At 72.2% G+C, this 56582-nt stretch carries 54 protein-coding genes and 1 pseudogene (2 of these 55 cut by a window edge); 19 read left to right on the top strand and 36 right to left on the bottom strand.

Annotated features, from left to right (window positions below; all coding sequences use genetic code 11):
- On the top strand, positions 1-1328 hold the 3' portion of the coding sequence (locus ASF37_RS07160) for an Ig-like domain-containing protein (protein WP_056579682.1). 730 nt of this gene lie to the left of the window's left edge; the window shows 1328 of its 2058 coding nt (coding positions 731-2058); its start codon lies beyond the left edge, outside the window; it ends in the stop codon at positions 1326-1328.
- The gene (locus ASF37_RS07155) at positions 1318-1980 is read left to right on the top strand and encodes a GNAT family N-acetyltransferase (RefSeq protein WP_156368142.1); all 663 of its coding nucleotides are present in this window, start codon (positions 1318-1320) and stop codon (positions 1978-1980) included. The genes ASF37_RS07160 and ASF37_RS07155 overlap by 11 nt, the downstream gene beginning before the upstream one ends.
- 50 nt (positions 1981-2030) lie before the next feature.
- On the opposite strand, the gene ASF37_RS07150 is transcribed toward ASF37_RS07155, so the two are convergent.
- The 13 genes and pseudogenes from ASF37_RS07150 to ASF37_RS16815 all read right to left on the bottom strand — a co-directional run.
- Positions 2031-2921: an NAD(+)/NADH kinase gene (locus tag ASF37_RS07150; protein ID WP_056579680.1), complete on the bottom strand. Its 891-nt coding sequence runs from the start codon at positions 2919-2921 to the stop codon at positions 2031-2033.
- Positions 2918-3949, bottom strand: a complete 1032-nt coding sequence (locus ASF37_RS07145; protein WP_055962935.1) for an SPFH domain-containing protein — start codon at positions 3947-3949, stop codon at positions 2918-2920. The genes ASF37_RS07150 and ASF37_RS07145 overlap by 4 nt, the downstream gene beginning before the upstream one ends.
- Before the next feature lie 72 nt (positions 3950-4021).
- On the bottom strand, positions 4022-4528 hold the full coding sequence (locus tag ASF37_RS07140) for a hypothetical protein (RefSeq protein WP_056556543.1): 507 nt from the start codon (positions 4526-4528) through the stop codon (positions 4022-4024).
- The gene (locus ASF37_RS07135) at positions 4525-5139 is read right to left on the bottom strand and encodes a hypothetical protein (RefSeq protein ID WP_055962929.1); all 615 of its coding nucleotides are present in this window, start codon (positions 5137-5139) and stop codon (positions 4525-4527) included. Before ASF37_RS07135 ends, ASF37_RS07140 begins: the two co-directional genes overlap by 4 nt.
- Positions 5136-6326, bottom strand: a complete 1191-nt coding sequence (locus ASF37_RS07130) for an MlaD family protein (RefSeq protein ID WP_056579678.1) — start codon at positions 6324-6326, stop codon at positions 5136-5138. The genes ASF37_RS07135 and ASF37_RS07130 overlap by 4 nt, the downstream gene beginning before the upstream one ends.
- A complete protein-coding gene (locus tag ASF37_RS07125) occupies positions 6326-7624 on the bottom strand; it encodes an MCE family protein (protein WP_082506437.1) in 1299 nt (432 codons plus the stop codon). The genes ASF37_RS07130 and ASF37_RS07125 overlap by 1 nt, the downstream gene beginning before the upstream one ends.
- A gap of 11 nt (positions 7625-7635) precedes the next feature.
- Complete coding sequence (locus ASF37_RS07120) at positions 7636-8637, bottom strand: MCE family protein (RefSeq protein WP_055962922.1); 1002 nt, start codon at positions 8635-8637, stop codon at positions 7636-7638.
- Positions 8634-9671, bottom strand: coding sequence for an MCE family protein (locus tag ASF37_RS07115; protein WP_056579676.1), 1038 nt, complete (start codon positions 9669-9671; stop codon positions 8634-8636). Before ASF37_RS07115 ends, ASF37_RS07120 begins: the two co-directional genes overlap by 4 nt.
- Positions 9668-10681: an MCE family protein gene (locus ASF37_RS07110; RefSeq protein ID WP_055962914.1), complete on the bottom strand. Its 1014-nt coding sequence runs from the start codon at positions 10679-10681 to the stop codon at positions 9668-9670. The genes ASF37_RS07115 and ASF37_RS07110 overlap by 4 nt, the downstream gene beginning before the upstream one ends.
- Positions 10678-11979 carry an MCE family protein gene (locus ASF37_RS07105; RefSeq protein WP_156368141.1) on the bottom strand — a complete coding sequence of 434 codons (1302 nt, stop codon included), beginning with the start codon at positions 11977-11979 and terminating at the stop codon, positions 10678-10680. Before ASF37_RS07105 ends, ASF37_RS07110 begins: the two co-directional genes overlap by 4 nt.
- Complete coding sequence (locus tag ASF37_RS07100; RefSeq protein WP_082480360.1) at positions 11976-12884, bottom strand: ABC transporter permease; 909 nt, start codon at positions 12882-12884, stop codon at positions 11976-11978. Before ASF37_RS07100 ends, ASF37_RS07105 begins: the two co-directional genes overlap by 4 nt.
- A gap of 1 nt (position 12885) precedes the next feature.
- On the bottom strand, positions 12886-13635 hold the full coding sequence (locus tag ASF37_RS16820) for an ABC transporter permease (RefSeq protein WP_082480430.1): 750 nt from the start codon (positions 13633-13635) through the stop codon (positions 12886-12888).
- A 414-nt stretch (positions 13636-14049) separates the two neighbouring features.
- Positions 14050-14646 (bottom strand): annotated as a pseudogene (locus ASF37_RS16815) (ABC transporter ATP-binding protein); the annotation flags it as partial.
- Positions 14647-14950: 304 nt separating this feature from the next.
- Here ASF37_RS16815 and ASF37_RS07090 point away from each other — a divergent pair.
- The 3 genes from ASF37_RS07090 to ASF37_RS07080 all read left to right on the top strand — a co-directional run bounded on the left by ASF37_RS07090 (position 14951) and on the right by ASF37_RS07080 (position 16979).
- Entirely contained in the window at positions 14951-15280 is a 330-nt protein-coding gene (locus tag ASF37_RS07090; protein ID WP_056579672.1) for a hypothetical protein, read from the top strand.
- A 69-nt stretch (positions 15281-15349) separates the two neighbouring features.
- The gene (locus ASF37_RS07085; RefSeq protein ID WP_055962904.1) at positions 15350-15562 is read left to right on the top strand and encodes a helix-turn-helix domain-containing protein; all 213 of its coding nucleotides are present in this window, start codon (positions 15350-15352) and stop codon (positions 15560-15562) included.
- 169 nt (positions 15563-15731) lie between these two features.
- A complete protein-coding gene (locus ASF37_RS07080) occupies positions 15732-16979 on the top strand; it encodes a helix-turn-helix domain-containing protein (protein ID WP_082480362.1) in 1248 nt (415 codons plus the stop codon).
- 154 nt (positions 16980-17133) lie between these two features.
- On the opposite strand, the gene ASF37_RS07075 is transcribed toward ASF37_RS07080, so the two are convergent.
- The 3 genes from ASF37_RS07075 to ASF37_RS07065 all read right to left on the bottom strand — a co-directional run bounded on the left by ASF37_RS07075 (position 17134) and on the right by ASF37_RS07065 (position 19249).
- Entirely contained in the window at positions 17134-17775 is a 642-nt protein-coding gene (locus ASF37_RS07075; RefSeq protein ID WP_056579670.1) for a hypothetical protein, read from the bottom strand.
- Positions 17776-17850: 75 nt separating this feature from the next.
- Positions 17851-18486, bottom strand: coding sequence for a hypothetical protein (locus ASF37_RS07070; protein ID WP_055962894.1), 636 nt, complete (start codon positions 18484-18486; stop codon positions 17851-17853).
- A gap of 127 nt (positions 18487-18613) precedes the next feature.
- Positions 18614-19249: a hypothetical protein gene (locus ASF37_RS07065; RefSeq protein WP_055962884.1), complete on the bottom strand. Its 636-nt coding sequence runs from the start codon at positions 19247-19249 to the stop codon at positions 18614-18616.
- Positions 19250-19450: 201 nt separating this feature from the next.
- Between ASF37_RS07065 and ASF37_RS07060 the strand changes: the two genes are divergently transcribed.
- The 4 genes from ASF37_RS07060 to ASF37_RS07045 all read left to right on the top strand — a co-directional run bounded on the left by ASF37_RS07060 (position 19451) and on the right by ASF37_RS07045 (position 24879).
- Complete coding sequence (locus ASF37_RS07060) at positions 19451-20653, top strand: hypothetical protein (RefSeq protein ID WP_156368140.1); 1203 nt, start codon at positions 19451-19453, stop codon at positions 20651-20653.
- Positions 20654-21032: 379 nt separating this feature from the next.
- Positions 21033-22220: a helix-turn-helix domain-containing protein gene (locus tag ASF37_RS07055; protein WP_056579668.1), complete on the top strand. Its 1188-nt coding sequence runs from the start codon at positions 21033-21035 to the stop codon at positions 22218-22220.
- On the top strand, positions 22217-23644 hold the full coding sequence (locus ASF37_RS07050; protein WP_056579666.1) for an HAD family hydrolase: 1428 nt from the start codon (positions 22217-22219) through the stop codon (positions 23642-23644). Before ASF37_RS07055 ends, ASF37_RS07050 begins: the two co-directional genes overlap by 4 nt.
- 104 nt (positions 23645-23748) lie before the next feature.
- Positions 23749-24879: a helix-turn-helix domain-containing protein gene (locus ASF37_RS07045; protein WP_082506436.1), complete on the top strand. Its 1131-nt coding sequence runs from the start codon at positions 23749-23751 to the stop codon at positions 24877-24879.
- 9 nt (positions 24880-24888) lie between these two features.
- On the opposite strand, the gene ASF37_RS07040 is transcribed toward ASF37_RS07045, so the two are convergent.
- From ASF37_RS07040 to ASF37_RS07020, 5 genes are all read right to left on the bottom strand, one after another.
- Positions 24889-25284 carry a heat shock protein transcriptional repressor HspR gene (locus ASF37_RS07040; protein WP_055962855.1) on the bottom strand — a complete coding sequence of 132 codons (396 nt, stop codon included), beginning with the start codon at positions 25282-25284 and terminating at the stop codon, positions 24889-24891.
- Positions 25281-26441, bottom strand: a complete 1161-nt coding sequence (gene dnaJ, locus ASF37_RS07035) for a molecular chaperone DnaJ (protein ID WP_056579663.1) — start codon at positions 26439-26441, stop codon at positions 25281-25283. The genes ASF37_RS07040 and dnaJ overlap by 4 nt, the downstream gene beginning before the upstream one ends.
- A gap of 74 nt (positions 26442-26515) precedes the next feature.
- Entirely contained in the window at positions 26516-27142 is a 627-nt protein-coding gene (grpE, locus tag ASF37_RS07030) for a nucleotide exchange factor GrpE (RefSeq protein ID WP_056579661.1), read from the bottom strand.
- On the bottom strand, positions 27139-28989 hold the full coding sequence (gene dnaK / locus ASF37_RS07025; RefSeq protein ID WP_056579659.1) for a molecular chaperone DnaK: 1851 nt from the start codon (positions 28987-28989) through the stop codon (positions 27139-27141). Before dnaK ends, grpE begins: the two co-directional genes overlap by 4 nt.
- A gap of 183 nt (positions 28990-29172) precedes the next feature.
- Positions 29173-29730 carry a cysteine hydrolase family protein gene (locus tag ASF37_RS07020; protein ID WP_055962840.1) on the bottom strand — a complete coding sequence of 186 codons (558 nt, stop codon included), beginning with the start codon at positions 29728-29730 and terminating at the stop codon, positions 29173-29175.
- Between the two features lie 100 nt (positions 29731-29830).
- Here ASF37_RS07020 and ASF37_RS07015 point away from each other — a divergent pair, with 100 nt between their 5' ends.
- The 5 genes from ASF37_RS07015 (at position 29831) to ASF37_RS06995 (ending at position 36711) form a co-directional block, all read left to right on the top strand.
- Complete coding sequence (locus ASF37_RS07015; RefSeq protein WP_056579657.1) at positions 29831-31036, top strand: sensor histidine kinase; 1206 nt, start codon at positions 29831-29833, stop codon at positions 31034-31036.
- 47 nt (positions 31037-31083) lie between these two features.
- Positions 31084-31713, top strand: coding sequence for a response regulator transcription factor (locus ASF37_RS07010; RefSeq protein ID WP_055966134.1), 630 nt, complete (start codon positions 31084-31086; stop codon positions 31711-31713).
- Positions 31714-32040: 327 nt separating this feature from the next.
- A complete protein-coding gene (locus ASF37_RS07005; RefSeq protein ID WP_056579655.1) occupies positions 32041-32832 on the top strand; it encodes an ABC transporter ATP-binding protein in 792 nt (263 codons plus the stop codon).
- Positions 32829-35261, top strand: a complete 2433-nt coding sequence (locus ASF37_RS07000) for an ABC transporter permease (RefSeq protein WP_082506435.1) — start codon at positions 32829-32831, stop codon at positions 35259-35261. The genes ASF37_RS07005 and ASF37_RS07000 overlap by 4 nt, the downstream gene beginning before the upstream one ends.
- 115 nt (positions 35262-35376) lie before the next feature.
- The gene (locus tag ASF37_RS06995) at positions 35377-36711 is read left to right on the top strand and encodes an HNH endonuclease signature motif containing protein (protein ID WP_056579651.1); all 1335 of its coding nucleotides are present in this window, start codon (positions 35377-35379) and stop codon (positions 36709-36711) included.
- Positions 36712-36865: 154 nt separating this feature from the next.
- Here the strand turns inward: ASF37_RS06995 and ASF37_RS17125 are convergent, their stop codons facing one another.
- Entirely contained in the window at positions 36866-37420 is a 555-nt protein-coding gene (locus ASF37_RS17125) for a TetR/AcrR family transcriptional regulator (protein WP_055962828.1), read from the bottom strand.
- A 160-nt stretch (positions 37421-37580) separates the two neighbouring features.
- Here ASF37_RS17125 and ASF37_RS06985 point away from each other — a divergent pair, with 160 nt between their 5' ends.
- Positions 37581-38336, top strand: a complete 756-nt coding sequence (locus ASF37_RS06985) for an SDR family NAD(P)-dependent oxidoreductase (RefSeq protein WP_056579650.1) — start codon at positions 37581-37583, stop codon at positions 38334-38336.
- A gap of 99 nt (positions 38337-38435) precedes the next feature.
- Here ASF37_RS06985 and ASF37_RS06980 read toward each other — a convergent pair whose 3' ends face one another.
- From ASF37_RS06980 to ASF37_RS06945, 8 genes are all read right to left on the bottom strand, one after another.
- The gene (locus tag ASF37_RS06980) at positions 38436-38966 is read right to left on the bottom strand and encodes a 2'-5' RNA ligase family protein (protein WP_055962821.1); all 531 of its coding nucleotides are present in this window, start codon (positions 38964-38966) and stop codon (positions 38436-38438) included.
- Between the two features lie 29 nt (positions 38967-38995).
- Positions 38996-41062, bottom strand: a complete 2067-nt coding sequence (locus ASF37_RS06975; protein WP_082506433.1) for a VWA domain-containing protein — start codon at positions 41060-41062, stop codon at positions 38996-38998.
- A 4-nt stretch (positions 41063-41066) separates the two neighbouring features.
- Positions 41067-42479 carry an AAA family ATPase gene (locus tag ASF37_RS06970; RefSeq protein ID WP_056579648.1) on the bottom strand — a complete coding sequence of 471 codons (1413 nt, stop codon included), beginning with the start codon at positions 42477-42479 and terminating at the stop codon, positions 41067-41069.
- Positions 42480-42486: 7 nt separating this feature from the next.
- Entirely contained in the window at positions 42487-43503 is a 1017-nt protein-coding gene (locus tag ASF37_RS06965; protein ID WP_056579646.1) for an aldo/keto reductase, read from the bottom strand.
- A 52-nt stretch (positions 43504-43555) separates the two neighbouring features.
- Complete coding sequence (locus ASF37_RS06960) at positions 43556-43948, bottom strand: DUF6157 family protein (RefSeq protein ID WP_055962811.1); 393 nt, start codon at positions 43946-43948, stop codon at positions 43556-43558.
- Positions 43949-44014: 66 nt separating this feature from the next.
- Complete coding sequence (locus ASF37_RS06955) at positions 44015-44629, bottom strand: TIGR03086 family metal-binding protein (protein WP_056579645.1); 615 nt, start codon at positions 44627-44629, stop codon at positions 44015-44017.
- Positions 44626-45111 (bottom strand): SRPBCC family protein, encoded by a 486-nt coding sequence (locus ASF37_RS06950; protein ID WP_055962803.1) that lies wholly within the window; start codon positions 45109-45111, stop codon positions 44626-44628. The genes ASF37_RS06955 and ASF37_RS06950 overlap by 4 nt, the downstream gene beginning before the upstream one ends.
- Positions 45108-45479, bottom strand: coding sequence for a helix-turn-helix transcriptional regulator (locus tag ASF37_RS06945; RefSeq protein ID WP_055962800.1), 372 nt, complete (start codon positions 45477-45479; stop codon positions 45108-45110). Before ASF37_RS06945 ends, ASF37_RS06950 begins: the two co-directional genes overlap by 4 nt.
- Before the next feature lie 99 nt (positions 45480-45578).
- On the opposite strand from ASF37_RS06945, the gene ASF37_RS06940 reads away from it, so the two are divergent.
- Both ASF37_RS06940 and ASF37_RS06935 read left to right on the top strand, forming a co-directional pair.
- On the top strand, positions 45579-46121 hold the full coding sequence (locus ASF37_RS06940) for a hypothetical protein (protein ID WP_055962796.1): 543 nt from the start codon (positions 45579-45581) through the stop codon (positions 46119-46121).
- Positions 46122-46176: 55 nt separating this feature from the next.
- The gene (locus tag ASF37_RS06935) at positions 46177-46791 is read left to right on the top strand and encodes a hypothetical protein (protein WP_056579642.1); all 615 of its coding nucleotides are present in this window, start codon (positions 46177-46179) and stop codon (positions 46789-46791) included.
- Positions 46792-46794: 3 nt separating this feature from the next.
- Here the strand turns inward: ASF37_RS06935 and ASF37_RS06930 are convergent, their stop codons facing one another.
- Positions 46795-47685: a rhodanese-related sulfurtransferase gene (locus ASF37_RS06930; RefSeq protein WP_056579640.1), complete on the bottom strand. Its 891-nt coding sequence runs from the start codon at positions 47683-47685 to the stop codon at positions 46795-46797.
- Positions 47686-47731: 46 nt separating this feature from the next.
- On the opposite strand from ASF37_RS06930, the gene ASF37_RS06925 reads away from it, so the two are divergent.
- Entirely contained in the window at positions 47732-49159 is a 1428-nt protein-coding gene (locus tag ASF37_RS06925) for an amidase (protein ID WP_235499966.1), read from the top strand.
- Positions 49160-49217: 58 nt separating this feature from the next.
- On the opposite strand, the gene ASF37_RS06920 is transcribed toward ASF37_RS06925, so the two are convergent.
- Positions 49218-51137, bottom strand: coding sequence for a zinc-dependent metalloprotease family protein (locus tag ASF37_RS06920; protein ID WP_156368139.1), 1920 nt, complete (start codon positions 51135-51137; stop codon positions 49218-49220).
- A gap of 147 nt (positions 51138-51284) precedes the next feature.
- Positions 51285-52055, bottom strand: a complete 771-nt coding sequence (map, locus tag ASF37_RS06915; protein ID WP_056556620.1) for a type I methionyl aminopeptidase — start codon at positions 52053-52055, stop codon at positions 51285-51287.
- Between the two features lie 188 nt (positions 52056-52243).
- Here map and ASF37_RS06910 point away from each other — a divergent pair, with 188 nt between their 5' ends.
- A complete protein-coding gene (locus ASF37_RS06910) occupies positions 52244-54337 on the top strand; it encodes a PhoX family phosphatase (protein ID WP_055966127.1) in 2094 nt (697 codons plus the stop codon).
- 73 nt (positions 54338-54410) lie between these two features.
- Here the strand turns inward: ASF37_RS06910 and ASF37_RS06905 are convergent, their stop codons facing one another.
- The 3 genes from ASF37_RS06905 to ASF37_RS06895 all read right to left on the bottom strand — a co-directional run.
- Positions 54411-54794 carry a hypothetical protein gene (locus ASF37_RS06905; RefSeq protein WP_056579637.1) on the bottom strand — a complete coding sequence of 128 codons (384 nt, stop codon included), beginning with the start codon at positions 54792-54794 and terminating at the stop codon, positions 54411-54413.
- A 166-nt stretch (positions 54795-54960) separates the two neighbouring features.
- Complete coding sequence (locus tag ASF37_RS06900; RefSeq protein WP_056579635.1) at positions 54961-55785, bottom strand: SDR family oxidoreductase; 825 nt, start codon at positions 55783-55785, stop codon at positions 54961-54963.
- Between the two features lie 10 nt (positions 55786-55795).
- Positions 55796-56582 carry the 3' portion of an acyl-CoA dehydrogenase family protein gene (locus ASF37_RS06895; RefSeq protein WP_056579633.1) on the bottom strand. 437 nt of this gene lie beyond the right edge of the window, so 787 of the gene's 1224 nt are visible here — the last part of the coding sequence; its start codon lies beyond the right edge, outside the window — the gene reads right to left on this strand; the stop codon is at positions 55796-55798.

Below are 56582 nucleotides of genomic sequence, written 5' to 3'. Positions count from 1 at the left end.
CACCGTCCGCGCCGAACCGGTCCTTCTCCGCCCGTCCGGGAGAGCCCGTCACGTTCGACGTGCTCGCCTTCGACTCCATCGACGACCCCGACACGACCGTGTCCATCGCCTCTGCGCCCCTGCACGGCACCGTGCGGGTCACCGACGACGGCCTCCAGCGGCTGGTCTACACGGCGGCCGAGGACTACGCGGGAACCGACACCCTCACCTACACCCTGACGAACAGCAACGGCAGCTCGACCGGCACGGTCAACATCACCGTCGCCGAGGACGCCGTGACCCCGAGCTTCGGGAGCCGCAAGTACCGCATCGGCACCCAGGTGGCGAGCGGCGCCTTCGTCCCCGAGGGCACCACCACCGCGGGCAGCACGATCACCATCACCACCTACCCCGCCGGCGGTGGCTCACCCGAGGTCGAGACGTGCACGACCTCGACCGGGTCGACCGGGCCGATCTTCCCGCCCGACGGGCCGTTCTTCCCGCCGCTCGGGCTCGCCGCGGCGGCCGAGGGCCCCACCGGCCTCAGCTCGTGCCCTGGCGACATCACCGGGATCGGGTCGTTCCTGCGCCTCTACACCGCCCCTCCCGGCGCCCGCGTCGAGATCACGCAGTCGGCCGTCCCCGACGGCCAGGCGCTGCTGCCCGACCCGCGCACGGTCGTCGTCGAGCCGTGCGACCTGAACCTGACGCCCGGGTGCGACACCGAGGAAGTCACCCTCACGGCGACCGGCTCCATCCTTCCGGTCACGCGCCCCGACACGGCCACCGCCGAGCAGGGCGGCCCCGCCATCGAGGTGGACGTCCTGGCCAACGACGACAGCGAGGACCCGGACACCGGTCTCGAGGTCACCCCGCTGCCCGAGGGCCGCGGCACGGTCGAGGTCGTGGGCGCGGCCGAGACGCCCGTGCCCGAGCCGACCGAGGGGGTCGGCACCCTGGCCGTCCCCTCCGCCGGCACGCTGCGCTTGCGCTACACCCCGCCCACCGGCTTCAGCGGCACCGTCCCCGTGCAGTACACGGTGACGAACTCCAACGGATCGACGACGGGGACGTTGACGATCACGGTCGAGGCGGCAGACCCCGTGGACCCGGTCGATCCCGGCGATCCCGGCACCGACGACGGTGACACCGGCGATGGCGACTCCGACGTCGCGCCGGCCTCCGCCTCGAGCGGCACGCGAGGCAGCACCGCCGCACAGGTCAGGACGCTCCCGGCCACCGGTGGTCCTGATGCGGCCCTCGCGCCCCTGGGTGCCCTGCTGGTCGCTGCCGGTGCCGCCGCACTGACCCGGGCCCGCCGCCGACCTGCCGCCTCGCGTGGCCGCTGAGGGGCCGCCACCGGGTGAGCCGGCATGGCCGTACTGGTACGTCCGTGCACTCGGACCGGGCTCTGCGCCGCTGTGGTCCGCCGTGCTGCAGTCGGGGCGGCACGGCGACGGGACGCGCCTCGCGCTGCCGGAGGACGAGGCGCTCGCCGAGATCGAGGGTGAGCCGCTCGTCGCGAGGGCCCAGCACGGTCCCGCCGGGACGGTCGTAGCCATCGAGGTCACCGCGGAGGCCGCACCCAAGGCACCTCCGCTGTGGTTCGCCGAGCTCCGTGAACCGAGCAGCGAGCCGCCCGCCACGGTCCTGCTCGCCTTCACCGGCCACGGCGTCGCACCCGGCAGCCTCCTCGACCGACAGGCTCTCCGCCAGGTCGACGTGACGAGCGAGGACCAGCTCGGCGCCTACCGCTGGTACCCGTCGTCGGGCTTCGTCGACCAGATCTACGTGACGCCTCGGTGGCGACGTCGCAGCATCGGGACGGCTCTCGTCGCCGCCGCCTCGAGCGTGGTGCTCGCACGCGAGTGGCCGCGCATGTGGAGCGACGGCCAGCGGACGGCGGACGGCGACCGGATGCGGGCCGCCTCGCGCTGGACCGACCGGACGGACGATCTCACCCACCTGATGCCGCCGATGACCCCGTTCGACGAACGCTGACGACAGCGGTCGCACACCCTCCTGCGCGAGGGTCCTGTGGTCGGCCGCGCTCAGACGACGAGACGCAGCCGTCGCGACGACCGGCCGACCGTGAGCCGCTGGCCGAACGACAGCGTCACCGCATCGGCCTCGATGCCGTCGCCGAAGCACACCAGCGCGTCCGACTCGACCGTGACGACGAGCGATCCCTCCGCCTCGAGGACACCCTCGGTCACCGTGACCCCCGTGGCCGGCGACGGCCACGCCTCCCGGACGAACCAGCACAGCCTGGCGTCGGTCGCCGACGGCAGGTCGAGCGGGCTGCGGCGCTCCTCCCACGCCGAGCGCAGCCAGCCGGTGGCCCCCGTCCCGGTGCCGACGAGGATGCCCGACGACGACTGCCGCTCCACCTGGTCGCCGCACTGCAGCACGTAGCGCGCCGACTGGTGGCCGGCGTGCCCGACGAACACCTCGTTGAGGGCCGAGATCATCTGTCCGTCGTCGGTCCGGGCCTGCACCATCGTGCGCTCCTGGACCTGCCGGTCCGCGCGCGCCAGGGCCGCCAGCACGGTCACGACGTCCTCGGGCCGGTGCGGGACGAGGACACCGGGGTTCCAGGCGGGTTCGGGGTTGACGCCCACGACCGGCTGCCCGTCGAGGTACTTGGCCGCGTTCGCCACGAGCCCGTCCTGGCCGACGGCGACCACGACGTCCTCGGGACCGAACACGAAGCGGTCGAGCTCGCTGCGCTCCACCTCCGCACGCCGCCAGTGCAGCGGGATGGCGGCCGAGACGGCCGAGCGCGCCCGGGCGAGGGCCTCGTGACGGTGCTCCACCTCGACGATGTCGCGGTCGCGGGAGGCCAGGAAGAAGGCCGCCTGCTCACGTGTGGCGTGACGTGCCACGAGCTCGTCGAGCTCGGACCGCCGGTGGACGACGACGGCCCTGGGCCGCAGCGTCACGCCGGACCGGGCTCCTCGGCCGCCACCCGGTCGTCGCGGTCACCGAGCCGGTCCAGCAGCGGCGCGAGCAGCTCGGGCGTGACGGTCAGGTGGGTGAGCGGCGGCAGGTTGCCCGCGAGCTCACGCGCGGCGATCGCGAGGATCCGACCCTGGTCGATCTGCGCGTACGACGCGAACGCGGCGGACTCCGCCTCGGCCCGCGCCTCGCCCACCGTGCGCTCCTGGTCGGCCTCGGCACGGGCGAGGACGCCCTGGCGCTCGGCCTGGGCGGCCGCCGTGATGCGGTCGGACTCGGCCTGCTCGGTGGCGCGCCTGCGCTCGTTCTGCCCGCGCTGGGCCACGAGCTCCTCCTCGCGGCGGGCCAGCTCGATCTGGTTGGTCAGCTCGTTCTCGGCGATCGCGCGCTCCTTCTCCACCGCCATGGCGCGCCGCTCGAAGGTGGCTCGGTCGGCCTGCTGCTGCACCGCCTCGCGGGTGGGCGTCTGGAGGGCGCGCTCCAGGTCGGCCTCCGCACGGATGGCGACGACGCGGACGTCGGTGACCGCCAGGCCGCGCTCGACGAGGCGCTGGTCGCCGGCCAGCTCGTCGGCCACGCGCTGACGCACCGGGGAGATGCCGTGCGAGAGCGCGTCGGTCAGCGAGGTGCTCGCGAGGTGGTCGAGCGCCGGCTGCTGCGCCAGCTCGGTGAGCAGACCGCCCAGGCGCTCGAGGGGTCGCGCGTTCCATGCGCCGGTGCGCGGATCGATGCCGAAGTCGATGCGGGTCGCGGCCACGGCCGGGTCGACCACGCGGTAGGTCACCGTCGCCTGCACCGAGACCACCTGGAAGTCACTGGTCCGGGCGGTGAACTGCAGCGCCTGCTCGCGGTCGTCGAGCGGCACCTCGGCGAGCGCGGCGGTGCTCGGACGGAACCAGAAGGAGATGCCGGCTCCGGACTTCGTCGGTCGTCCCCCGCTCAGCTTGAGCACGAACGACGTCGGGTCCGACCTCAGGTGGTTCAGGAACGGACGTCGGGTGATGTCGGCCATGGGTGCCCCTCGCTGTCGGCTCGACTCGGCCCGCTCAGTCTGCCGCACCCGGTCCTGGGCGATGCTCCCGGTTCAGAGGGGGCGCAGGCTGGTGACCTGCCAGGACCCGGAGTCCGACCTCTTCGCCGTGACGGCGAGCTGGGCGGCCGACACGTTCGCCTGGTCCTCGCCGGCCCGACGGCTCGACTGGTCGACGTAGACGAGCAGGCTCGCCCGGTCCCCCTCGAGCTCGGTGACCCCGGCGGCGCTGACCTTGGCGGTGAGCACCAGCTTCTGCCCCGGCGCCTGCTCCTGCAGGGCGGCGAAGAGCGTCGCGTACTCGCTGCGCGCCTTGCCCGCGAGCATGGTCCTCGCCGACTCCTCCGTCGGCGTCGGGTCGGCGTGGTCGTAGGTGAGCACCCGCTCGAGCGCGACCGCGACCTGCGACTGGACCTCCGTCGTGCCCTTCTCGTCGACGAGGGCGGCGTTGTCCCCCGCCGGGCCCGACGTCAGGTCGACGTACTGCCACCACCCGACACCACCCGCCACGAGCGCGAGGACGGCCACGGCGACCACGACGATCCGCTGTGCGCCCCTCATGAGACGTCCACCGCGAGCTGCTGGAGGTCGCTGACCTTCCACGTGCCGCCGGAGCGCTGGAGCGTGGCGGTGAAGCGGTTGCGCTTGACGACCGGCTCGGCGTCGACGTCCGCGCCGTCGCGGACGGTGGTCTCGACCGACGCGATGACCTCGGCGGTGGCACCGTCGACGTCGAGCACCGCTGCCTCCACCACGCGACCCTTCGAGATCTTGCGCTGGTCGGCGAGCAGCTCGCGGTCCTTGGCGTCCAGCCCGGCGAACTGGTCGTGGAGCGTGCCGGTGGTGACGGCCTTCCAGCCGTCGAGGCCGGCCTGGACGTCGCGGTAGTCGAGGCTGTTGAGGGTGGCGACGTCGCTCGTGGTCGCGATCAGCACCGCGTCCCGCGTGCGCGCCAGCTGCAGGTCCTCGCTGTGCGCGGCGGTCCACCACGCCACCGACCCGCTCAGCGCGACGACCAGGCCCAGCGCCACCAGCACCCAGCCGAGGACCCACGGCTCCCGCTTCTGCGCCCCCGGTGCCGGCGGGCCGGCCTCGTCCGGTGGCACGGCGTCGTCCGTCATCGACTGCTCCCCCACGTCCTCGCGCTCGGCGAGCGCGTCCTTCGTGCTCATCGTGCACCACCCATCAGGTCGGCCAGCGAGTCGGCCATGCGGACGTCGGCCGTGACGGCCGGGCCGTCGGGTGCGGTCGCCACCGACGCCTGGCGTCGGGGCGTGCCCTTCGGTCCGCGGACGTTGGAGGCCTTCGCCGACGAGCGGCACCCGGCCTGCAGGTTGAACGAGGAGCCACCCGACGTCTGCGACCCGGGCCGCGGCGTGGTGCCCCCGTAGCCGGTGGTGCACGGCAGCGGCGAGAAGTACGACTGCGAGAGCGCGAGGTTGATCCCCCGCGAGCCGGTGACCGTCCATCCGATGCTGAACGCCTTGGGCGCGGTCACCAGCGCGTCCTGGACGCCCCCGGCGTTGATGCCGAACACCTGCGCGGGGGTCACCAGGTTGGCGAGCACGACTCCGAGCGGTCGGCCGACCTCCTGGAACAGCACGTCGATCTCGCGAGCCGCGGCGGGCGTGTTGTCGATGAGCCGACGCAGGTCCCCGTCGGAGGACTCGAGCGTGGAGGCGATGGTGGCGAGGTCCGCGCTGAACGAGCGGATGCTCTGCGACGACGCCTCCTGCGTGCGGAGCACCCGGTCGGAGTTCTCGATCAGGCCCCGCGTGGCGACGAAGTTCCGGTCGGCCGCCGCCTGGAACTCCTGCGAGCTCTCCAGCAGCGAGCCGAAGTCGAGCGCGACGCCCTGGGAGGCCTCGTAGCCCTCGTCGATCACCGACGTGAGCGCCTCCTCGGGCACGGAGGACACGAACTTCTCCCCGGACCGCAGCACCCGGTCGATGCCCGGAGGCTGGGACTCCTCGCCCGCCGACAGCCGGTCGCCGTCCGCCAGGGCGGCTCCCCCGGTGGTCCCGCCCTGCAGGTCCACGTACTGCTCGCCGATGGCGGAGCGGTTGACGACCTTGGGCGCGGCGTCGGCCGGGATGCGCGGGGCGTCGCCGTCGATGGACATCGTGATGCGCACGCCCTCGTCGGTGGCCTCGAGGCTGTCGACGCGGCCGACGGGCACTCCTCGGTAGGTGACCTGGCCGTTCTCGAAGGCGCCTCCGGCGGAGGGCAGGGCCGCCGTCACGGTGAAGCCGGTGGAGAACGGGTTGATGCCCACGTACGTGGCGCCGAGGTAGGAGGTGGCGACCAGCCCGAGGACCACGAAGGCCACGATCTGGGCTCTGATGCGTCCGGTCAGCATCACTGCTCACCCTCTCGAGGAGTCGTGGTCGGATCGACCGAGGGCGACGGGGAGGGCGACGGGCTCGGCGAGCCGTCGGGGGTGGGCACCGTGGCGCTCGGCACGGGGATCGTCGGTGCGGGTGACCCCGGGGCCGGGGAGGACGTGGGCGGCAGCAGGCTCGGCGGCACGTCCTGCTCGTCCTCGGCCGCCTCGAGCCGCTCCTCCAGCAACGCCTTCGGATCGAGTCCCTTGCGACGCGCGCCGCTCATCGGGTCGTCCGGGTAGTTCGGGTCCTCGACCTGCGCCCAGGCGCACCCCGCCGCCTCGCAGCCCGCGGGCAGGGTCCGGAAGTTCGTCTCGATGAAGGCGTTCACGTAGTCGCCCTCGATGGCCCCCATGACCGAGTCCGGGAAGGGGTACGTCAGCAGGATCTCGAGCGACTCCGGGAGGTCGCGCCCGGCACGCGCCAGGTTCTCCAGGATCGGGTCGAGCGCCTTCAGGTCGGCGACGATGTCGTCCTGGGAGGCGTCCAGCGTCTTGACCGTCACCGTCGAGAGCCGGTCGAGGGCCGACAGCATGGCCACGAGGTCCTCGCGCTGGTCGACGAGCACCTGCATGCCGGGTGACAGTCCTTCGAGGGCCGAGACGATCTTGTCCTGGTCGGCCTCCAGGTTCTCCGACAACCGGGCGAGCCCGTCGATGGCCGCGGTGATCGACTCCTTGCGGTCGTCGAGCGTGGTGACGAACGTGTCCATCTCCCGGAGGAACCCCCTGATCTCCTCCGGACGACCCGTCGACACCTCCTGCAGCTCGCGAGAGATCTCCTGGAACTGGCCGATGCCGCCACCGTTGAGCACCATCGACAGCGACCCGAGCACCTGCTCGACCTCCGCCGCCTGGGACGTGTCGGCCAGACCGAGCCGGGTTCCGTCGGCGATCGGCCGACCGGCCTGCGGCGTCTGCGGCCGGACCAGGGCGACGTACTTCTCGCCCAGCAGCGACGTCTGCTGCAGACGGGCGACCGTGCCGGCCGGCAGCTGCGCGTCCCGGTTGACGAGCAGGGTCACCCGCGCGCTCCGTCCGTCCGGGTTGAGCCGGATGCGGTCGACGCGGCCGACCGCCACGTCGTCGACCTTGACGCTGGACTGGGGCACGAGGTCGAGCACGTCGTCGAAGTCGGCCGTGATGCGGATCGGCTTGGAGCCGACGTCGGCGCCGCCGGGCAGGGGCGTGTCGTAGACCCCGCCGCCGAGCACGCCACAGCCGGACAGCGCGGCGAGACCGGCCACCACTGCGGCCACCAGCAGGCGCCTCATCGGCCCGCCCCTCATCGGTTCACCTCCGGGAGCAGGGCGGGCGCGTCGCCGCCGTCCTTCCAGATCGAGGCCTCGTTGAGGTTGCCGCGACCGGTGAGCGCCTTGAGGTCCGGGTCGTACGCCCGCAGGAAGTTCTGCAGGACGAGCGGGACCAGCCGGACGGTCTCCTCCAACGCCTCGCGCTGGTTGACGAGCACCCGGGTCGGACCCTGCAGGTTCTCGACGCTGGTCCTCAGCGCGCCGCGGTTGTCGCGGATGAAGTCGTCGACCAGGGCGAGCGCCTCACCGAGGTTGTCGATCGCTCCTGCCAGGTCCCCGCTGCTGTCGGCCAGGTAGTCGTTGACCTCGGCGAACTGCCGGTTCACGTCGGCCACGGCGTCGTCGTTCTCCACGAGCATGTCGTTGAACTCCCTGACGTTCGAGATCGTGGCGAACAGGTCGTCGCTGGAGTCCGCGAGGGTTCCCGAGGCGTCGCCGAAGTCGCCGATCAGCTGGTTGATCTTGACGCCCTGGCCCCGCAGGTTGCGGTCGGCCACGTCGAGGAAGCGCGACAGCGCGCCGTCGCGGTTGGCGCCGTCGGGACCGAGCTTCTCGCTCACGTCGGTGAGGCTCGCGTAGAGGTCGTCGATCTCGACCGGCACCGCGGTGCGCTCCATCGGCAGCACGGCGCCGTCCTCCAGCGTCGGGCCGCTCGTGTGCGGCTTCGTCAGCTGCACGAAGCGGTCGGACACCAGCGTCGGCGCGACGATGACCGCGGCCGTGTCGGCGGCCGCGGCCTGGCCCGGGTCGAGGCGCATGGTCACGGTCACGCCGGCGGGGCCGGGCGCGACGTCGGTGACCGTGCCGACCGGCACGCCGAGCATCTGCACGTCGGAGCCGGCGTAGAGACCCACGCTGGACTCGAACACGGCCTGCACGGTCGTGCGGTCGCGCGCAGCGGTCGCACGCCAGCCGACGACCGCCACGACGGCGAGAGCGGCCACGAGGGCGATGACGAGGCTCCGGCGTCTCACTGGCCCCCTCCCTTCTTCGGTGCGCAGTCACGGGCCACGTCGTTGCGCAGCTCGGGTGCGCCGCTGGCGTCGAACAGTCCGCAGATGTAGGCGTCGACCCACGGACCGTTGCCGGTCGCCGACGCGAGCGTGCGGTAGTACGGACCGAGGCGCCGCAGGGAGGCCTCGAGCTTGCTCTGGTTGGCCTGGAGGATCTCGGCCACGTCGTCGAGCTTGGCGAGGGCCGGCCGCAGCTGCTCCTCGTTGTCGCGCACCAGGCCGGTGAGCTGGGTGCCCAGCCGCTCGGTGCCGTCGAGCAGCGCCTGCACCGTCTCGCGACGGGACGCGAGCTCCTCGAGCAGGCTGCTGCCGTCCTGCAGGAGCTTCGCGAACTCGGCGTTGCGGTCCTTGAGAGTGCCGCTGACCTCACGCGTGGAGGCCAGCAGCGCGGCGAGCTCGTCGTCGCGCTTGGCCACGACGCGCGAGAGGTCGGTCAGCCCGGCGACGGACTCGCGCACCGCCTTCGGCGTGTCCTCGAAGGTGTCGGACAGGACGTCGAGGCTGGTCTCGAGCTGGGCGGTGTCGATCTCGCCGATCGTGTCGGAGAGGTCGGAGAACGCCGCGTTGACGTCGTACGGCGTGCTCGTGCGCTGCAACGGGATGGGCCCGTCGATCTCGCCGGCCCCGAGCGGGTCGACGGCCAGGAACTTCTGGCCCAGCGTGGTCTTGACCTTGATGGCCGCCCGCGACTGCGGTCCGACCCGAACGTCCTTGGCCCGGAAGGTCACGACCACCGTGTCGCCGTCGAGCTCCAGCCCCGTCACCTCGCCGACCTTGACCCCGGCCACGCGGACCTCGTTGCCCGGCTTGAGCCCACCGGCCTCGGCGAACTGCGCCTGGTAGGTGCTTCCGCCGCCGATGATCGGCAGGGCCTGGGCGTTGAAGGCGAGCAGGAAGCCGATCGCCATGGTCAGCAGCCCGACGACGGCGATCACGACGCGGTTGCGCTCCGCGAACGCCGTCGGGAAGCGGGGAGCCTTGCGTGTCCGGGTCATGCGGTGCACCTCTTCGCGACGGGCTGGGCACCGAGGTCGCCGAAGTAGCCCTCGGGACGCGGGATGACACCCGTGATCTCGCACTCGTAGAAGTTGATCCAGGACCCGTAGGACGCCGTGCGTCCGATGCGGTCGAGCTTGCCCGGCAGGGTGTCGAAGAAGCGGTTCAGCACGTCCTCGGCGTCCGCCAGCTCCCCGGACAGCGAGCCGAGCGAGGCGATGGAGTCCTTGAGCGGTCGGCGCCCCTCCTCCAGGAGGTCGGCGACGCTGCTCGTGAGCCGGCCCATGCCGTCGAGGGTGTCGCCGATGGTCTCGCGGTCCTCGGCGAGACCCGAGACGAGCTGCTGCAGCGTGATGATGGTCCGGTCGAGCTCGTCGGACCGCCCGTTCACCGTGGTGAGCACCGACGTGAGGTTGTCGATCAGCTCGCCGATGACCTGGTCCTTCTCGGCCAGGGTCGACGTGAGGCTGGCCGTGCTGGAGAGCAGCCCCTCGACGGTGGCGCCCTCGCCCTGGAACACGGCGATGATCTGCCCGCTGAGGGCGTTGACGTCCTTCGGGTCGAGGAACTGCATGAGCGGCTGGAAGCCGTTGAACAGCATGGTCAGGTCGAGGGCCGGCCGCGTCTCCTCCAGGCCGAACGTGTGACCGGTCGGCAGCGTGTCGGTGTCCGCGACCTCCGGCGGCTCGAGCGAGATGTACCGCTGGCCGACGAGGTTGCGGAAGCGCAGCTGGGCGGTGGTCCCACGGGGCAGCCGCACGGCGTCCTGCACGGTGAACTCGACCCCGGCCACGCGGTTGTCGTGCACGGCCACCTCGGTCACCGTGCCGACCTTCACCCCGGCCATGCGGATGTCGTCGCCGCGGTTCAGGCTCGTGGCGTCGGAGAACAGCGCCGTGTAGCTGCTCGACGAGCCGGGCGTCGAGTTGCGGATGGTCCCGGCCAGCGCCACGGTCGCGAGCACGGTGACGACCGTGAACACCAGGCTCTTGAGGACGAGCGTCTTCATCGCAGCTCCACCTTCGTGCCGCGCAGCGTCGGACCGACGAGCAGGCTCGCCCAGCGCGGGTAGTCCTGGGGGCTCATGCCCTGGCTCGGCGCGACCAGCTCGGCGATCAGCTGGTTCTCGGCCGGCGAGTTCGCCTCGCCCAGGCCCGCCGACGCCACCGCGGACCCGCGCGGGTCGTAGGCGGGCGGCTGGATCGCCTCGGGCTCGGACCTCGTGGTCGCGGACGACGCCCGCGCGGTGGCTCCGGTGGGGACGTAGGGGCACGACGGCTTGCCACCGCCGCTGAACGACGGGGTGTCGCGCCCGGGCCGGTAGCCGCTGCGCGGCGGGCTGACGTTCAGCACCACCTTCAGACCGGGCTGGTCCGTGCCCTTGCCGAGCACCCGGTCCATCCGCGGGATGAACTGCCGGGCCGACCGCAGCAGGCACGGGAACGTGCGGGCGTAGGGTGCCGCGGCCTCGAGCGCCTTGCGACTGTCCTCGGCCAGGATCTCGATGGTGCTCGCGTTGCCGGCCACCCAGCCACGGCTCTCGTCGGCCGACGCGATGACCCGCTCGTACACCTCGGTGAGCGCCTGGCCCTTGGCCACGAGGGTGCCCGAGGTGGTCGTGAGGTCGTCGAGCGCCGTGAGCAGGTCGGGAGCGGCGTCGGCATAGGTCTCGGCCACGGTTCCGAGCCGGTCGAGGTCCTCGGCCAGCAGCGGCACGCTGGGCTGAAGCCGCTGCACGTACTCGCCCCACGCCTGGAGCGTGTCGCCCAGCTCGCCGCCGCGGCCGCGCAGCATCGTCGCGAGCTCGTTGAGGGTGGACTGCAGCTTCTCGGGCTGGATGGACTGCAGCAGCGGGAGCAGCTCGTCGAGCACCTTCTGCAGCTCGATCGCCTCCGCCGACGCGTCCTGCTCGATGACCGCACCCGCCTGCAGGTGGCCGCCGGCCGGGGCCGTGGTCTGCAGCTCGACGTAGCGCTCGCCGAACAACGTCTTGGGCAGCAGCCGGCCGGTGGTGTCGGGCGCCAGCCGCTCCAGGACCTCGGGCTGGAGCGCGAGCGTGAGGACGGCGCCGTCGTCGGCCGTGGTGATCTTCGAGACCTCGCCCACCGGGACGCCGTGCAGCTTCACGTCCGATCCCTTCTGCAGGGCGTTGCCGACCGCGTCGGTGCGCAGCTCGACGTCGGAGCGCGGCACGAACGCCCTGTTGTAGGCGAGCACCGCGCCCCCGACGAGCGCCACGACGACGAGCCCGTAGCCCAGGCCGAGCAGCACGTCGACCCAGCGCGGAGCGCCTCGGCGCGCGCTCATCCGGCGATCCGCACGGTCGTGGTGGTGCCCCACAGGGCCATCGACAGCACGAGGTCGAGCACCGCGACGGTGACGATGCTGCGGCGCACCGCCGTGCCGACCGCGATGCCGACGCCGGCGGGCCCGCCCTGCGCCATGAACCCGAGCCGGCAGTGGATGAGGATGATGAGGACGGCGAAGACCAGCACCTTGGCGAACGACAGCAGGATGTCGATCGGCGGCAGGAACAGCGAGAAGTAGTGGTCGTACGTGCCGGCCGACTGCCCGTACAGGTGGACGGTGACCATCCGGGCGCCGAAGTACGACGTGAGCAGGCCGATCACGTACAGCGGGATGATCGCGACGAAGCCTGCGACCACACGGGTGGTGACGAGGTAGGGCACGCTCGGCACCGCCATGACCGTGAGGGCGTCGACCTCCTCGTTGATCTTCATGGCACCCAGCTGCGCCGTGAAGCCCGAGCCGACCGTGGCCGACAGCGCGAGCGCGGCCACGAGCGGCGCGATCTCGCGGGTGTTGAAGTAGGCGGAGATGAAGCCGTTCAGGGCCGACGTGCCGATCTGGTCGAGGGCCGCGTAGCCCTGCATGCCGACCACGCTGCCGACGAAGAGCGTCATGCCGAGCATCACACCGATGGTGCCGCCGATGACCGCGAGGGCCCCCGAGCCGAAGCTGACCTCCGACAGCAGCCGGAGGATGTCGCGCGGGTAGCGCCGGACGGTGGCCGGGATCCAGGCCAGCACGCGACCGTAGAAGCGCAGCTCGGCGCCGGCCGCGGCGACGGCGTCGATCGGCCGGTCCCACCAGCGGGCGGGTCGGTCGTCGATGCCGAGCTCCTCGGGCGTCGGCTCGGGCCGGGGCGTGCGCCCTCCGGCTCCGGGCCCCTGGGGCGGTGCGACCGTCATGTCAGGCTCCCTTGCCCGGGACGAGCTGCAGGTACAGCGTGGTGATCACGAAGTTGACGAAGAACAGCAGCAGGAACGTGATGACCACCGACTGGTTCACCGAGTCGCCCACGCCCTTCGGGCCGGGAGCGGTGTTGAGCCCCCGGTGGCAGGCCACGATGCCGGCGATGAAGCCGAACACCACGGCCTTGAGCTCGCCGACCCACAGGTCGGAGATCTGCGCCAGCGCGGTGAAGCTGGACAGGTAGGCGCCGGGCGTGCCGCCCTGCACCATGACGTTGAAGACGTAGCCGCCGACGACGCCGACGACCGACACCAGGCCGTTGAGCAGGATCGCGGCGCCGATGCAAGCGAGCACGCGCGGCACCACGAGGCGTTGCACGGGGTTCACGCCGATCACCCGCATCGCGTCGATCTCGTCGCGGATGCGGCGCGAGCCGAGGTCGGCGCAGATGGCTGCACCACCCGCCCCGGCGATCACGAGGCTCGTGACGATCGGAGCCGCCTGCTGGACGACCGCGAGCACGCTCGCCGCACCCGTGAACGACTGGGCACCGACCTGCACCGTGAGCGTGCCGAGCTGGAGGGCGATGACCGCCCCGAACGGGATGGCGACGAGGATCGCGGGGATCCACGAGACGCTCACGACGAACCAGAACTGCTCGAGCGCCTCGCGCGCGGCGAAGGGCCGGCGGAACGTGGCGCGGGTGGTGTCGAGGGCAAGGGCGAAGACGTCGCCGGTGGCGGTCAGCGACCGCGCGACGGCACCTGACGTCGGGTTCGGCGGGACTCGGTGGGTGTCGTCGTCGTCGGCCACGTAGAGCGGTGCGTTGCCCGCGCTGACCCGCTCACGGTGGCGTACGGAGCTGGGTCGAGCACCCCCCGAGCGGGGCTCGAGCTGGCGGGGCAGCACCTCGATCGCGCGGGCTCCGCCGTGGCGCAGGGGGCCACCCGCGCCGTAGTCCACGGGCTCGTCGAAGAGGTCGATCGTGCGGTGGTCGTTCTCCTCGCTCATGCCGATCGGACCCTCTGGGTCGCCGCTCATGAACTGGCTGACGACCGGGTGGTCGGTGAGCAGGAACTCCTCGCGCGGACCGAACATGACGAGCTCGCGGCGGTAGAGCATGCCGAGGTTGTCGGGCAGCGTGCGCGCCAGCTCGATGTTGTGGGTGACCACGAGCATCGTGGCGTCGGTTGCGGTGTTCACGTCGACGAGCAGCTGGGCGAGGTTGGAGGTGCGCACCGGGTCGAGGCCGGAGTCGGGCTCGTCGATGAGGATGATCTCGGGGTCGGTCACGAGCGCGCGGGCCAGGCCGGCCCGCTTCTTCATGCCGCCGGAGATCTCGCCGGGCACCTTGTGCTCGGTACCGAGCAGGCCCACCATGTCGAGCCGGTCGAGGACGACCTGGCGGATCTCCTCCTCGCTCATGCGGGTGTGCTCGCGCAGCGGGAAGGCGACGTTGTCGTACACGTTCATCGAGCCGAAGAGCGCACCGTCCTGGAACAGCACGCCGAACTTCTTGCGCAGCTCGAGGCGGTGGGCCTCCTTGACCGACACCATGTCGACGCCGTCGATCAGCACCTCGCCGCGCTCGGGGTCCACGATGCCCATGAGGGACTTGAGGAAGACGGACTTGCCGGTTCCCGAGGGGCCGAGCAGCGCGGTGATCTCCCCCGGCGGCAACGTGAGGGTGACGTCGTGCCAGATGTTCTGGCGCCCGAAGGACTTCGTCAGTCCCCGCACCTCGACGCTTCCGCCCATGCTCTTCGCCCCTCCGTCGTCCTGCAGGCCCGACGCATCCTGGGTGCGTCACGACCGTGGCCGACCGTAGGTGTGTCGCAGGCCACGCCGCCAGGCCCAGGGCCACAGAGGGTGCCTGCCGGTCATTTCTTGTCAGCCGCGTGACAACTTTCGTCGGGCCCGCGCTGCGGCGGCCCGCGAGACGTCGCGCCGCTACCGATGAGTCGCACCCTGGAGCCGGGCACGAGCGCACGACCCGTGTCCGGAGCGCGCCCTAGCGTGGGCCGGACACCCCTTTCCGGGCGCAACGACGAAGGGACCCTGCATGGACGGTGACCACGCCCGACCCCGCAGGCTGCACGAGCCGTGCCCGTCCTGGTGCACCTCGACGCACCGGGAGGACGACGCACCGGAGGATCGTCACCACGAGGGCACGCCCCACTACCTGCCCGTCGTGATCGGCGTGCGGGAGCAGGGCAGTGCCCGACCGCGTCCGAAGACCACCGACCTGCTGGTCGTGCGCACCCGTCGCTGCGGGGAGCCCGAGGAGTGGGTCTTCGTCGGCGAGCCCGACCAGCAGCGTCAGCACCTGGTGCTCGCCCCGGACAGTGCGCGACGGGTCGCGACGGCGCTCCAGGCCCAGCTCGACCGGTGACCGGAGGGACCTCCGGATGCTACTCATCGGTCTGTCGACCGATGAGTCGCACTGCGCCACGCTGCACGCGTGAGCCAGCCACTGCAGCAGATCCTCGGCCAGCGCCTGCGCCGGCACCGTGAGTCCCTCGGCCTGAGCCAGGAGAAGTTCGCCGAGCAGCTCGGCTACCACCGCACCTACCTCGGATCGGTCGAGCGCGGCGAGCGGAACCTGACGCTCGTCAGCCTCGAGCACCTGGCCGCGCGCCTCGACGTCGACCCGTTGGACCTGCTGCGCCCCTGACCTGACTCTCCGACCTGCGCAGGAAGTTGTTACCCGCGTCACAAGTTCCCGATCGATTCCATGGCGGCGGTCCGTCGAGCCTGGACTCCACGCGACGCCTGCTCCTTGACTGTGCTCGAGGGAACGTCCGCGCGGCCTCGGGCTCGCGGCACGAGCAAGGGGGAGACACATGACTGCAGTGGCACACGAGCGCGACGCCCGTCCTACGGAGTCCGGCCGGGAGCGCCAGCTGCTGCGGGAGGTCCTGGGCCTTCCGCAGATCGACGCCGCGGTCGTGGCCGGCTACCGACCGCGCTCGGTGGAGCTGACCCGACGCATCGTCACCCGCATCCGGGAGGAGGTCGCGGGGTTCTCGGCCGACGCCGATCCCGTGATCCACAAGGGCATCGACGAGGCGATCACCCGCGCGGTGGCCGTCTTCGTCGACACCGTCGCCGGAGCGCCCACCTACGGCACCGAGATCTACACCTTCTACCGCTGGCTCGGCAGCTACCAGGCCGCGGCCGGCCTCAACCTCGACGCCATGCGGGCCGCGCACCACATCGCCACGCAGGAGTCGTGGACGGACGTGCGCCTCGCCGCGACCGCGCTCGGCCAGTCGGCCGAGGTCGTGGGGGCGCTCGGCGACGGCCTCATCGCCTACCAGACGGCGCTGTTCGAGCACGCGTTCACCGGCTTCGTGGAGACGAGGGCCCGCGCGACCCAGGTACGCGAGCAGGGCCGTGCCGCCATGCTGGTGGCACTGCTGGACGGCACGGGACCGGCGGGGCTGCGCGAGGTCGCCGGCCGATGTTCGTGGGTGCTGCCTGAGCGCATCGTCGTCGCCGTGACCACGCACGACCAGGCCTCGACGTCGATCGTCTCGGCCTGCCAGGAGGCGCTGTCCGGCGTCCACCAGGACCGCCTCATCGTGGTGGCCGACCCCGAGACGACCACCCGTCTGGCCCGTCACCTCGCGGGACGCACGGGCACCGACGTCGCCCTGTCGTGGCCGGTCGACCCGAGCGAGGTGCACCGCGCGGTGCGGTGGACCAGCCGCGGGCTGTCGCTGCTGCAGGACGGCGTGATCGAGGCCCCGGAGGACCACGTGCTCGACTGCGAGCTGCACCAGTCCCGGCTGTGCGAGCACGCCGACCCGGCGCTGCGTCGGCTCGCGGACGAGAAGGTGCTGGCGCCCCTGCTGGCCCAGTCGCCGAAGCGCCGGGTGGCCCTGGCCGAGACGATGCTGCTGTGGCTGCAGACCCGCGACAGCGCTCCCGCCCTCGCGGCGCGGCTCGGCGTGCACGACCAGACGGTCCGGCACCGCCTGCGCCGGCTGCACGCGCTCTTCGGCTCGCGCCTGGACGAGCCGACCCAGACCCTCGCCCTGCTGTCGGCCCTGGAGTCGAGCATCGTGGCGTGGCGGCGCGCGGTGTAGCTGCCGAGTGCATCTCCAGCGCGCGAGGTGGCGCGAGCCCCGGAGGCTGTCGTCTCGGCAGATCGGATGGCGTTCCCGGGCTCGCGCCACCTTCATGATACCGATCGGTAGCGGCCTGGGAAGGGCTTCGTCCCCAGGCCGCCCCGCGTCCTCGTCAGCTGATGTTGATCGCACCGTCGGGTGAGGTGAGCTGGAGGCTCATCCTCAGGTTCATCGCCTGCCCGTTCTGCACTTGACCGAGACATCCTCGGACCTTGGAGACCGTCAGGTTCCCGGTGAACCCGGTCTCCTCGATGGCGAGCCGCTGTGTCGCCTCGTCGAGCACAGCTGTTGCGGAACCGGTGACCGTGAAGTCGCAGATCGCATTCGACGAGACGATGGTGAGATCGTCGAGATGGCCCCGCACCTGGTCGGTGGTGCTGGACGAAGCGGGCCCGGTCACGTGCAGTGTCGCCGGCGCAGCGGACGCCGTGGGCAGACTGCCACCGGGCCACCCGCAACCCTGGAACGACATGGCTCGAACAGTGAGGACGTCGGTGACGCCGGCACCACCCTGCACGTCGGAGACCGGGCTCGACGGGATCTTCGCGCTGCTGCAGCTCCAGGTGAAGAACGGCGATTCCCACCGGACGGACTGCGTCATCGTCGCGGTGACCGGGTGGAGGGCCTGGGCACTGGTGCCGCCGACGGCGACCGTCACGCTGTTCCCGGTCGCTCCGGCCGGGCCGACGCCGACGGCCAGGCACAGGGCTGCGGCGGTGCCGGCGAGGAGCCGGCGCACAGTGGTGTTCCTCATGGTTCTCCTTCGATGCGTTGACGATGCACGTCGGCCCCGCGCCCAGGGGGACGCGGGGCCGACGAGGTCAGGGCGTCACTCCGCGACGACGCCGTTCGTCACGGTGATGTCGACGGTGTTGCCGGAACCGGGCACGAGGCTGTTGATCAGCGGCGTGTTGATGCCGCAGTTCTCGAACTTGCCGATCGTGTAGGTGCCGACGAGCTCACCGCCGTTGATGAGGTCGAAGCCCTCGTCCGGACGCGTGCCGACCGGGATGGACACGGGCGCCTTCGTCTTGCACTTGCTGCCCGCGAAGGTCGGGAACCCCGCGACCTTGATGTCCGACAGCTTCACGTAGTAGGTCGCCGTGGAGCTCACCTGCGCCTGCGTCTGGGTCAGGTTGATGTGACCGGTGAGCGGGGCCGCCTCGATGAAGTCGACCTTGGCCTTCACCGGGAGGAAGCCGGCGATCTTGAACTCCGTCGACGTGCCCGGCAGCGGAAGCGACCCGGTGAAGTCACCGGTGTCGATGTCGAGGTCCGTGCGCAGGGTGGTGGGGCCGAGGGCGACGTCGGAGTTCGTCTTGGCGATGTGGGAGGTGCCCTGGGCGTCGTAGGTGATGGTGACGATGGTGGCCGCGTGGGCCGCGACGGGGACGAGCGCGACGGCGGCGCCGGCAGCGGCCACGGCGGCGCGCTTGCGCCAGCGGGGCGCGAGGGTGATGGACATGGGTGCTCCTTGAGGGCTGGTGGTGCGAGGGGTGGTCGTTCGGGTGAGGTCAGGGACGGGTGGGGCCGAACGTGGGCTCGGCCCCACCCGTGATGGCCCGCCGTGTGGTGCAGCAGGCCGGGACGCGTCAGCTGACGTTGATCGCGCCGTCGGGCGACGTCACGTCGAACGTGCCCGTGAAGTTGGCCGCCTGGCCGTTCTGGACCTGCCCGAGGCAGCCGACCACGTTCGACACGCGGAGGTTGCCGGTGAAGCCCGTCTCGCTGACCTGCAGACGCTGCGTCGACTCGCTGAACGTGCCGTTGGCCTTGCCGGTCACCGTGAAGCGGCAGACGGCGTTGGCGACGTTGGCCGTGATGTTGTCCACGTGGCCGGCGACGACGTCGGAGGTGCCGGACGTGGCCGCGCCCGTCCCGTGCAGCTTCCACGAGCCCACCGTCGTGACCGCGAGCGAGCCACCCGGGCCCGTGCAGCCGACGAAGTTGATCTTGTTGATCGCGGCGATGTCGACGATGCCGGTGCCGCTCGCGACGGTCGAGACCGGCGAGGTCGGCACGTTCGCGCTCGTGCAGCCCATGGACAGCGTCGGGACCGCGAAGCTGAGGCTCCCGGACGACGCTGCCGTGATGGTGTGCGTGCCGGCCGCGGAGCTGCCGCCGACACCGACCGTGTAGGAGCTGCCGGTGGCGAGGGCCGGGCCGGCGGCGACGACACCCGCGAGGGCGACGACTGCTCCGCCGAGTGCTGCGTGCTTGATCTTCATGATGGTTCCTTCCGATCTGCCGATGGATGTGTGACCGCGGTCACCGTCCAAGTAGGCCCACGGAAGTCACCCTCCAGACAAGCGGGGAAGCCCGCCCGAGCCGAGATGCTGGCCGCGATTGTCACCCACGTGACAATTTCCCGACCCGAGTGACGACGGGGGAGGCACGTGCCACCACCAAGTCGCGGCAGGGCGGGGCCCGTGGCCGTTGTCACGCAAGTGACAAATTTGACCTCAACATCGCTCTCCCGCGCGATCGACGTTGCTTTTCGGGGCTCGGCTTGTGACGGTGCTCGCATGAAGACCCCTCTGCGCCGACGTCGCGAGCTGACCGCCCTGCTCACGGTCGCTCTCGCTCTCGTCGCCTCGATCGTCGGTGTCGCCTCCGCCGACGAGAGGACAGGGATCTACCCAGGACTTCCGTTCATCGAGTGCCCCGACGAACTGCCGCCGAGCGACTACGACCCCTGCTCGACGCCCGACTTCGCCAACCGATACGGCTGGATCAACGGCGTCAGTCTCGGGAGAACTGGTTCGCCGAAGGCGAAGCAGTGGGCACGCATCCCTCTCATGACCATGGGCAACAACATCCTCATCGGGAACAGGGTGGATGGCGAGGACAGGGAGTACACGATCGACATCCGGACCTTTCTGGTCTCTCCCAAGGGCTCGGACCGGAACTACGGTCGCTCGCCTCTCATCCCTGTTCGGACCGTCGCCTTCGGCTCCATCCCGGTCGAGGTGACCCTCCAGCTGCAGCAGCGACTGGATGCGGACGGCTACCCGGTTCCGTTCTACTTGCGGTCGGTCGAGAACGTCACGGCCGAGGACGGGGGCCGCCGCACCAAGGTCGAGCCCGCCGCGCTGGCCGCCGACGTCGACGTCCAGATTCGGTCCCTGAAGGTCGACGGGAACGACGTCGGCCTCGACGACTCCTGCGGGACGGGAACACGTTCCCGCCTGTCGGTCACGTCCAAGCCTCTCGACGTCCTCGAGGAACCCGGCTACGTCGGCCCCAGCTTCTACGGCAAGTCGTTCGACACCTTCGACCCTGCCGAAGCGTTCTACGGGCTGTACGGAGGCACACTCGAGGGTTCCATCGACATCGCTTCGCTCGAGGGCTGCTCGACGCGCAGCGGCGACGACGTCTCGCCGGTACTCACCGCGGCGCTCTCGGGGCCGGGCAACCCGGTGACGCTCCAGGTCGGATCCTTCAACTGCGTGAAGTACACCGACGACTTCTCGATGGCGCTGCCACCACAGCCTGGCGCCACGACGCCCGAGGAGATCGGGTGTGCCCAGAACTACTACGAGACGCCCGACGAGTCCGTCACGAATCCACGTGTCCGCACAGTCCCACGCCCCCTCGACTTCCCCGACGAGGCCCCACGGCAAGTGGAGTGAACGACACGCCCAGAGTCGGCGGCCGTGCCTCGCCGCAGCGAATGCCCGGGCACGATCAGCACCGAGAACACGTTCGACAGTGGGCCTTCGTCACCCGTGATTGTCACGCACGTGACAACTTCACGGCCGCACGCCACCGACACCCTCGTCGGCCCGTTCGTCTGCGGCACAGTCACCTCGGGGGCTCGGTCCGGCGGGGACCGTGCAGGCACGACGGGAGGACAGGGCCCTGAGCACCACCACGCACCACGACGGATCCGGGGTGCCCGGCGGTCCCGTCGTTGACGCCGACCCGGCAGCGGGGTAGAACTCGGTGCAGCCACACGAGTCATCGGATCGGGGAGCCGGCGATGGAACCTGGACCGCACGGGTCCGCGCGATGACGCTGTTCGCGGACCGTTCCACGTCCGACCTCGTCGCCGCCCACGCACGCCGCGTGCGTCGCGTCGTCCCGACCCTCACCACCGAGATCATCGACGCCGTGTGCGAGCGCGTGCCGCAGTTCGCGCGACCGACCAGCCGCGCCGTGGCCGCCGAGGCGGTCTCAACGGCACTGCACCGCTTCCTCGACGAGCTCGACGGCGCCCCCCACCGCGACCGGGGCGTGGACGACGTCTTCCGCTCCCTCGGGCGGCGGGAGGCCCGGGCGGAGCGGACGCTCGACGAGTTCCAGGTCGGGCTGGCCGTCGCCGTGCGCATCGGCTGGGCACGCTTCCAGGAGCTGGCCGAGGACGGGACGACGTCGGCCCTCGTCTCCGACGGGCTGCTGGCGTTCGTCGGCCACCTGCAGCGGCAGGTCGAGGCCGGGCACGAGGAGGCACGTCGACAGCGGGCCGCCGACCCGAACCGCGCCCGAGCGGCGCTGGCCGAGCAGCTGCTCACCGGGACCGTCCAGCCCGGGACCGACGAGGTCTGGCCGATCCCGGCCTCCATCGTGCTCGCCGTCGCCGAGCTCGGTGGCGAGCGTCCCGACCTGACGGTCCTGGCGCAGCGCGCCCTCCTGGTGCGTCACGACGAGACCGTCGTGGCGATGGTCGACTCCGCCGACCGCGCCTGCATGACCAGCGCCCTGGTGGACGCCGGCGTCACGCGCGTGGCCGTGGGCTGGGAGGTCGATCCCTCGGAGGTCCCGTCGGCGTTCCGGTGGGCTCGGCGTGCGCTCGACCTCGTGCGCCGCGGCGTCGTCCCCGACGCGCAGGTGGTCGACTGCCGGGAGCACCGCACCCAGATCTGGCTGCACGCCGAGCCGACCCTGCGCCAGCAGCTGGGCCAGGAGCTGCTCCGTCCCCTCTTCGCGGAGACCCCCAACTCCCGCGAGATCCTCTCCGAGACCCTGCTCGTCTGGCTCGAGACCCGCGACAGCGCGCCTGCGATCGCCGCCCGCCTCGGCGTCCACCCCCAGACCGTCCGCTACCGCTGGAAGCGCATCAACGAGCTGTTCGGCGAGGCCATGCACGACACCGAGTTCCTCGTGCAGCTGACCATGCTCCTCAAGGCCAGCGTGCCGCTGTGGAAGGCCGGCGACCAGAGCGACTTCGAGCGGTTCCGGGCGGAGGACGCGTCGTGACCGCGCACGCGGCAGCCGCCTCGTTCTCCGCGCAGGCGTCACGTCGTTGCCTGGTGCTCACGTTCGCCGTCGGCCTGGTGCTGACCGCAGGCACGGTCGGCGTCTCCACGGTCCCCGACCTGCGCTTCCAGGGCTGGCCGTGGACGCTCGTCGGGGTCGCCGCCCTCGCCTTCGTCCTGGCCGCGCCCGTGCACCAGCGGTCCCTGGCCGAGCTGGCGAGCCAGCGACCCGGGGCTGCCACGCTCGGCAGCCTCGGCCTGGTCGTCGCGCTCGTCGTCACCCTGTACGAGGCGCTGGCCGAGGAGCGGCCCACCACGGCGATCGCCGTCGTCGCCTCCGCAGCGCTGCTCAGCCTCGTGTCGCTGTGGCGAGGTGACGAGAGCATCGTGGACGCACCCGCCTGGTTCGTCCTGTCCGTCGTCACCGCGGCCACGGTGGCCGCCGCGGTCTGGGCGGTGGTCGAGACGCCCGGTCGTGGTCTCCAGGTCGCCGCCCTCGTGCTCGTGTCCGCCGGACCGGCCGGTCTGCTCGCTGCCGGGCCGGCGGCCCTGCGGGTCGCGCGCCGCCACATGGCCCCGCACGACGTCACCTTCCCTCACCCGGCGGCGCTTCCCCAGGTGGCGGCCGCCGACGTCGCCCTCCTCGACAAGGACGGCACCGTGACCACCGGTGCCCTGCGGGTGACCTCGATCGATCCCGTGGAGCCCGACCACGAGCGCAACCTGCGCTGGTTCGCCGGCGCCCTCGAGCACGAGCAGGAGGGGCGTGTGGCACGCGCCGTCTCGCGACTCTCCGGTCGCGGTCGGGTCACCGAGCTGCAGCGCCACGGCGACGTGGGCGTGTCGGGGCGCGTCGACCGACATCCGGTGCGCGTCGGTGATCTGCCCTGGCTCGGCCTGCCGGCCCAGGAGGGCGTCTGGACCACCGTGGGCGTCGAGGTCGACGCACGCGTCCTCGGCACGCTGACCGTGGGTGACGACGTCCGGGCCGACGCCACCGAGGGCGTCCAGGCCCTGCGCGACCTCGGCCTCGAGGTCGTCCTCCGTTCCTGCGACACCGACGCGCGGACGCGCGAGGTGGCCGCGCAGGTGGGCATCGACGACGCGGCCGGCGATCTGGACGCCGACGGCCAGCGCGCCACGGTCGCCGCGTGGACGGACGACGGTCGACGGGTGCTGCACGTGAGCACCGGCTCGACCCTCACGTCCGACCTGGGTCTGGCCGACCTCGACGTCGGCCGGGTGGCGCGGGCCGTGGGGGCCGCCCGCGGCGCGGTCGGGTCGGCTCGTCGTGGTCAGTCCGTCGCCCTGGCCTGGAGCGTGCTGGCCGGCGCGGTCGCGGCCGCAGGGCTGCTCGGTCCCGGTCTGGCCGGCATCGCCGCCGGCGTCGGCGTCGCCGCCACCGTGGTCGTGGCAGGCAGCTGAATCTCGACGGGTCTTGTCATGCGCGTGACAAGAATCGGCCGCGTTGGCGGCACCGGTGCCGTCGTGCGTTGACGCGGTGCATCTGCCGCTGTGACGGTGCAGCCATGGCGTCGACGGGAGCGGTGCGACCCTCCCTCCCGCACCACCCGTCGAGTGGCCTCCCTGACGGGGCGGGGTTGCGCGGCCGGCTCGAGAAGCTGGTGCGCAGCTCCGTCCCGCGCGCGCCCGACGCCTGGGTGGACCTCGCTCTCGCCTGCGCCGACGCCTTCGCCACCCATGGCGGCGACCCGGTGACCGCCGGGCGCAGCGTCGCGGCTCGCTGCCTCCACTTCGGTGAGACCCAGGCCCAGGCCGGGATGACCGACGACGAGCTGACCGCCGTCGTCCAGGCCGTCGGACGTGGCCTGCGGCGACACGTCATCCCGGCCGTGGTCCGCGAGCAGGACCTCCCCGACGTCGAGACGTTGTCGCGCGCCGTGCAGGAGCTGCTGCTGCGCATCGTCGGCCACGTCCGCCGGGGCATGCAGGCGGTGCTGCGCCTCCACGCCCTCAGCCCGGCCCACCGTCGGCGAGCCCTCACCTCCGCGCTCTTCGGCGGGTCCGACGGACCGGGCCTGCGCGGCCTGGCCATCGCCTGCGGCATCGACCCGAACGCCCGCCTGACTCCCGTCGTCGCGACGGCCTCGGGCGCGGTCCTCGACGGCGAGCTACGCGGACACGGCGACGTCCTCCCCGCCCCTCGACCCGAGGAGGCGGCCGTGCCGGCGGCGTGGTCCGACGACCGGGTCCGCACGCTCGCCGGCTCCGACATCGCCCGGGGACCGTCGGTCGACCTCGTCTCGCTGCCCGAGGCGGTCCGGCTGGCCCGCGCCACGGCCGCCGTCGCCGAGCCCGGGAGGCCAGTCACTGCGTCGGTCGACGTGCTCGCCCGGCTCGTCGTGACGTCGTCGCCGGCGCTCGTCGACCTGCTCGTCGACCGGCGGCTGGCCGCGCTGGCGGACCTGCCCGCGTCGCGTCGGATCTCCCTCGCGAGCACGCTGCTCACCTGGCTGGAGCACGGCCGCCCGGCCAACGAGGTCGCCCGCCTCATGGGCGTGCCGGCCCAGACGGTGCACACGCGGCTGGGCACCGCCAAGCGTCTGCTCGGCGACCCGCTCACCGACCCCGACGTCCGTCTCGAGCTGCTGATCGCGCTCCGTGCGGCCGTCCCCCGGTGGGAGCTCGAGACCCGCTGACCCGACCACTCAGCGAGCGGGGCGGCGCCAGATCGAGATCTGCGCCTGCTGCGCCAGCACCGGCAGGTTCTGCACGGTGCCGAGCGCGTGGTGCGCCGCGGCGAGCTCGGTCTGCAGCTCGGCCACCTTCTGCTGGAGCGCCATCACCTGGTTCTCCAGGGCGATGACCCGCTTGACGCCCTCGAGCCCGAGGCCCTCGGCGCTCAGCTGGGCGACCGTGCGCAGCAGCTCGATGTCGCGCAGCGAGTAGCGGCGGCCGCCGCCGCCGGTGCGGCCGGCCTCGACGATGCCGAGCCGGTCGTAGGTGCGGAGGGTCTGCGGGTGCAGGCCCGAGAGCTCGGCCGCGACGCTGATGACGAAGACCTTCGCCTCGGGTCCGGGTGGGACGAACGGGCTTCCCGTCATGAGCTGGGCACCTCCTCGAACAGGCCGTCACGCGGGGTGGCGGCGCCGCGCGCCTCACGCAGGGCCTCGACCGCCGCGCGCTGGGCGTCGTCGAGGTCGGTGGGGACCTGCACCTCGACGGTGACCAGGAGGTCGCCGCGGGTGCCGGCCTTGGTGGTCGCGCCCTTGCCCTTGGCGCGGAACGTGCGACCGGTGGGCGTGCCCTCGGGAACCTTCAGGCGCACCGGCGGGCCGTCGAGCGTCGGCACGCTGATCTGCGCGCCGAGCACGGCCTCGTCGAACGCGACCGGGACCGTGATCGTCAGGTTGTCGCCCTTGCGGCCGAACATGGTGTGCGGCTCCACGTGCACGACGAGGAACAGGTCGCCGTCGGGGGCGCCGCCCTCGCCGCGACCGCCCTTGCCCTTCAGGCGGATCTTCTGGCCGTCCTTCACGCCGGCCGGCACCCGCACCTGCAGGGTGCGGCTCGACGGCGCGCGACCGCTGCCGCGACAGGTGGAGCACTCGTGCTCCACGACGAGACCACGGCCGCGGCACTGCGAGCACGGCTCGGTCATGGCGAACACGCCGCCCGACGCGCCGGTCTGCATGCCGCTGCCCTGGCACTTGGTGCACACCTTGGGCACGGTGCCGGGCTTGGCGCCCGTGCCGTGGCACGTGGGGCACGCCTCGTCGCTGGTCATGCGCAGCGGGAGCGTGGCGCCCTCGACCGCCTGGGCGAAGGTGATGGTGGCCTCGGTCTCGAGGTCGTCGCCCCGGCGGCCCTGCGGCTGACGACGTCGGCCGCCGCGCGACCCGCCACCGCCGAAGATGCCGCCCAGCAGGTCGCTCAGGTCGAAGTCGGCGGTGGTCCCGCCGCCGCCGTAGGTGCCTCCGGGCTGGCCGAAGCCACCGCCACCGAAGCCACCCTTGAACTGGCCGAACAGGGTGCGCTGCTCGTCGTACTGCTTGCGCTTCTCGGCGTTGGACAGCACGGCGTAGGCCTCGGAGACCTCCTTGAAGCGCTCCTCGGCGGCCTTGTTGCCGGGGTTGGAGTCGGGATGGTTCTCGCGCGCGAGCTTGCGGTAGGCCTTCTTCACGTCGGCGGTCGACGCGTCCTTCGACACGCCCAGCGCCTTGTAGAAGTCCTTGCTCGCCCAGTCACTCGGGTTGCTCACGGCTCACCCCTTCCTCTCCTGATCGATCGGTGGTCCGGTCGGGCAGCAGCACACGGCTGCTGCCCGACCGTCCTTCACTCGTCCTCGTCGCCCGCCGGCGCCTCGCCCGAGGCGGGCTCGATGACTCCGACCTGCGCGTGGCGCAGGACCTCGTCGCCCATCCGGTAGCCCGTGCGGACCACGGGACCGACCGACGTGACCTGCACGTCGGGCGACTCGCCGGCTGCGAAGAGCGCCTCGTGCAGACGGGGGTCGAACACGTCGCCCTCGGCACCGAAGCCCTCCAGCTTGTGCGCCTTGAGCGCCTGGTGGAGCGCGTCGGCGACGGCCTTGAAGCCGCCCGTCAGCTCACCGTGCTGCTCGGCCCGACCGATGTCGTCGAGCACCGTGAGCAGCGAGCGGAGCACCGCGGCCTCGCCCTGCTGGCGCGACTGCGCGCGATCGCGCTCGACCCGCCGGCGGTAGTTGACGTACTCGGCCTGCAGACGCTGCAGGTCGGCGGTGCGCTCGGCCAGCTGCTGCTCCGGCGTGGGCTCCGCAGCCTGCTCGGGCTCGGTCGACTCCTCGGCTGCTGCCTCGTCCACGACCTCCTCCTCGTCCGCGGGGACCTCGACGGCCTCGTCGACGGGGGCCTCCCCGGAGGTCTCCTGCGAGACCTCCGGGTCAGCGCCCTCGGTGGGGCCGTCGGGCCCAGCCGTCACTTCTTCTCCTCGTCGTCGACGATCTCGGCGTCGACGACGTCGTCGTCGGAGTCGGTGCCGGCGTCGGCGTCACCCGTGGGTGCGTCGGTGCCGGCGGCCTGCTGCTCCGCGGCGGCCGCGGCGTACATCGCCTCGCCCATCTTGGAGCTGGACTCGCCGAGCTTGGTGACGGCGGCCCGGACGGCGTCGTTGTCGTCACCCTCGAGCGCCGCCTTGAGCGCGTCGACGTCGGCCTGGACCTCGCCCTTGACGTCGTCGCCCACCTTGTCGCCGTTCTCGGCGAGGAACTTCTCGGTGGTGTGCACGAGCGCCTCGGCCTGGTTGCGCGTCTCGACGGACTCGCGACGCTTGCGGTCCTCCTCGGCGTACTGCTCGGCGTCCTTGACCATCTTGTCGATGTCGTCCTTGGACAGCGCGCTGCCGCCCGTGATGGTCATGGACTGCTCCTTGCCGGTGCCGCGGTCCTTGGCCGACACGTTCACGATGCCGTTGGCGTCGATGTCGAACGTGACCTCGATCTGCGGGACGCCACGCGGCGCCGGGGGCAGGCCGGTGAGCTCGAACGTGGCCAGCAGCTGGTTGCCCGCCGCCATCTCGCGCTCGCCCTGGTACACCTGGATCGCCACGGACGGCTGGTTGTCGTCGGCCGTCGTGAAGACCTCGCTGCGCTTGGTCGGGATCGTCGTGTTGCGCTCGATGAGCTTGGTCATGACGCCGCCCTTGGTCTCGATGCCGAGGCTCAGGGGGGTGACGTCGAGCAGGAGCACGTCCTTGACCTCGCCCTTGAGCACGCCGGCCTGGAGCGCGGCGCCCACGGCGACGACCTCGTCGGGGTTGACGCCCTTGTTGGGCTCCTTGCCGCCGGTGAGCGTCTTGACCAGCTCGCTCACGGCGGGCATGCGGGTGGAGCCACCCACGAGGACGACGTGGTCGATCTGGTTCACCGAGATGCCCGCGTCCTTGACGACGTTGTTGAACGGCGCCTTGGTGCGCTCGAGCAGGTCGGCCGTGATCTTCTCGAACTCGCTGCGGGACAGCGTCTCGTCGAGGAAGACGGGGCTGCCGTCCTGCACGGTGATGTAGGGCAGGTTGATCGACGTCGAGGACGAGCTCGACAGCTCGATCTTCGCGCGCTCGGCGGCCTCGCGGATGCGCGGCATGGCCATCTTGTCCTTGGTCAGGTCGATGCCCGTCTTGGACTTGAAGGTGCTGACGATCCAGTCGACCACCGCGTTGTCCCAGTCGTCACCACCGAGGTTGTTGTCGCCGCTCGTGGCCTTGACCTCGATGACGCCGTCGCCGATCTCCAGCAGGGACACGTCGAAGGTGCCGCCGCCGAGGTCGAAGACGAGGATGGTCTGCTCGTCGCCCTTGTCGAGGCCGTACGCGAGCGCGGCCGCGGTGGGCTCGTTGATGATGCGGCTGACGTTGAGGCCGGCGATCTCACCGGCCTCCTTGGTGGCCTGGCGCTGGTGGTCGTTGAAGTACGCGGGCACGGTGATGACCGCGTCGGTGACCGTCTCGCCCAGGTAGGCCTCGGCGTCGCGCTTCAGCTTCTGCAGGATGAAGGCGCTGATCTGCTGGGGGTTGAACGACTTGCCGTCGACCTCGGTCTTCCAGTCGGTGCCGACGTGGCGCTTGACCGAGCGGATGGTGCGGTCGACGTTCGTGACGCCCTGGCGCTTGGCGACCTCGCCGGCCAGGACCTCGCCGTCCTTCGCGAACGCGACGACGGACGGGGTGGTGCGAGCGCCCTCGGCGTTCGCGATGACGGTGGGCTCTCCGCCCTCCAGGACGGCGACGACGGAGTTCGTCGTTCCGAGGTCGATTCCGACGGCTCGTGCCATGGGGGTTCCTCCTGCTGATCGGGTGCTGCTGCGGGGTTCGTGAGCTCGGGGAGTCGTTGCCGAAGTGCTGGCAACTGACTTGAGTCTGATCGTATCAACCTTGGTGGAGCCCGCAGTATTCCGTCCCCCGACCGCCGATATCCGGGCCCCGAGCCTGTCGGGGGCTCGAGAGGAGGACGAACGTCAGAGCTCGACGTCGACCGCCGCCACGACGTCGGCGACGCGGTCGGGGCCCCCTTGGAACTGCCAGTAGAGGTTCGTGTGCGCCACGACCTCGGCGGGAGAGGGCGCTCCGTACGCGGTGAGGTCCTCGGTGGTGTGGGCGTCGCAGACGAGCGTGACGTCGTAGCCGCGCACGAACGCCCCGTGCAACGTGGCGCGGATGCACGCATCGGTCTGGGCGCCGGTGACGACGACCCGTCCCGCACCGCGTTCGGCCAGGACCGTCTCGAGCTCGGTGGCCTCGAAGGCGTCGCCGTAGTCCTTGTGCACCACCGGCTCGCCGGCACGTGGCTCGAGCTCGGGGACGATCTTCCACCCCTCGGTGCCCGTCGCAGGACCGTCGTCGTCGGCGAGGGAGTCCTGCACCCACACGACCGGCACGTCGGCGGACCTGGCTCGCTGCACGAGCTCGGCGATCCGGCCGACCACGGCATCACGCTCGTGGGCGTTCTCGACGACGTCGTTCTGCACGTCGACGACGAGGAGGGCGGTGCGTGACCTGTCGGGGAACTGGCTCATGTCCCGCCGCTAGACCCGCGGGACGACGTTTCGGGACGCCGGATGCAGATCAGACCGTGGGTGGAGGCGTGGCGCCGCAGGAGCACCTAGGGTCGGGCGGGTGAGCACGCCAGCGGACCGTCCGGGCGGTCGTCGACCGTGGCGGCTGGGTCCGCGCGCCACCCAGTGGTTCGACGCCGCCCTCGTGGCCGGGCTCCTCCTGCTCGTGGCCGCGACGCTCGGGATCGACCAGCCGCTGTACGTCACCGCGCTCAGCGGGCTGCAGGTGCTGCCGCTCGTCTGGCGTCGACACCGCCCGGCCATGGCCTTCGCGCTGGTCTGGGTGTTCAGTGGCGTGCAGGCCCTGGTGCACGACTACCCTGCGATCGGCCAGCTCGCCTACCCCGTGGCGATGTACTCGCTCGCTCGCTTCGGGCGCCCCCGCGACGCCTGGGTCGGGCTGGGGCTCAGCGCCGTCGCGACGGGGGTCGCCACCTACGTCTGGGTCATGGCCGGGCGCTACGACGGCCTGCCGCCCACGGTCGAGCAGGAGCCCCTGAGCCTGCAGCTCTTCGCGCCGTACGCCCTGAGCATCGGGGCGATCGTGGTCGCCGCGTGGGCGCTCGGCACCCAGGCTCGCCTGCGACGCGCGTACGAGGCGGCGCTGATGGAGCGCGGCGAGCGGATGGCGGCCGAGGCGGAGGAACGCACGCGCGCCGCAGCCGCCGAGGAACGCACCCGTGTGGCGCGGGAGATGCACGACGTCGTGGCGCACGGCATCACCGGCATGATCGTGCAGGCCGATGGTGCGCGCTACGCGGCGGAGCAGGACCCGGCCGTCGCGGTGCGCACGCTCGGGACGGTGGCGACCACCGGTCGTGAGGCGCTCACCGAGATGCGTCGCCTCCTCGGCCTGCTGCGCGGCACGTCGGACCCCGAGCTGGTCCCTCAGCCCGGACTGGGCGAGCTGCCGGCCCTTCTGGCCGCCGACGTCGAGGCCGGCCGCGTGCGGGCCACGCTGCCGGACCCGACCCCCACCGTCCCCGACGGCGTGGCGCTGACGGTCTTCCGCGTGGTGCAGGAGTCGCTCACCAACGTGCGCAAGCACGCCGGCCCCGACGCGACCGCGGAGGTCGAGGTCCGCGAGGACGGGGCCGACCTCGTCGTGACGGTCGCCGACGACGGCCACGGCGCAGCCGGTTCGCCGACGTCGGGCGGCCTGGGGCTGGTCGGCATGCGTGAGCGCGTGGCGGTGCACGGTGGCTCCCTCGACGTCGGTCCGGCGCCCGGTGGAGGCTGGCAGGTGCGTGCGAGGATCCCCCGGTGAGCGACGCGACCGCACCCACCCGCGTGCTGCTCGTCGACGACCAGCAGATGGTGCGTGCCGGGTTCCGGATGCTGGTCGACAGCCAGCCCGACCTCGAGGTCGTGGGCGAGGCGGGCGACGGCCAGGCGGCGCTGGACCTCCTCGGCGCGACTCGCGCCGACGTCGTGCTCATGGACGTGCGCATGCCGGTGATGGACGGCGTGGAGGCGACACGTCGGATCCTGCAGGACGACCGCGAGACCGCGCCCCGGGTGATCGTGCTGACCACCTTCGACCTCGACGAGTACGCGTTCGCGGCCCTGCAGGCAGGCGCGTCGGCGTTCCTGCTCAAGGATGCCGCGCCACCGGACCTGCTGGCCGCGATCCGAGCCGTGCAGGCCGGTGACGCGGTCGTGGCGCCGTCGACCACCCGACGTCTGCTCGACCACTTCGTGCAGCCGTCGGGCTCGCGCAGCGTGGTGAGCGAGGCGACCACCCGGCGGCTCGCGGAGGTGACTGACCGCGAGCGCGAGGTGCTGGGCCTCATCGCCCGCGGCCTGACCAACCCCGAGATCGCCGCGACCCTCGTCGTCTCCGAGGCCACCGTGAAGACCCACGTCGGCCGACTGCTCGCCAAGACCGACTCCCGCGACCGCGTCCAGCTCGTCCTGCTCGCCCTCGAGGCGGGGCTGGGGTAGGCGGGGGCCGCCCGGGGGACGCAAGATTCTGCGTTCGAGTGCGGCGACCCGAACGATGCTGCGTTCGCGTCCGGATCCCGTCGTGAACGCAGCATCCTTCGCCTTCCCTCACGCGAAGGCAGAATCCTGCGTCCTCCTCGGGTAGGGAGGTAGGCCTCGCACCCCATACGGACCCGATGAGGTGCGAGACCTACCGCCGACCCCGCGATGCGGTGCGACACCTACCTCCGACGGCCCGGACGGGGCGAGAGTCCACCCACGGGCTGACGCCAGGACCATCCCTCGCTCCGACGACTCGGGGGGTGTCGGATCCATAGCGTCGTCGGCATGACGATCACAGCACAGGCAGCCGTCGCGACCGCCGCGTCGGCGCGCGACCTGACCAAGACCTACGGCACCGGCCCGGCGGCCGTGCACGCCCTCGACGGCGTCTCCCTCGACCTCGCGCCCGGACGCTTCACCGCGATCATGGGGCCCTCGGGCTCGGGCAAGTCGACGCTCATGCACTGCCTCGCCGGGCTCGACCGGCCGACGCACGGGACCGTCTCGGTCGACGGCGTCGAGCTGACCAGCCTCGACGACGACCGACTCACCCGGTTCCGCCGCGACCACCTCGGCTTCGTGTTCCAGGCGTTCAACCTGCTGCCGATGCTGACCGCCCGGCAGAACATCGTGCTGCCGTTCGAGCTGGCCGGCCGACGCATCGACGCGAACGTGCAGGACGACATCGACACCGTGGTCGGGGTCCTCGGGCTCGGCGACCGGCTCGACCACCGCCCGAGCGAGCTGTCCGGCGGACAGCAGCAGCGCGTCGCGATCGCCCGCGCGCTCGTGAGCCAGGCGTCGATCGTGTTCGCCGACGAGCCCACCGGCAACCTCGACAGCACCGCCTCGGCCGAGGTGCTCGCCTACCTGCGGCGTTCGGTGCGCGAGCTGGGCCGCACGGTCGTGATGGTCACCCACGAGCTCGACGCCGCCGCCTATGCCGACGACGTCGTGGTGCTGGCCGACGGTCGAATCCGCTCCCACCTCGTGGACCCGTCGCGGGCCGAGCTCGCCTCGGTGCTGGCCGCCCGTCCCGACGCCGACCTGACGCGACCCGAGGGAGGCGCCCGATGAGGACCGTGATGCTCGCGTCGCTGCGCACCCACACCCGCCGCTACGTCGCGGCGCTGCTCGCCGCGACCATCGCCGTCGGGTTCGTGGTGGCCACCAACGCGATCGCCTCGGCGGCCAAGTCCGGCCTCTCCGCGGGGATCGACGAGGCCTACCGCGGCGCCGACCTGGTCGTCGGCGACGACTACGGGATCGGCACCGAAGACGTCACCCCCGTCCTGGAGACCGCGGCGCGCCAGGGGGACGCCGCGGCGGTCATCGGGTCGTCGTTCGAGCCCGTCACCCACGACGGCATCGGCCTCGGCTCGGACACGTCCATCGGCACGGTGAGCACCGACGAACGGCTGCTGCGCCAGAGCATCGCCAGCGGTCGGGCCCCGACCAGCGACGACCAGGCGCTCGTGGACGAGCGCACCGCCACGGCGGCGCGACTCGGCGTGGGCGACGAGCTGGTCGTGGGCAAGGGCGAGGAGGCGAGCACCGTGACGGTCGTCGGCATCGCGAAGCCGTCGTCGTACCTCGCGGCCGACGTCTACGTCCCGTGGGGCACCCTGTCGAAGCTCCCGTCGGCCTACCCCGACGCCGTCGTCTACGACGTGCGCGGCGGTGACACCGCAGCCGCCACGTCCGCGCTCTCCCGAGCGGTGGACGCGGAGGTGCGCGACCGCGCCGCGTACGTGGACGCGCGCGTGATCGCCGTCAACCAGGGAGTCGACGTCATCAGCTACGTGCTGCTGCTGTTCGCCGCCATCGCCGGCTTCGTGGCGGTCCTGGTCATCGCGAACACCTTCACCATCCTCTTCGCGCAGCGCACCCGCGACCTCGCCCTGCTGCGCTGCGTCGGCGCGACCCGGCGCCAGGTCGTCCGCTCGGTCCGCGTCGAGTCCCTCGCCGTGGCGCTGGTCGCGTCGACGGTCGGCGTGCTCGCCGGCGCCGGGGCGGGCTACGGCATCGTCGCCGCGGTGCGCGGGGTGACCGGAGGTCGTCTGCTGGGGACCGTGTCGTTGTCCCCCACCTGGATGGTCGCGGCCTTCGTCGGCGGCATCGTCGTGACGGTCACGGCGGCCTGGCTGCCGACCCGACGCGTGGTGCGGGTCAGCCCGCTCGCCGCGCTCCGGCCGATGGACGCGGACGTGCGCACCCGTGCGGGCAAGGGCCGCGTCGCCCTGGGTGTCGCGGCCGTGCTCGGCGGCTCGGCGGCGCTCGCCCTCGCGGTGCAGCAGACGTCCATGCCACCCCTCCTGGCCGGCGGCATGCTGTCGTTCGTCGGCGTGCTGCTGCTCGGACCCGTGCTCGTGCCGGCGATGCTGGGAGTGGCCGGACGTCTCCTGGGCCGCACCGGTCTCGCCGCCCGCCTCGCCACGGCCAACGCGGTGCGCAACCCGCGCCGCAGCGCCGCCACCACGGCGTCGTTGCTCGTCGGCGTCACCCTGACCACGGCGGTGCTCACCGGCATGGCCAGCGCCCGCGGGGCGATGGACGACGAGATGGAGAAGCAGTACCCGGTCGACGTCGCGCTCACCGGTGACGGACCCGTCTCGGCCGGCACGCTCGAGTCGGTGCGAGCGACTCGCGGCGTCCAGGACGCCGAGGCCGTGCCCGGCGTCCGCGCGACGCTCGACGGTGTCGGGGAGGTTCCCGTGCTCGCGCCCGACGCCGCCGCCTCGTCGGTGGCGCGAGGTCGTGGGTTGGTCGAACCCGGTCGCCTGGAGGTGTTCATCCCGCCGGACGTCTCGGCCGACACCGAGACCGGGTTCCCCGAGACGATGACGCTCGAGCGCGCCGGCCGCACCGTGGACGTCGAGCGGGTGCTCGTGGGCAGCGAGTGGGGGCGGTCCGTCGTGGCCGGGCCCGGCGTGCTGGAGGCCCTCGGCGGCAGCATCGAGCCGCAGGCCGTCTGGGTGCGAGCCGACGACGGCGTGGACGTCGACGAGCTGAGCGGCAGCCTGGGCGCCGTCGCCCGCGACGCCGACCTGGAGCTCACGTCCACCCTCGCCCAGCGGGGATGGGTCGAGAAGCAGCTCGACGTGCTGGTGTGGTCGGTCCTCGGCCTGCTGGCCGTCTCGGTCGGCATCGCCCTGGTGGGCATCGCCAACACCGTCGGCCTGTCGGTCCTGGAGCGCGGCCGTGAGCACGCGTTGCTGCGGGCCCTTGGCCTGACCCGGCGCCAGCTGCGCCGCATGCTCGCCGCCGAGGGCTTGTTGCTGGCGCTCGTCGCCGCGGTCCTGGGTACGGCGGTCGGCGTGACCTACGGCTGGCTAGGGACGCTCGCGGTCGTGCGGACGGCTGTCGCCGACGTCTCCCTCGTCACGCCGTGGGACCAGCTGCTGGCCGTGGTGGTCGTGGCCGCTCTGGCGGGTCTCGTGGCCTGCGTCCTGCCCGCCCGACGGGCGTCGCGGGTGGCTCCGGCCGAGGGCCTGACGCTCGACTGAGGCATCGGCGTGACGGAGGTCCCGGAGGTCCGGGACCTCCGTCACGTATTCGAACGTGTGCTTGTTTCTTGTCCGGTGTGCCCTGTAGAATAGGTGTAGACCAGCAGGAGAAAGCATGAGCGTCGCCGCACTCGACACCCACCCGGTGCCGTCGTGCGTGCACGGACTCCACGCCCTTCTCGACACGGTCCCCACCGCGGCGTGGGACGGCCTGGACCCCGCCGAGGTCCGACGACTCCTCGCCGAGATCGGTCGCGCCGAAGCACGGCTGTCGGCCCACAAGATGGCCGCCGCACGTGTGCTGGAGAAGGCTCGCAGGGCCGCTGCGAACGGTGACGGACCGCGACCGGGGACCGGTACCTCTACCGGGGCAACGATCTCGATCGACTTCGGTGGTGACCGCAGTGGCGCCGACGCGTTGGTGAACACCGCCGAACGGATCGAGGAGCAGACCACCCTCACCGAAGCCGCCCTCGCGGCAGGCGAGATCACGATGAAGCAGGCCGACATCCTCTCCCGCGCCCTCGCGAAGCTGCCCGAGGACGTCACCAGCGAGCAACGCCTGATGTGTGAGAAGACCCTGCTCAAGGACGCGCAGAAGCTCACCCTCAAGGACCTGCGCCGCAGGGCCGCCCGGATCACCGAGACCTACCGCAAGACCGTCGACGAGGTCGACGCCGACGAGGACGAGCTCCTCCGCAAGAAGGAAGAAGCCGCGCGAGCCAAGACCAGCTTCTCGATGTGGGACAACAACGACGGCACCGTCACCGGACGCTTCACCCTCCCCGAGGCCCAGGGCGCGATGCTCAAGACCGCGCTCGACGCACTCGCAGCCCCGCACCAGAAGGTCGGGACCGTCAACGCTGCGACCGGGCAGATGGACGAGGTGGGATTCGGGCAGACCTACCCCCAGCGCCTCGGCCACGCCTTCGCGACCCTGGTCGAGCACCTCCCGGCCGACTCCCTGCCGTCCAACGGTGGCGTGTCCGCCGTGGTGACCGTCAACCTCGATCTCGACACCCTGATGGGCGGCGTCAAGGCCGCCGGGCTGTCGGACGGCACCCGCATCAGCGCCGGCGAAGCCCGCCGGCTCGCCTGTTCCGCCCAACTCGTGCCGATGGTCCTCAACGGATCTCCACTGCCTCTCGACCTCGGCTCCGCGAACCGGTACTTCAACCGCAGCTCACGCCGGGCGATGGAGAAGCGCGACGGCGGATGCACCACACCAGGTTGCGACCGCGACGCCAGATGGACCGAGGCCCACCACCTCAACCCCTACGCCATCTCCAAGACCACCGACATCAGAGACGGCGCACTCCTCTGCTCGTTCCACCACCACCGAGCACACGAACAAAGCTGGATCGGACGCATCAACCCCGACGACGAACACGTCGAGTGGAAGACACCAGGATCCGAGACCTGGCAACGCAACACCCGCTGGCGACCCTGAACCCACACCCACCACCGCACCCCGACCCATCGGTCGGGGCAGGCGTGCTGCCCAGCCACCACTGAACCGCCCGGAGTGGTCTCGACACCCCTCCCCTCGCCGGCGCTCGTGGAGGCACTCGGCCATCGGCAGCCGGCAGGATCGGACGGCCCGGTCATCGGTCGAGCTGCGACCACCAGTCCGGCACGAGCCGATCGTAGATCGCCGTGAACGCCGCCGCGTCCGGGTCGGGCAGGTCGATCCACGACCGGATGACGCCGACCGTCCCGAGCGCGATGAGGCGCAGGGCCGCGTCGGCGACGACGTCCGGGTCGGCACCGGGGACGTCGGTGGGCAGCGAGAGGCGGCCCTCCTCGAGCAGCTGCCGCGAGGATCCGAGGAAGTGCTCGCCGAGCATGGCGTGCAGGCCTCCGGCTCCCGCGTCGTCGGCCAGGCCACGTCGGTACACGGGCAGGTGCCTCAGGACGTGCTCCAGGACCCGTCGTGTCGTCTCCACCACGGCCGCGTCGGTGCCTCGGCCGGGGTCGTGGAGGAGATCGGCGCGCAGGCCGTCGAGCTCGGCCAGGAGCGCGGCCCGCAGCAGTCCGTCCGGCGTGGACGCGTGCTCGTAGAACGTCGAGCGATGCACGTCGGCACGGCGGGCCACCTCGGTGACGCTCAGCTGCTCGACGGGCGTCTCGGCCGCGAGGGCAAGGACGGCAGCGAACAACCGGTCACGGCTACGTCGGGCTCTCGCGTCCACGGGACCCCTCCCTCACCGACGTCCCCGGGACCGTCCCGGTCTCGTTCGTCACACCGCTGGGCAAGTCTATCCGACAGTTGTAGGATGAGATTTGTCCGACAGGTGTCGGACAGAAAGTGAGGACGTCATGGCCACCTACGACGTCGCGGACCGTTCCGCGATCGTGACTGGCGCCGGCTCCGGCATCGGCCGGTCCGTGGCCCTGCTGCTCGCCGCGAACGGAGCCTCGGTGCTCGTCCACGACCTGCGACAGGACTCGGCCGACCAGGTCGTGAAGGAGATCGAGACCACCGGCGGCACCGCGCGCGCCTTCGTCGGCGACGCCGCCGACCCCGCGGTCGCCCAGGCCGCCGTCGCGGCAGCCCAGGAGATGGCACCGCTGCGGATCGCCGTCAACAACGCCGGCATCGGCGGTGCCGCCGAGCCCGTCGGCAGCTACCCCGTCGACAGCTGGGAGAAGGTCGTCAGCGTCAACCTCAACGGCGTCTTCTACGGCATGCGTGCACAGGTCCCCGCCATCACGGACGCCGGCGGCGGCGCGATCGTCAACATGGGATCGGTGCTCGGCTCCGTCGGCATCGCCGGCTCCTCGGCCTACGTCACCACGAAGCACGCACTCGTCGGCCTGACGAAGAACGCAGCACTCGAGCACAGCGCCGACGGGGTCCGCGTCACGGTCGTCGGCCCCGGCTTCATCAGCACCCCGCTGCTCGAGGCCAACCTCGACGACGATGCGCAGGCCGCCCTCGCCGCCAAGCACGCGACAGGCCGCCTCGGCACCCCCGAGGAGGTCGCGTCGCTCGTGGCGTTCCTCGCCTCGGACGCGGCCACGTTCGTGACGGGCAGCTACCACCTGGTCGACGGCGGGTACGCCGCCCAGTAGGCAGCGCGGCCCGGGCCGGCGTCGCACGGTCGACCGGGCCCACGGTCGCCGGCACGACGTCTCGTCATCCCCTGGAGAGGCGTCGTGCCGGTCCCGCCCTCACGCGTCGCCGCGTGCTCGCAGGACGTGGACCGCCTTCGCGTCGGAGTCCCAGTGGCGCAGGGCGGCAGGAGCGCCCGCGAGCTCGGACGGGATCCCGGCCAGGAGGTCGAGCGCGTGCGCGAGCTGCTCGTCGCCGAGACGACGGGCGAGCGTGACGTGCGGCGTCCAGCGCCCGGGCAGCGTGAGGTCGGGCCGATCGGGCGCGTCGACCATCGCCGCGTCGACGGCCGCGTGGGTGGCCAGCAGAGCCGCGCTCGGGATCACCGCGCGCGAGACCACGGCGGACCGTCGTCCCCTGAACACCAGCAGTCCCCCGAGCCGGACCTCGTCGGGCAGCTCGACGTCGGCCAGGCGCTCGATCGTCGCCACGCCCAGCGCCGACGCGACACCCAGCGTGACGTGCGGGGCGTTGGTGAGCCCCAGGTGCAGCGCCTGGCTCGGCAGCCCCGCCGCCGACAGCAGGCCCCACTCCTCGCGCACGGCGGCGTCGAGGTCCTCGTCGAGCGTCAGCTCGATGGTCTGTGGCACGGTCCCGTCCTCTCCGGGCCGACCGTAGTTCAGCCGGCCCAGAAGCCGCGGCCGGGCCAGCCGCCGAAGCCGCCGTCGAACCCAGCGCCACCGCCAGTGCCACCGCGGCGGGAGCCGAGGTAGGACTCGACGACCGCGACGCCGAGGTCGTCGAGCTCCGGAGCCACGACGGTGCCGTCGACCTTGCGCGCCATCTGGTCGATGAAGCGCGCCAGGCCCGGGTCCTCCCCCAGCCTGAAGAAGGTGGTCTTCGCGCCCAGGCGCATCGACGCCTCCAGCTCGCGGACGCTCAGCGCGATCGTGACCGGGTGGGGCGGATAGCTGAAGAACACCTCGCCCGACGACTCCAGGTGCGACGTCGGCTCGCCGTCGGTGACGATCAGCAGCACCGGCTGGGCGTTCGGGTGCTTGCGGAAGTGCCGGTTGGCGAGCAGCAGGGCGTGGTGCAGGTTCGTGCCCTTGGCGTACTGCGCGTCGAGCGCGGTCAGCTCCTCGATCTGCATCGACTCGGCATGCCGGCCGAACGCGATCAGCTCGAGCGCGTCGCCGCGGAACCGGGTGCTGATGAGGGTGTGCAGCGCCAGCGCCGTGCGCTTCATGGGCACCCAGCGGCCGTCCATGGCCATCGAGAACGACGTGTCCACGAGCAGGGCCACGCAGGCCTGCGTGCGGTCCTCGGTCTCCTGCACCTCGACGTCGCCGATCTGCAGCCGCACGCCGTCGCGGGCTATGGACGCCGCGGTCCCACCCTCGCCGACCGTGCGCACCACCGCGTTCGTGACCGTGCGGGTGACGTCCCACGGCTCCGTGTCGCCGAAGGCCCACTCGCGGGTGGCGCCCGACCGCTCGCCGGCCGCCCCGGCATGGCGGGTGTCGCGCTGGCCCTGGCGACCCGACATCGACTCCGCGACGTCGCGCAGCAGCGCCTTGCCCAGCTGCCGCATGGCCTTGGGGGTCAGCCGCAGGGCACCGTCGGTGCCGCGCTGCACCACGCCGGAGTCGCGCAGCGCCTTCTCCAGCTCCTTCAGGGTGCGTAGGTCGACCGACGCCTCGTCGCCGAGCTGGCGCGAGAGCGCGTCGAGGTCGACGTCGTCGAGGTTCGAGCCCCGGTAGGACTGGGCCAGCTGCTCGGCCAGGGCGTCGAGGTCGGCGAGGTCCTGGAAGACGCCCGTGCCGTCGCCGAGGCCCACCCCCTGCTCGCCGTCCATAGGGGTGGAGCCACCCCAGTCCTCGCCCGGACGCAGGGACTGGAGGTTGCCGTCGAGCCGGTCGAGCGCCTCCATCAGCTGGGGCGAGCCGAACGCCTGCGCCGACATCTGCATGAGCTCCTGGCGCTGCTCGGGCGTCATGGAGTTGAGCATGCGCTGGGCCGCGGCGGACCGCTGGGCCATCGTGTCGAGCAGCTCGTCGAGGTTCGACGGGTTCTCCGGGAAGTGCTCGCCGTGCTTCGCCATGAAGTCGTCGAAGTCCTGCTGGGTGTCCACACCCTGCTGACGCTTCTCGAGCAGCCCGTTGAGGTCGTCGAGCATCTCGTTGACGGCCTCGCGGTCGGCGTCGGTGGCGTTCTCGAGCGCGTTCTTCATGCCCGCGAAGCGCTGGTCCAGCAGCTCACGCCCGAGCAGGTCCTTGATGCGTTCGTAGTCCTCGCGGGCCTGCGAGGACTGCCAGTCGTAGCCGCTCAGCTCGCTGACCGCAGCGGCAGGTGAGGGCGGGAGGTTGTCGAGCGTCAGCTCGGCGAGCGCCCGGTCGCCGTCGTCGAGGTCCACGTCGCGGGCCAGCTGCTTGCGCTCCTCGAGGACCGCGCGGTCGAGGAGCTCCTTGACCTCGGCCAGGGTGCCGTCGAGGTTGTGCTTCTGCATGAGCTCGCGCCGCTTCTCGGCCACCCGGCGGGCCAGGTCGTCGAGGCCGCGCTGGTCGGCGCCTCCACGGCGCAGGAACTCCTGCAGGGCGTGGTCGGGCGAGTACCCGGCCATGACGTCCTCGCCGATGGCCTCGAGTGCCTCGCTGAGGTCGACCGGCGGGGCCAGCGGGTCGGGGCCGTCGACGTACGCCCCGTACCGGGAGGCACGGGACAGCCGACGGTTCTGGCGACTCACGCCATCACCCGTAGACCGTCTCGCCGCCGGCGGTGTCCTTGCTGATGCGACGGGCCAGGAAGAGTCCCTCGAGGGCCAGCTCGATCGCGCCGGCGCGCTCACCGTCGTTGCCCCCGCCCTCGAGCCCTGCGCCGACCCGGTCGCAGACCTGGTCGTAGAGGTCGGACTCGCCCAGTGCCGGCAGACCGGCGAGGAAGTCGCGGGCGCTCACCTGCTCGCCGGTGGCCACCAGGGAGCCGCCCTCGAGCGCCTCGACCAGCAGCCCGAAGTCGATGCCCGTGAACAACCCGCGGACGGTCTCCGCGGTGGCGGTGCGCAGGAGGTGGTCGAGGACGAGGTCCTCGCGGCCCTCCTCGCCGGACTCGAACTCGATCTTGCCGCCGAGCACGTCGACAGCGGTCTCGAGGTCCACCGGACGGGCCACGGCGTCCGGCTCGCCCTGCCGGGTGGCGCGGTGCAGCGCCGCGGCCGCGATGGTCTCGGCCCCGGCGATGGCGAACCGGGCGCTCACGCCGCTGCGCTGGTCGACCGCCGACGACTCGCGCAGGGCCCGCGTGAAGCGGGCCAGCACCTCGACCAGCTGGTCGGGGACGGTGGCGACGAGGTCGGCCTCCTGCTTGATCACGGCGATCTCGTCGACCAGCTGCGTGGGGTAGTGGGTGCGGATCTCCGCGCCGAACCGGTCCTTCAGCGGCGTGATGATGCGGCCGCGGTTGGTGTAGTCCTCGGGGTTGGCGCTGGCCACCACCAGGACGTCGAGCGGGAGCCGCAGCACGTAGCCGCGGATCTGGATGTCCCGCTCCTCCATGACGTTGAGCATGGCCACCTGGATGCGCTCGGAGAGGTCGGGCAGCTCGTTGATGGCCACGATGCCGCCGTGGCTGCGCGGGATGAGCCCGAAGTGGATCGTCTCGGGGTCACCGAGGCTGCGCCCCTCGGCCACCTTCATCGGGTCGACGTCGCCGATGAGGTCGGCCACGCTCGTGTCGGGCGTGGCCAGCTTCTCGGCGTAGCGGTCCTCGCGGTGGCGCCACCGGACGGGCAGGTCGTCGCCGAGCTCATCGGCACGTCGGAGGCTGGCGACGGTGATCGGCTCGTACGGGTGCTCGCCCAGCTCGGAGCCGTCGATGACCGGCGTCCACTCGTCGAGCAGACCGACGAGCGTGCGCAGGATGCGGGTCTTGCCCTGGCCGCGCTCGCCGAGGAGCACGACGTCGTGACCGGCGATGAGGGCGCGCTCCAGCTGGGGGATGACGGTGTCCTCGAAGCCGTGCAGGCCCGGCCACGGGTCACGACCCTCGGCGAGGGCCGCGAGCAGGTTGTCGCGGATCTCCACGCGCAGCGGCCGGTGCACGTGGCCGGAGGCGCGAAGCGCCCCCACGGTGGTGATGTCGGGGGCGGGGGTGGTGGCAGTCATGGGGTCCTCACGCGTCGATGCTGGACAGGTCGCCGTAGCGGTCGCCCTGGACGGCGTCGCGCGGGACCGCGGACTCCAGGTCGGCCACGAGGTCGGGGGTGAGCTCGACCTCGAGCGCGCCGGCGTTCTCCTCGAGGTAGGCCACGCGCTTGGTGCCGGGGATGGGCGCCACGCCCACGCCGTCGCGACCCGAGCGGCTCAGCACCCAGGCGAGCGCCAGCTGGCCCGGCGTGCAGCCCAGCCCCTCGGCGATCTCGCGGATCCTGGCGACGAGCCTCAGGTTGGTCTCGAGGGCCTCGCCCTGGAACCGCGGGAAGTACGACGTGGTGCGCGAGTCGGCCTCCTCGAGGTCGGACTCGGCGGTGATGGCGCCGGTGAGCAGGCCACGCCCGAGCGGCGAGTACGGCACCAGGCCGATGCCGAGCTCGCTGAGGACGCCCCAGATCTCGTCCTCGAGGTGACGCGTGAACAGGGAGTACTCGGTCTGCAGCGCGGTGATGGGGTGCACGGCGTGGGCCCGACGGATCGTCTCGGCCGACGCCTCGGAGAGGCCCAGGTGGCGCACCTTGCCGGCCTGCACGAGCTCGGCCATGGCACCGACGGTCTCCTCGATGGGCACGGTCTTGTCGACGCGGTGCTGGTAGTAGAGGTCGATCGTGTCGACGCCGAGGCGCTGGAGCGAGGCGTCGCAGGCGGAGCGCACGTAGTCGGGCTTGCCGTTGACGCCCAGCCGGGTGCCGTCGGGCAGCCGCTCGTTGCCGAACTTGGTGGCGAGCTGGACGGCGTCGCGTCCCTGGGCGCTGGAGGCGATGGCCGCTCCGACCAGCTCCTCGTTGACGAACGGGCCGTACATGTCCGCCGTGTCGAGGAAGGTGACGCCGAGGTCGAGCGCACGGTGGATCGTGCGCGTGGCCTCGGCCTCGTCGCGGGTGCCGTAGAACTCGCTCATCCCCATGCAGCCGAGTCCGAGCGGGGAGACGTCCAGGGGCGACGTGGTGCCGAGCGTGGTGTGCGTCGTGGTCATGACCCCAGTCAACTCCTCCCGCACAAGGTTGCACCTCGGGACGATCGCGCGCTCAGGCGCGGGACGACCTCATGCCGGAGGTCTGCGTCAGGTCGGGGTCGGCCGCGAACGCGGCGTACTCCGCGGACTCCACGGGCACGAGCGCGACGCGACCCTCGGCGTCGTGGTGGACGCCCCAGCCGTACCGCTTGACCAACGGGGACGCGCGCAGGCACGGCTGGCCCTTGGAGAAGAACGTGTCGCGGTCGATGCCGCGCCGCTCGCCCTGCGAGCGGTGGACGACGTCGTCGGACGTGTAGCGGTAGGGCGCGTCGACGAGCATGTCGTACTGCAGACGCGCGACGCTCGGCTCCTTGCGCACCGGCGGCACCTCGGCGACGGATGCCGGGCAGTCGGGCGCGACGGCGGTGAAGGTGTCGGTGTTGTTGGTGGTGTGCTGGGCCATGGGGCGCTCCTGGATCGTCCTGCTGTCATCGTGCACCGGCGCGCCGACGGAAATCCAGCGTCGCGGTCAGGCTCGCGCCGGGGGCGCCCAGGCGGGGTCGCGTCCGATGAAGGCGACGAACCGGTCCTGCACCGACGCGTCGTCGGGCACCGGCACGGCCGGACCGTACTGACCGGACGCGCGCAGCATCTCCTCGATCGGCTGCATGCCGGCGAGCATGGCGGCGCAGCGGTCCGCGTCGAGGTCGACGTCCTGCCCGCTCGCCCGCGCGAGGTCCCAGGTGTGCATGAAGACGTCGGCGGTGTAGAACTGCGCGACCGCCTGGTCGAGCGGATGGGTGCCGGCGTGCGGGTGGGTGAACGGGCGGTCGGCGTCGGGACCGTCCAGCAGGTGCTGCACGGCGTCGGCGTGGGCGCGCCAGGCCCTGGCGGGGGTGCCGGGCCGTGGGCGGCGGACAGCACCACCAGGATCGTCGCTCGGCAGGTCGACATCGAGTGCGACGCCGCCGCCGGCGAGGAAGGCCGGGAACCAGGTGACGAGGTGGTCGACGACGTCGCGCGCCGCCCACCCCTCCACCGGTGCGGGTGCGTCCCAGTCGGTCACGCCCTCGACGACGGTCGTGAAGTCGGCTGCGACCCGGCGGTGGTCGTCGGCGGGTCCACCCACCCGGGAACCGCTCACCCCAGGGCCCCGTCGGCGAGCAGTGCGTCGAGCTTGGCGTAGCCGTCGTTCACGCCGACGTCCATGCCGCTGCTGAGCATGCCGTCGCGGGCCTCGAAGGAGCCGACGAGGCTGGTGGCGTGCATGCGCGTGCGGCCGTCGCCCAGGTCCTCGAACGTCATGGTGTCGAGGGAGACGCCCTCGGGCATGCCCTCCCAGGTGAACGTCTGGACGAGCCGGTCGTCGGACACGTGGTGGAAGCAGCCGTGAAAGCCCTGGCCGGCGTGCTCGTAGCGGTAGCTGCCGCCGGTGCGCCCGTCCCAGTGATCGATCGTGGTCACGTAGCCGTTCGGCCCGATCCACCGGACGAACAGCTCCGGGTCGGTGTGCGCCCTGACGAGCTGGGCCGCGGTCGCGGCGAAGTCGCGGGTGATGTGGATGGCCGGGACCGTGGGGTCGGCCTCGATGGCGGCCTCGGCCTGCTGCTGGTGCGTGCTGGTCATGATGCTGCTCCTTCGGTGGTGGTGGCGTCGGTGGCCCCGTCCTCGGTGGTCCCGTTCAGGTCGGCGAGCACGGCGTCGAGCCGCTGGTAGCGCTGCTCGGCCTGGCGCCGGTAGCGCTCGATCCACTTCTCCATGAGGTCGAACACCCCCGCCTCCAGTCGGACCGGTCGGGTCTGGGCCGCGCGGCCCTTGGTGACGAGCCCGGCGCCCTCGAGCACCTTGAGGTGCTTGGAGACCGCCTGGAGGCTGACGTCGTAGGGCTCGGCGAGCTCACCCACGGTGGCGTCGGCGACGGCGAGCCGGGCGACGATGTCGCGTCGGGTCGGGTCGGCGAGCGCCGCGAACACCTGCGAGAGCTGGTCGGCCATCGGAGATCCTTTCTCAACCATGTGGTTGATCACAACCTAGGCAGGCTTCCCTCGCCTTGTCAACCATCCGGTTGATCTCGGGTGCGCGATACTGCCTGCATGAGCCCCGACGACGTCGATCCCCTCCTCGCCGGTCGCGGTGGTCTCTCCTACGCAGAGCTCGACGACTGCGCCCGCCGCCTCCGCGGCCTGCTGGTCGCCACCGCCGAGCGCCAGATCGGTCGCCCGCTCCTGCACGAGTTCGAGATCGGCGTCGACACCGACGGCGCGCTGCAGCTGAGCCCGCCCGACGGCTACCGCCGACCGGCAGCGGGCGCGGTCACCGTGCGCGTGGTCGTGCAGTCACGCACCTCCACGGCTGCGCGCCTCGGCCTGCGGGTGACCGTGTGGCCCGCGCTCGGCGGTGCCGACGTCGTGGACCTCCTCGTCGTCCGCGAGGGCGTCGAGTCCATGGAGGGCCCGGCCGAGGGGCACCGGCTCGAGGTCCGCATCGACGAGATCCACCCCGAGCCCACCGAGGCGCTGCAGCGCCGGGTGAACGACTTCGTCGCTCGCCAGGTGGCGCTCGTGGTGAGCGACCTCAACATCGCGATGCAGCGACGCCTGGCCAACCCCGACTGGGACGGTGGCGAGCTCGGCTGAGGCCCGCCCGGGGCTGGACGTGCGACGCCCTGCGGGCGCGGCTAGGTTTCCGGGCATGCGCCGCCTCCAGCCCCACCTCGTCCGACACCGTCCCGTCCGGTCCGCCCTCGTCGCCTCGGTGGCCGCTCTGGTGCTCGCCGCCTGCGGCGGTGGTGACGGCGGCTCCGACGCCTCGAGCTCGGCGTCGAGCAGCTCCTCGGCCGCCTCGTCCGACGTCGAGCCCGCCTCGGGCGACACGATCGAGGCCGACGGCTTCAGCTACACGGTGCCGGAGGGCTGGGAGAAGAACACCGACCTGCAGGGCACGGCGATCACCCTCGCGCTCGACTCCACCGACAAGGACGGCTTCGCCGACAACGTCAACGTGGTCACCGACCCCACCATCACGAGCCTCGAGGGCGACGACCTGGCGGACGCCATCACCAACGCGCTGGAGCAGGCCGACGTCACGGAGATCTCCGTGCGCGAGCCGTTCGTCGTCGACGGCCAGGAGGCCGTGCACACGACTGGCCTGTTCAACCTCAACGGCAACGAGTACCGGGTCGACCAGTACACGCTCACCGTCGACGGGACGGGCTACGTGATCACGTTCTCGCACAACGCGGACCAGTCCGAGTCCGAGCGCGACGACGTCGACCACTCCATCCTGGCGTCCTGGTCCTGGGCCTGACCCTCAGGCGTGCGCGGCGCACCGTGACGAGGCCGCCGCGCACGACGGGCAACGCACCATCTGCCGCACGCAGGCCAGGTCGGAGCAGTCGACGACGTCGCGGCTGGCGGTGCCGCACGTGTCGCAGCGTCCGACCACGGTCGCGTCGGGGCTGAACTCGACCGTGGTGCGTGCGTCGAACACGTACATCGAGCCCTCCCACAGACCCCCGTCGCCGAAGGTCTCGCCGTAGCGGTGAACGCCGCCGTCGAGCTGGTACACCTCGCCGAACCCGCGGCTGCGCATGAGCGGGGTGAGGACCTCGCACCGGATGCCGCCCGTGCAGTACGTGACGACCGGGCGGTCCTTGAGGTCGTCGAAGGCGCCGGAGTCGAGCAGCTCCACGAACTCGCGGGTGGTCTCGACGTCGGGCCGGACGGCACCGGCGAACCGGCCCACCTCCGACTCGATCCTGTTGCGTCCGTCGAACAGCACGACGTCGTCGCGCTCGGCCACGAGGTCGTGCAGCTGGGCGGGGGTCAGGTGAGTGCCGCCGCCGACCACACCCTGCGCGTCGACCTGGACCTCGTCGGGGGTTCCGAAGGTGACGACCTCGTCGCGCACCTTGACCGACAGCCGCGGGAAGAGCGCCGTGGTCACGCCGTCGTCGAGCGCACGTCCGGCCGACCACTTGACGTCGGCACGCCGGAACGGCGCGTAGTCGCGCAGGCCCCGCACGTACCTCTTGAGCACGTCGAGGTCGCCACCGAGCGTCGCGTTGATGCCGTGCGGTGACACGATCACCCGGCCGCGCAGACCGAGCGAGCCCGCGAGCTGGCGCTGCCACACCTGGATCGCCTCGGGGTCGGGCAGCGGCGTGAAGACGTAGAACAGGATCACCTTCGGCACGGCCACGCCGTCGATTGTCCCCGAGCCGATCGACGCGTGGCACGCTGGACGGGTGACCGCGCTGCACGAGCTCGACGCCCACGCCATGGCCGACGCCCTCGCACGCGGCGAGACCACGTCGCTCGAGCTGGTGGAGCACCACCTGCGCCGCATCGACGACCGCGGGCCCGCGCTCGGTGCCTTCGTGACCGTGACCCATGAGCGCTCCCTCCAGGCGGCACGCGACGCCGACGCCACCCGACGTGCGGCGTCGCCCGAGGCCCTGCCGCCGTTCCTCGGCGTGCCGACGGCGTTCAAGGACCTGACGTCGACGGCCGGCGTGCGCACCACGCTCGGCTCGCGGCTGATGGCCGACCACGTCCCCGACGTCGACGCCCACGTGGTCACGCTCGTGGAGCGGGCCGGGTTCGTCAGCCTGGGCAAGACGAACACCCCCGAGCTGGGGCTCTCCTCCTACACCGACAACGACGTGGTCGGGCCGGCGCGCACGCCGTGGGACCTCGACCGGACGGCCGGCGGATCCTCCGGTGGGGCGGCAGCGGCGGTCGCCGCCGGGCTCGTCCCGCTGGCCCAGGGCAGCGACGGCGGTGGATCCATCCGCATCCCGTCGAGCTGCTGCGGGGTGTTCGGGTTCAAGCCGAGCCGCGGACGCGTGAGCGCCGGACCCGTCGGCTCGGACTGGAGCGGACTCGCCGGCGACGGCCCGATCGCCCGCACGGTGCGCGACGCGGCGGCCCTGCTCGACGCCATGGCCCACCCGATGCCCGGCGACCTGAGACCGCTCCCCGACCCCGTCGAGCCGTTCGCCGCCTGGGCCGGTCGACGGCCGGGTCGGCTGCGCATCGCTCGCTGGGTCGACCCCTACCTGCCCGAGCTCGAGGCCTCGGCGGGGTCGGTGGCGGCCTGGGAGCACGCCACCGAGGTGCTGCGCGGGCTCGGCCACGAGGTGGTCGACGTCGAGAACCCGTTCCCGCCCGAGCTGGAGCCGCAGTTCAACGTGGTGTGGTCGAGCGGCATGGCGGCGGCCCCGATCCCGGAGGAGGGCCTCGACCTGCTGCGCGGCACCACCCGCTACTGGTTGGAGCGCGGTCGCACGCACAGCTCCGCCGACCTGGCTCGCGCGATGCAGTTCCTGGAGGCCACCACGCGCGACGTCGTCACGTCGATGTCCGGGTTCGACGCCTGGCTCACGCCCACCTTGGCCCTGCCGCCCCAGCCGGTCGCGTGGTTCACCGAGTCCGGCGACCCCGCGGAGGACCACCGCCGCGAGCTGGCCTTCACGCCCTACACCGCGGTCTACAACATGGCCGGGGTCCCCGCGGCGAGCCTGCCGCTCGTCGAGGTCGACGGTCTGCCCGTCGGCGTCATGCTCGCGGGACGCCCCGGCGAGGACGGACCGCTCTTCTCTCTGTGTGCACAGGTCGAGGAGGCCGACGCGTGGAACCGGCGTCGTCCGCCACGTCCTCCCGTCCACGACTGAGCGAGAGACCGGACGACGACGTCCTCGCCTGCCCGTCCACCGGGGTGCGCCGGCCCCGTCACTTCACGGTGGTCGTCCGCGCCGACGTCCTCGTGACCGTCGTGTAGCCGGACTTCCGTCCGGTCACCTTGACGGTGAGCCGCTTGCCCTTCACGCCCCTCGTCGGGACGTAGGTCGACCTCGTCGCCCGGTAGATCGCCTTGCCGTTGGCGTACCAGCGGTAGGAGAACGTGGTTCCGCTCGTCCAGGTCCCGCGGAGGGCGGACAGTCGGCGGCCCACCTTCACGGTGCCGGAGATCCTCGGCGTCGAGTGGGTGAGCGTCCCCGGGACCACCGCAGCCGTCGAGGCCGACGTCCGCGAGATCGGGAGCAGCCCGAGGAGCGACCCGGTCACCCGGACCGACACGCGCTTGCCGCGGTGCGACGCGGCCGGGACGAACGTCGACGCCGTCGCTCCGGTCACCGTCGCACCGTCGAGCCGCCACTGGTAGGCGAACGTGACGCCCGGCGTCCAGGTCCCCGTCCGTCCCGTGAGCCGGGACCCGACCTTGGCGACACCCGAGACGAGCGGCGTCGCGGCCACGACAGTCGCAGGAGGAGCCGCGACGCCGTTCGCCACCGTGACGGTGGCGGCGCTCGAGGAGATCGCGTCGACGCGGACCGTCACCGAGCCCGACACGTACGACTGTCCGGCCTTCCACGCGCCCTGGCGCACCGACCCGTCCAGACGCGGTCGCAAGGACGTCACGCCGGTCCCGTCGGTGGCCCGGGTGCTCACCGTGACCCCGGTGGGGTACTTCCTCGTGCCGCTGACCCACACCGAGCCGGTCGCCTCGCGGGCGTAGTAGCTCGACGCGTCGCGGCCCGTCGCCGGCCGCCACTCCACCCAGTGGCTCGTGCCGCCGGAGCGGACCTCCAGACCTCGCAGGCCGGAGGTCGACCCGCGCGCAGCGAGGGTGCGGGTGACCGCCGTGCCGGACGGAACGACCTCGACCTCGCCGGAGCGCGCCAGTCCGAGCTGGGCGCGGTACTCGGTGTCGAGCGCGGTCGTGCCCGAGCCGGACACGGCGAGCCCCATGGGGCTGTAGAGGTCCCAGTACTCCACGGACTCGAGGTTGGCGTGGCGCAGGCCCAGGTTGTGACCGACCTCGTGCACGAGGGTCGGCGTGAAGACGCGCGAGGACTCCGTGAGGGTCACCAGTCCGCCGTCGGCCACCGATCCGCCGATCGTGCCCACACCGGTGCCGTCGCACTGGTCGTCGACGACCACCACCAGGTGGTTGCCCGCCGCGGAGAAGTCGACCGTCGGGAACCGCTGCATGGCCTCGCTCCACAGGCCGCTGACGTCGCCGAACCCGCACCGGTCGGCGCGGCCGGAGGAGTACCGCACCGTGCCCGCCCGGGAGAAGGTCGCCCCGGTCTCCTGCGACCACCAGGTGAGTCCCGCGGCGATCCTCGACTCGATCGTGCTCGTGGCGTCGACGCTGCCGCTGTTGGCCACGATCGCGACGTAGGCGCGGTGCGCGCCCGTCGTCGCGGTGGTCTCGCTCCGGTCGAACACCGCGGTCGCCACGTCGACCGCCTGCGTGACGGTGCCGTCGAGCGCGGACTCCAGCGAGGCGCTCTCCACCAGCTCGGCGACGACCGGGGCGCCGGCGAGGTCGAGCTCCTCCAGCGCCTCCTCACCGCCCGCGAGGGCCGCGAGGTCGACCGGGACGACCGACCCGTCGTCGGTCACCAGCACCGGCTCGCCGACCTCGGCGCCCACGTGGCCACCCTCACCGTGGCCGTCGGACTCCGCCCGCTCGACCACGACCTCGCGCAGCACACCCTCGACCGTCGCGGTGGGCTCCCCCTCCAGCGCGGGGTCGGTGTACTTGACCTCGTCACCGCTCGAGCTGATCGTCGGCTCCTGCGCCGACACGCTCCTCGGTACGGCCACCAGCACGGCGGCGACCAACAGCGCTCCCACAGACATGGCGACACGACGCATCGCGGGGCCCTCCCAAGCTCCCTCGACCTACACTCCCGCCGTCAGCGTAGGACCAAAGTCACATGCTCGGAGGGCCTTGTGGCGCACTGGGGCGAACGCACCAGTCCCCGGTGCGAGCCCGGACGCGCCTCGTCAGTCGCGTGCGGTGAGGATGATCGGGTCGCCCTCGGTGACCGCGATGGTGTGCTCGCTGTGGGCTCCGCGGGAGCCGTCGGCGCTGCGGATGGTCCAGCCGTCGGGGTCCATGACGATCTCGTCGGTGGTCTGCAGGAACCACGGCTCGATCGCGATGACCAGCCCCGGGTCGAGCCTCACGCCGCGCCCCGCCCGGCCGTCGTTGGGCAGGTGGAGGTCGCCGTGCATGGTGCGGCCGACGCTGTGGCCGCCGAACTGGGTGTTGACCTTGAGTCCGTGGGAGCGCGCGACGTCGCCGATGGCGGCGCTGATGTCACCCAGCCGGTTGCCGGCGCGCGCGGCCCCGATGCCCGCCTCGAGGGCCTCCTCGGTGGCGGCGATGAGCGCCAGGTCCTCCTCGCGCGGGGTGCCGACCACGACGCTCACGGCGGAGTCACCGACCCAGCCGTCGACCGAGACCGCGAAGTCGAACGTGACCAGGTCGCCGTCCCGCAGCCGGTAGCGGTGCGGCAGCCCGTGCAGGACCGCGTCGTTGACCGACGTGCACACGACCTTGCCGAAGGGCCCGCGGCCGAACGAGGGCGCGTAGTCGATGTAGCAGGACTCGGCTCCACGCTCGCGGATCATGCGGTGCGCGAGCGCGTCGAGGTCGAGCAGATCGACCCCCACGTCGGCGGCGTCCACGAGGGCCGTGAGGACCTCGCCGACGAAGCGCCCGGCCGCACGCATCTCGTCGACCTGGTCGGGGGTGCGGAGCTCGATCGCCATGGGATCGAGCGTAGTCCGCCGGGCCACGGGCCCGGGCCCTGAGTACCGTCACCTCCTGTTCACCCAGGGTCCACGTCGAGGTCCGGCGGCGCTCCTACCGTCATGGCGTCGAAGGGGGGCGGCCCGACGCTCCCCCGCACTGGAGGACTTCCGTGACGATCACGCCCGAACGCCCCTTGCTCCCCGTCGTGACCCTCCCCACCGAGGGTGCCGCCGGAACCTGCCCGCCCGAGGCGCCCTGCGCGTCCGGACGCGCCGCCCTCACCTGCCGCTACCGCTGCGGCGACGCCTGCGCCCACGACGCGCCCAACACGTCGGACAACGAGACGTTCGCCGACGTGATGGCTCGTGCGGCCAGCCGCCGCGGCGTGCTGCGCGCCGGTGCCGTGATCGGCGCCGCCACGGCCGCCACGGCGGCGTTCGCAGGGCCGGCCGCCGCCGTGCCCACGGCCCCCGCCACCAAGGGCCCCAAGGGCAAGCCCGGCCCCGCCCCCAAGGGCAAGGGTCCGTACGGCCTGCGCTTCGACCCCGTCGCCCCCAACACCGCCGACGCGATCACCATCCCCTCCGGCTACCGCCAGGACGTCGTGATCCGCTGGGGCGACCCGCTGTTCAAGGACTCCCCGCGCTGGTCGGTCGACCGGCAGAGCGCCGCCGCTCAGCGTCGCCAGTTCGGCTTCAACAACGACTTCCTCGCGCTCCTGCCGCTGTCGCGCGGCACGCAGCTGCTGGTCGCCAACCACGAGTACACGAGCGAGGAGCTCATGTACCCCGGCTACGACCCGGCCAACCCGACGCGCGAGCAGGTCGAGACGTCGTGGGCCGCCCACGGGCTGTCCGTGGTGGCGGTCCGGGAGACCCGCAACGGGTCGCTGGAGCCGGTCGTCGGGCACCAGCTGAACCGCCGCTTCCACACCCAGACCGAGTTCCGGCTCACCGGTCCCGTGGCCGGCCACCCGCTCGTCCGCACGAAGGCCGACCCGCGTGGTCGCACCGTGCTCGGCACCCTCAACAACTGCGCCGGCGGCACCACGCCTTGGGGCACGTGGCTGACGGCCGAGGAGAACTTCAACCAGTACTTCGCCAACGCCGCCACGGTGACCGACCCGACGACCGCGGCGCGGCTCGCCCGCTACGGCGTCGCCGGCACCGCGAGCGAGCGCCAGTGGGAGAAGTTCGACGACCGCTTCGACCTCGCGAAGGAGCCCAACGAGGTCAACCGCTTCGGCTGGATCGTCGAGGTCGACCCGTACGACCCCCGCGCCGTCCCGCGCAAGCGCACCGCCCTGGGCCGGTTCAAGCACGAGGCCGCCCAGCCCCGCATCACGAAGGACGGACGGGTCGCCGTCTACATGGGCGACGACGAGCGCTTCGACTACCTGTACAAGTTCGTCTCGCGCGACCGCATGAAGAAGGGGCGGTCCGCGTCGGCCAAGCGGCACAACGACACGCTGCTCGACCACGGCACCCTCTACGTCGCGAAGCTGACCGGCGACTCCCCCACGTCGCAGATTGACGGCACGGGCACGCTCCCGAAGGACGGCGAGTTCGACGGCTCCGGCGCCTGGATCCCGCTCGTGAGCGGCACGAAGTCGTTCGTGAAGGGCTTCACGGCCGAGGAGGTGCTGCTGTTCACCCGGCAGGCCGCCGACGTCGCGGGCGCCACCAAGATGGACCGCCCCGAGGACGTGGAGCCGAGCCCAGTGAGCGGCAAGGTCTACGTGGCCCTGACGAACAACTCGAACCGGGGTGCCGCGGGCAAGGCCGGTGCCGACGAGGCCAACCCGCGCAACGCCAACAAGAACGGCCACGTGCTCGAGCTGACGGAGCACCGCAACGACAGCGGTGCCACCCGGTTCGCGTGGACCCTGCTGCTGGTCTGCGGCGACCCGAACGACCCGGCCACGTACTTCGGCGGCTACGACAAGAGCCAGGTCTCGCCGATCTCCTGCCCGGACAACGTGACGTTCGACCGCCACGGCAACCTCTGGGTCTCCACGGACGGCAACGCGCTCGGCTCGAACGACGGCCTGTTCGGCGTGGCGGTGGAGGGTCGCGACCGCGGCCTCACCCGCCAGTTCCTCACCGTCCCGCTCGGGGCCGAGACCTGCGGGCCGGTGGTGCAGAGGCACCGCGTGCTCGTCTGCGTCCAGCACCCGGGCGAGAAGGACGGCGCGTCGGCGGACGCTCCGGCGTCGCACTGGCCCGACGGCGGCTCGTCGGTCCCGCGTCCCTCGGTGGCCGTGGTGTGGCGCAAGGACGGCCGCGAGATCGGCGTCTGACGCACGGCACGACACGCGCACCACGACGGGCCCCGACCATGGCGGTCGGGGCCCGTCGTCGTGCGTGCGTGGGTCAGGACAGGGAGCGGCGTGCCGACGACAGCTGGTGGCACACCACGGCGGCCACGAGCGCGGCCGTCCCGAGCGTGGCCAGCGCGGGGGCGCCGAAGATCCGACCGGCGTCGGCGGCGGTGACCGCGGAGGCGAGGGCGGCGCCGCCGACCAGCGACGCGCCGGCAGAGGCGTGCACGAGCGGGGTCCGCTGCTGCGAGGTCACACTCGCCCATGCCTGGTAGCAGATCCCGGCGATGACGACGGCGGCGACGACCACGACCACGCGACCGGGCACGACGAAGCCGTCGGGCCAGACGGCGTCGCCCAGCACGTCGGTCACGTAGAGGGCGAGCAGCACCAGCTCGGCGAGGGCGGGCACCACGAGGCCGGGTCCGATCTTCATGGCCGCGACCCTACCGAGCGACTCTCGGGCTCGACGGGTGGCGGGTACCGGCCACGCACCCACCATGGTTCTCACCTGCTCACCCCGGCGGGCACGCCGAGGTGAGTGGCAGAGAACCATGGTGAGCTCGCGATTCCCATCACCTGATGGGAATCGCTGGGACGGGTCAGGCCTCGAGGTGGCGGCGGTAGCGCTGCATGCCGGAGAGCCACCGGTCGGGGTCGGCGGCCTTCTGGGCCCACATGGTGGCGACGTCGGGGTGGGGCAGGGCCTGGAAGCGACCTGCCTCGACGGCGTCGAGGATCGTCGCCGCGACCTCGGCCGGCTCGAGCGCGTTGCCGGCCGACGTGACCGCGCGCATCCCGAGGGTCGCGTCGGGGTCGTCGCTCGTCTCGCCCGACTCGAGCATGGCCGTGCGCACACCCATGGGGCACGCGCAGGTGACCTGCACCCCGCGGTCGCCGTAGGTGGCGGCGAGCCACTCGGCGAAGCCGACGGCCGCGTGCTTGGTCACCGAGTAGGTCGGCGAGCCCAGCTGGGTGAGCAGGCCCGCGGCCGACGCGACGCTCACGAAGCACCCCGCCGGTCCGCTCTCGGCGGTCGCGCCCTCGACCCACCCGGGCACCAGTGCCCGGGCGGCGGCGACGTGGCCCATGACGTTGACGTCCCACGACGCGGCCCAGTCCTCCGGGGAGGCCTCGAGGCCGAAGCCGCGGAACACGCCCGCGTTGGCGACGTAGAGGTCGACCGGCGCCGGGGCGCTCTGCAGCACCGCGTCGACGCCGATCTCGCTCGTCACGTCGGCAGCGCGGCGGTGGACCCGGTCACCGAGCTCGTCGGCCAGGGCGTCGGCGGCGGCGTCGAGCCGGTCGCCGTCGAGGTCGGCCAGCACGACCGAGCCCGCACCCCGCTCGAGCAGGGCCCGCGCGACGGCCAGACCGATGCCGCCGGCCGCACCCGTGACGACCGCCGACGCTCCCTCGATCCTCATCGCCCAGGCCTCATCGTGCCGCGTACTTCTTCAGCTCGGCGCGGGCGAGCGAGGCCTTGTGCACCTCGTCGGGTCCGTCGGCGAAGCGCAGCGTGCGGATCCCGGCGAACATCTCCGCGAGCGGGAAGTCCTGGCTCAGCCCACCGGCGCCGTGCACCTGGATGGCCTTGTCGAGGATCCACTCCACCGTCTGCGGGGTGGCGATCTTGATCGCCTGGATCTCCTTGTGGGCGCCGCGGTTGCCCACGGTGTCCATGAGCCAGGCGGTCTTGAGGGTCAGCAGGCGCAGCTGCTCCAGCTTGACGCGCGACTCGGCGATCCAGTCCTGGACCACACCCTGCTGGGCGATCGGCTTGCCGAAGGTCGTGCGGCTGAGCGCACGCTCGCACATGAGCTCGACCGCACGCTCGGCCAGGCCGATCGAGCGCATGCAGTGGTGGATGCGGCCGGGCCCCAGGCGCGCCTGGGCGATGGCGAAGCCCTCGCCCTCGCCGCCGATGAGGTTCGTGGCGGGCACGCGGACGTCGGTGAACCTCAGCTCGGCGTGGCCGCCGTGGTCGCGGTCGTGGAAGCCGAACACGTGCATGCCGCGCACGACCTCGAGCCCGGGGGTGTCGCGAGGGACGAGGATCATCGACTGCTGGCGGTGGCGCTCGGCCGACGTGTCGGTCTTCCCCATGACGATGAAGACCTGGCAGTTCGGGTTCATCGCGCCGGTGATCCACCACTTGCGGCCGTTGATGACGTACTCGTCGCCGTCACGCACGATCGACAGCTCGATGTTGGTGGCGTCCGAC

Origin of the sequence: Aeromicrobium sp. Leaf289, assembly GCF_001423335.1 — a bacterium.
Taxonomy (GTDB): domain Bacteria; phylum Actinomycetota; class Actinomycetes; order Propionibacteriales; family Nocardioidaceae; genus Aeromicrobium.
Note: the sequence above shows the minus strand (reverse complement) of the source record. Positions and strands in the feature narration are given on the sequence as shown.

Coding starts and splice junctions, on each gene's coding strand:
- ASF37_RS06960 (WP_055962811.1), bottom strand. CDS start 43,948: ATGGCCCAGCACACCACCAACAACACCGACACCTTCACCGCCGTCGCG.
- ASF37_RS06985 (WP_056579650.1), top strand. CDS start 37,581: ATGGCCACCTACGACGTCGCGGACCGTTCCGCGATCGTGACTGGCGCC.
- ASF37_RS06900 (WP_056579635.1), bottom strand. CDS start 55,785: ATGAGGATCGAGGGAGCGTCGGCGGTCGTCACGGGTGCGGCCGGCGGC.
- ASF37_RS07100 (WP_082480360.1), bottom strand. CDS start 12,884: ATGACGGTCGCACCGCCCCAGGGGCCCGGAGCCGGAGGGCGCACGCCC.
- ASF37_RS07105 (WP_156368141.1), bottom strand. CDS start 11,979: ATGAGCGCGCGCCGAGGCGCTCCGCGCTGGGTCGACGTGCTGCTCGGC.
- map (WP_056556620.1), bottom strand. CDS start 52,055: ATGGCGATCGAGCTCCGCACCCCCGACCAGGTCGACGAGATGCGTGCG.
- ASF37_RS06950 (WP_055962803.1), bottom strand. CDS start 45,111: ATGACCAGCACGCACCAGCAGCAGGCCGAGGCCGCCATCGAGGCCGAC.
- ASF37_RS07125 (WP_082506437.1), bottom strand. CDS start 7,624: ATGAGGCGCCTGCTGGTGGCCGCAGTGGTGGCCGGTCTCGCCGCGCTG.
- ASF37_RS06935 (WP_056579642.1), top strand. CDS start 46,177: ATGCGCCGCCTCCAGCCCCACCTCGTCCGACACCGTCCCGTCCGGTCC.
- ASF37_RS07090 (WP_056579672.1), top strand. CDS start 14,951: ATGGACGGTGACCACGCCCGACCCCGCAGGCTGCACGAGCCGTGCCCG.
- ASF37_RS07045 (WP_082506436.1), top strand. CDS start 23,749: ATGGCGTCGACGGGAGCGGTGCGACCCTCCCTCCCGCACCACCCGTCG.
- ASF37_RS07140 (WP_056556543.1), bottom strand. CDS start 4,528: ATGAGGGGCGCACAGCGGATCGTCGTGGTCGCCGTGGCCGTCCTCGCG.
- ASF37_RS07080 (WP_082480362.1), top strand. CDS start 15,732: ATGACTGCAGTGGCACACGAGCGCGACGCCCGTCCTACGGAGTCCGGC.
- ASF37_RS07070 (WP_055962894.1), bottom strand. CDS start 18,486: ATGTCCATCACCCTCGCGCCCCGCTGGCGCAAGCGCGCCGCCGTGGCC.
- ASF37_RS06945 (WP_055962800.1), bottom strand. CDS start 45,479: ATGGCCGACCAGCTCTCGCAGGTGTTCGCGGCGCTCGCCGACCCGACC.
- dnaK (WP_056579659.1), bottom strand. CDS start 28,989: ATGGCACGAGCCGTCGGAATCGACCTCGGAACGACGAACTCCGTCGTC.
- ASF37_RS07130 (WP_056579678.1), bottom strand. CDS start 6,326: ATGCTGACCGGACGCATCAGAGCCCAGATCGTGGCCTTCGTGGTCCTC.
- ASF37_RS07075 (WP_056579670.1), bottom strand. CDS start 17,775: ATGAGGAACACCACTGTGCGCCGGCTCCTCGCCGGCACCGCCGCAGCC.
- ASF37_RS07020 (WP_055962840.1), bottom strand. CDS start 29,730: ATGAGCCAGTTCCCCGACAGGTCACGCACCGCCCTCCTCGTCGTCGAC.
- ASF37_RS07005 (WP_056579655.1), top strand. CDS start 32,041: ATGACGATCACAGCACAGGCAGCCGTCGCGACCGCCGCGTCGGCGCGC.
- ASF37_RS06940 (WP_055962796.1), top strand. CDS start 45,579: ATGAGCCCCGACGACGTCGATCCCCTCCTCGCCGGTCGCGGTGGTCTC.
- ASF37_RS06965 (WP_056579646.1), bottom strand. CDS start 43,503: ATGACCACGACGCACACCACGCTCGGCACCACGTCGCCCCTGGACGTC.
- ASF37_RS06995 (WP_056579651.1), top strand. CDS start 35,377: ATGAGCGTCGCCGCACTCGACACCCACCCGGTGCCGTCGTGCGTGCAC.
- ASF37_RS06920 (WP_156368139.1), bottom strand. CDS start 51,137: ATGTCTGTGGGAGCGCTGTTGGTCGCCGCCGTGCTGGTGGCCGTACCG.
- ASF37_RS07000 (WP_082506435.1), top strand. CDS start 32,829: ATGAGGACCGTGATGCTCGCGTCGCTGCGCACCCACACCCGCCGCTAC.
- ASF37_RS07110 (WP_055962914.1), bottom strand. CDS start 10,681: ATGAAGACGCTCGTCCTCAAGAGCCTGGTGTTCACGGTCGTCACCGTG.
- ASF37_RS07040 (WP_055962855.1), bottom strand. CDS start 25,284: ATGACGGGAAGCCCGTTCGTCCCACCCGGACCCGAGGCGAAGGTCTTC.
- ASF37_RS07065 (WP_055962884.1), bottom strand. CDS start 19,249: ATGAAGATCAAGCACGCAGCACTCGGCGGAGCAGTCGTCGCCCTCGCG.
- ASF37_RS07145 (WP_055962935.1), bottom strand. CDS start 3,949: ATGGCCGACATCACCCGACGTCCGTTCCTGAACCACCTGAGGTCGGAC.
- ASF37_RS07115 (WP_056579676.1), bottom strand. CDS start 9,671: ATGACCCGGACACGCAAGGCTCCCCGCTTCCCGACGGCGTTCGCGGAG.
- ASF37_RS07055 (WP_056579668.1), top strand. CDS start 21,033: ATGACGCTGTTCGCGGACCGTTCCACGTCCGACCTCGTCGCCGCCCAC.
- ASF37_RS06905 (WP_056579637.1), bottom strand. CDS start 54,794: ATGAAGATCGGACCCGGCCTCGTGGTGCCCGCCCTCGCCGAGCTGGTG.
- ASF37_RS07010 (WP_055966134.1), top strand. CDS start 31,084: ATGGTGCGTGCCGGGTTCCGGATGCTGGTCGACAGCCAGCCCGACCTC.
- ASF37_RS07135 (WP_055962929.1), bottom strand. CDS start 5,139: ATGAGCACGAAGGACGCGCTCGCCGAGCGCGAGGACGTGGGGGAGCAG.
- ASF37_RS06970 (WP_056579648.1), bottom strand. CDS start 42,479: ATGACTGCCACCACCCCCGCCCCCGACATCACCACCGTGGGGGCGCTT.